The organism is Nitrospira sp. CMX1 (genome assembly GCF_054902215.1).
Genome location: NZ_JBUBKD010000078.1, coordinates 115,344 through 162,756, shown reverse-complemented (window position 1 = coordinate 162,756; position 47,413 = coordinate 115,344). Strand labels below are relative to the sequence as shown.

The following is a 47,413-nucleotide window of genomic DNA, read 5'->3' as shown; positions in this document are numbered from 1 at the left end:
TATTACCAAATCTGGAGTTGTCGCCTTGACCATCGTGCTGTTCGCCGCATTGTCGATACGATCGACTCAACCGGTTCAAGCGGCAGATCTGCTTGTAGACAAAGCCGTGGGATTCGCTCCGATCGCAGAGCGTACCGTCACGGCATCGGGTGCTGCGGAGGATACGTTCAAAGCCTGCGTGGCCAGAATTCCTGCGTTTGCCACTGCCGGGCAACGCATGCTGGCAGAACAAAGCTGTGCGGGCGAAGAAGAGGTGAGAAAAATGATGCGAGCGGCTCCGAAATTCTGAATGCCGCTCACGGCAGATTCACAAAGGCCGACAGTAGCTTCCTGACCCTGCCTGCATTCAGGAGACTGAGGCGAAGAGCGGGTAGAGGTAAACGAGCACACGTGAAGTGGCACTGAGTAGGAGGTGAGCAATATGTATCAGATCTATAGCTTAGTCGGAATTATAGTGCTGTTGTGGGGCATCACGATTTGGGCCTCGATCCCAGAGGAGCAGGAAGATAGCCGGTATTGATTGCACCATCAGACAGCAGACAAGGTGGGAGGCAACTCTGTGGCCCCTTTGCCCAGCATAGGGCGGCGCACCTGATGGGTGAAGATGAGGATATGTGTGGTACGTGAGGAGAAATCATGGAGAAAGTTGTCGAACTGGGTAGACATAACCAGACCAACCGATGGTCTTTTTTCCAAGGGATCCTGAGTGACAAGACCATCGGCATGATGGAAGCCCTTGACGGGTTTGGATACTTCACGACTGGACTGAGCTTTCTGGCGGTCAGCATGGTGCTCTTTCTCCGTGCGTGGTACGTGTTCGCGGTGGCGGTGGGAGAAGACCCGGTTCTGGCAGTCCTCGGGCTGGTTCACGATCTCTTACTGGTGATCATTCTATTGGAGTTGTTCAGGACCACCATTAATTTTCTCAAGACTAAAGTGATTACCTTGGAACCATTCTTGTATATCTGCGTGATTGCCTCCACGCGGCGCATCCTGACGACCGGGGCTCAAGTGTCGTACATGGGCGAACTGACCGATCTCATATTCAACCGCTATCTCATGGATCTTGGGGCGAATGTGCTGGTCGTGGTGGTCCTGATTGTCGCGGTGTATCTCTCGCGCCGAACTGCTCCGCCGGCCATGATATGGAGGAGCGAACACAGCTCATCGCACTAGAGATGCAGGCGAGAACGCGTGCGACGGATAGTTCACCAGATCCAAGAAAGAATACTGATGAAGCTCGGAGAGAGATTCGCAAAACGTTATCGTGGGTTCACGGCTTGGATCAAGCTGATCACCTTCTATGAGATTGCTGTAGGAATGAAGTCGACCATGAGCCACCTCATTCACTACAAGCCAATAACCCTCCAATACCCACATGAGAAGCGGAGCTTGCCGGACAACTATCGGGGTATGTTGGCCTTGTTGCGCTATGACGATGGGACTGATAAGTGCGTGGGGTGTGATCTCTGCGAAGCCGCGTGTCCTTCGCGTGTAATCACAGTTGTGAGCGACGAAGTGCCGGGCGAACCCGTTAAACGATATGCCAAGGAATATTCCATGGACATGACGCGGTGTCTTTTTTGTGGGATGTGTGTCCAGGCCTGTCCAGTCGACGCACTCGCCATGACCCGGGAATATGAATGGGCTGTCTACGACAAACGGGAGTTACTTCTGAATAAGCAACAGTTGCTGGCGATCGGGGATCGATCCTTCCCGAATAGAGAAAAACGCCTCGAGTTTCAACATCCCAATCTGGCCGTCTTCAATGTCGCGTTTCCTGGGCAACGAGCCAAGGAAGACCATGCGCTTGTGCATGCGAGAGTTGGTGCGGCTTCGGCGGTTGACTCAGTTGCCTAAACTGTTCATCTCGCGGTGAGCAATTGTGAGCAGACTCGCATCCGTCAGATTTGTAAGATGTGGATAGAGAGTTCCACGGCCTTCAGTGTCGGTCAGAGCGCAGCAACGGGTATCCTGTTTGTCGGATGACCCGGTCCTATCGATCATGTGCCCATCAGAAAGAAGCAACAGAATGACAACACGAACTAGAAATACTATCGACTCGATCGCATTCCCAGGGCTGTTAGTAGCATTGGCTAGTTTCCTGGTCTGGTTTCTCGTCGCACGATCAGGAATATAAGCGTCTAGGTGCTCTGATCAAGTAGGCAGGAATAGGTCTCGAAATGATTCGTCGAGAGTTTGTATGAACACGCCACAAAGTGAAAGGAACATGTGGTTGATCTATGGTCTGCCTCCACGTCCCTGGTGCGGACTGTCCTAATCTCTTGCGCCTCCTGCTTCCTCTCTAGCGCGACCGATTTCTCAGTCTCCGTTCCTTCGACGTCGGAGCCACTTTGAGATGCCGTGCAGGCTTTCCCCGTGAGTGAAGGCGATGACTTACTTCCGTGGAGAAGTGTCTCAACCCGTGAGTCGGATAGAAACTATCGAGTATCTTCACAAACTAGCGAAGAGGAGATGCCATGATCACCATCACACCGACGGCAGAAGGAAAGATCCGAGAACTCATGCAAGAGGAGAAAGACACGGTCGGCCTGCGCGTCTTCGTCAAAGGCGGTGGGTGCCATGGTTACCAGTACGGGATGGCCTTCGAGTCTGCCATGAGCGAGGACGACACCGTCATTGAAAAGGGCGACGTCAAAGTCATCATGGACTCCCAGAGCGCCCCGCTGTTGGCCGGTTGCGAAGTTGACTACATGGATAGTGTGCAAGGCTCGGGCTTTGCAATCAAGAACCCACAAGCCAAAACGACCTGTGGGTGCGGCAGTTCATTCAGCGCATAACGACATGCACGGTGCGCCGAATCGCCGGCCACCGCCGTTCGATAGAAAGGGACGAGCCATGGACGACACAGCCATCATCGGAACCACGAATAAAAAGGGGCAAGTCATCACCGATCCACGCGTGATGATGAATGACGCGCCTCGCACACCGTCGTTTTTTACCGGCAGTGAAGTCATTAAGGAGGCCGTCAGACGCGCGAACGTTGATGTGATGGTGGCCTATCCCATTACGCCTCAGAGCGAAGCCGCCGCCCTCTGCGGCGAGCTCTTTGCCGAGGGCTATATCGGTGATTATTTCCGTGGGGAAAGTGAATTCGCGGTCATGTCGCAGTGCGCCGGCGCTGCCTTCGGTGGCGCCCGCGTCTTCACGACGACCGCCGGGCCGGGCACGATGCGGGCGATGGAAAACTTTCCGATGTGGTCCGGAGCCCGATTACCGATCCAGTGTATCGTGACCTGCCGCGGCATCAATTCTCCGCTCTCCATCCAGCCGGACACGATCGAGATCGCCTACCTCATGAATACGGGCATGCTCGTCTGGCACGCCGAAACCGCACAGGATTTCTACGACTGGATTCTTAAAGGCTACATGGTGTCGGAAGAGCCGGACGTACATTTACCCTTGGCGCTTTGTTGCGACGGCTTCTTCGTGACCCATACGAAGGACGTCGTCGACCTGACACCGGTCGACATGTGCCTGCCCCCCTATGATCCCTATCGCTCACCCGTTCCCTGCATGGATATGGAATGTCCTCCGGTCCGGATGATGCGCGATCCCTTTGTGATGAAGAGCAACTACATCAGCTACGCCACACACGCGAGCTGGCAACAGGAAATCTGGGCTGCTGCAGAACGGTCGCGCAAACATACGATCGCCTGGCTAGATGGCCTCATCGAAACGGAGGACGTGGATGCCGACATCCTCATCGTCTCCTCGGGCACTGCCGTCTCCCAGGGACGGGAAGCCATCCGCCTCCTGGCGGATGAAGGGATTCGCGTCGGACTGGTCAAGATCAAAACTCTGCGCCCCTGGCCGGAAGAAGAACTCATCGAGGCAACCAAGCATGCCTCACACATCATCGTGCCGGAGTTCAATGCCATCGGATGGATGGCCAAGGAAATCAAAGCCACCATCCCCAACAGCAAACGGGTCGTCGCTGGTCCGCGTGTCTGTGGCGGCATGACCTTGCCGCCGGAAGTGATCGTCGAGGAAGTCAAGAAGGCGATCGGCATGCGATCCGGCGTACTGGCGGGACGTGGAGGATGAACATGATGCCCCGACAGACCAGCGGGTAGGCAGTTGACTCAGCAAGCAATGCAACCCTCACCGCCGTAATGGCGGACCACAGCGAAAGCGAGGTACCTCATGAGTCTCGATTATGTAAAGTTCAGCCCCGGATTCGAATCCTTCATGCCGAAAGAATATCGGGATATGGTGGAACACGGGCCCTTCGGGAAGAAGACGACCGTGTCGCAGATGGGGAGCTTCAAAGAAATCCTCGAAGAGCATCCCATGTGCGCCGGCTGTGCGATGACCCTGTTCATCCGGCTTGCTATCGTCGCGTTTCCGAATCCCGAAGATACGATTACCGTTGGAACGGCGGGCTGCGGTCGGCTGGCGATTTCCCAAGCGGCCATTCCCTTCGTCTACGGAAACTACGGAGACCAAAATGGCGTGGCGAGCGGACTGTCACGCGGATTGCGAGTTCGTTTCGGCGACAAACCCAAGGATGTCGTCGTCATGGCCGGTGACGGCGGGACCGCCGATATCGGATTCCAGCAAGTCCTCCACTCCTGGTTCAGGAAGGAGCGGTTCACGACGATCATGCTGGATAACGAAGTCTACGGGAATACGGGCGGACAGGAAAGCGGCATGACGACGAGAGGGGCCGTGCTCAAGATGGCTCCGCTCGGCAAGAAGTTCGAAAAAATGGACATGGTTGCCATGGCGAAGATCGCCGGCTGCGCCTATATCGCCACAGTCGTACCGAATAATCCGCGCCGTGTGGAAAGTTGCATCAAGAAAGCTGTGCTGATCGCTCGCGAGATCGGTCCGACCTATATCCAAGCCTATACCTCCTGCAATATCGAGTATGCGATCCCAACCGACCAAGTAATGGCCGACGCCAAGACCGTGGAAGATGATCGATACAAGTTTGCCGAGTATGTGAGCGAGGATGCCAAGGCCTATTTAGCCGAGCGATACGGGTACAAAGAGTACATCCAGAAACCGGTCACTGTGATCGCACAGGCTTGAAAATAGTGCGACGTGACGCTCCCGGCGGGGATAGTGCGCGGTCGTTGCTGGCATCCTCAGGTGATTGGTATTGTCGGGGTACCAGAATGTTCGCCGAGGGAGACCTTGTATGGTCAGGCTCTTAGTGTTCATCAGGCGATCCTGGTTGCAGTTTTGCCATCGAAATCAGGCTGAATCTATCTATGCGTGCATTGTCTGGACAAATACATTGAGGAAGGTGTTGTAGATTTATTTCTCCGGAGAATTCAATGCAATGTTTACGGTGTCAAGGCCTCATGGTCGTCAATCGGATGCAGGAATCATCAAGCTCGGATGCCGTCGTGGGGTGGCGTTGTCTGCTGTGCGGTGAGTCGATTGATCCTGGCATTGAAGCCAATCGAGCAAGCACACCCCCGTCCGTTCGGATCCGGGCTCGTGTCCCTGGATCTCCGCCGGCCAGGTCAAAGAAGGGATCGGTTAAGGTTCGACAGGAAAGAGGAGAAGACGGACTATGATGAGTCGGAAATGATCTCGTCGTTAGTCTGCCTGATGGAAGTCGGGATGATGGCCATTGTCGGAGGAGTCTGTACACGAAGAGAAGACTCATGGGATGACGTCAAAGTCATCACAAGATTCATGGGACACCCGTTGCTGATCGGCACGGAAGTGCATGATGTGGACCGTACAAAATGATCCTGTCAAAAAGAATGGGACCACAAGAAGCCATGTGCCGACGCGATGGTTCGTACGGTACGGACGTGCTATCGCCGGACATCGGGAGGCTGTCATGAATAGGTGGCATGACAGAAAATTTGAACACGTGCTGCTTGTGTATATGTTGGCGTGGGCGATTGCTCTGCTTGTGACCCATATGCTGACCGAATAGCAAAGAATCAAGATGGAGTTACCGTGAGGAAGGTTTCCTGGGAGAAGGGTGGAAGTGCAGCGGGTCTCTGAGGCTCTGAAGCTCTCGATAGTAGTAGAGTGCGGTCGGCCGTTTGTTCTCAAACGTCAACGCCCGCAGAAACACAAGTTCCTCTTCCGTGGCATCTCCGCTCAGTAAGGAGTCTTGAAGAAAGTCCTTCAGCCCAGGCTCTTCTCCTGACGTTTTCTCCGGTCCCCGTTCCATGAACTCGAACGTTTTGTGGTGTCCCGGCGCCACTCTGCGGTTGAGCACAATCTCAATGCAAAAGGTGGCAAGGTCAATATTCCAGGACTCGATCAAGGGATCGAGGAACGCAATGCAGTTCTCCTTCGAGAGATCAAAGATCGTCGTATCTAAGAACTCCAGTACGGTGACGCGCATCTGCGGATAGCTTTTCTTGCTCAGTTTGGCCACCTTGCGCATCCATGTCGGATTGTCGAGTTCCTGCCGCGCGACACTTTGGACGACACCCAGCAGTTTCTGCGTGACGAACCGCTCCAGTTCGCCGAAGTGTTGCTTCTCGAAGATCTCGCGGATCTGCTTGGTCTTTCGGGGATGGCACTTGCGAAGGATCAACTCGCGCACGTTGTGCAGCAAGGGGGTCGGTTGGTCTCCGATCCGTTTCCTGAGCTCGTCATGACGCTGCTGCTCGGCTAGCTTGACGAGCTGCCCCTGCGGCAATTTCAGTGCACGTCCAATCTTTTCGTACACATCCGTTCGGTTAGGCGCCGGCGGGAGTTTCTTTTGTGTGAGCAACTGAGAGATATATGATTCAGTCACATTGGCCGCGCGGGCGAGATCCCGCTGCCCCAGCCTCAACTCCTTCAAGCGATTCTTGATGATGAGCGCAATGTCCATGAACAACCTCCAAATGCAGGATTAACTAAATAGGTGAAGTATATAGATGTAGTGGCAGTATGGAAAGAAGATACTTGACAATTTACAGTTAATATCTCTAGGCTGTACTTGTGTGAGAGCACGCAGTGTGGCGGGCAAGTGCTTCTCTCTGGCGTTTGAATACAGGAGGCTGCTTCATCCTCTGCATGCACTGCTTCTCCCCAACGTGATGGAAGCAGCAGTCTCCCTTCGCATTGTCGCCAGAGGGTGGCGATGCTTTGATGCGTAGAGGATGTTCCTCACTGCGCGCATATGCGGGAAGAAGTTCGAGATGTTGTGTTACACCGAGATATGTCTTGTGGTCGAAGTGATTCTCGGGGGGTGAATGCAGCTGCAATAGCTTCACGCGTGACTCAGGGGGCTTGCAGCTTGCTGTTGAGTGGGGTTGTCTTATTGATGCTGGCGGAACGTACCAACCGGGTGTCCTCACTGATCAGATTCACTGCGAGGGTTCACCCATGAAGGGGAGTTATGACAGCAGATGAGCAAATCTCAAGAATGAAGAAAGCGATCGCTCAGGCAATTAAGGTCATGGGAGACCGCTTTGGATCGACGGAACAAGATGTCGCAAGAACGATCCAAGCGCTGAAGACATCCATGCAGGATACGGTGGAGCCAAGTCGTTCCGCGCACACCGTGCTGGGGCCAGGTAGTCGGCTCTCTCATGATGTGTAAGCCGTTAGGAGATGCACTGGTGTCTGCAACCGGAAGGAGTATGAATCATGACTGTTCACTCTTACGTTCATAGCCATCTCGCCATCACGGAGACGCTGGCTCGATTGTATCTCTTGTTGGCTCAAAGCATGGATCGCTGCGTGAGTGAGGGGGGATGGAGCAACGATCCAGAGGACGAGTTACAGGCGCATCTTGCTTCGACCAGGGCCGCTGTGCTGGACATGCTGGCCGGCAATCGGGTGGTCCAGGCAAAGGTCGAGGAAGAGTGCAATCGGGTCGGCTCGCTTGTGAAGGCCTGCCTGATGGGCGGGGCCTCTAGAGAGGTCGCGTTGGAAGAGCTCAAAGCGGAGCGGGCCGCACTAAAACACAAGACCATGGCCTTGACGGATCTCATGGCGGTATTTCGGACGGTATAGCGGGACACGGAACATGGCCGGTTGGTTCAGGCTCGGCTCGAACATGAAACAGTAGGTTCAATGATCATGGAGGCTACTATGAAGACGACAACGCGCACCTATGTTTTGACACTGAACTCATCGCCCAGAAAAGGCCTGCGGTTATGGACGGGAGAGAGTATCCATGCCCTGCGTCACTGCTCGGCCAAGCAGATCGGTCTGGCATTACGAGAGATGCAACAGAGCGTGGAGCGACTGCAAGCTCCCGTCTCGTCGTCCGGCGGATCCTATTCACTGAATCGCGGCCGATAACGTGATGTCCTGTTGAATGTACAGAGCGATATCACGCAGAGACTATGTCGGAGGTGGGCACGAACCATCTGTATGGGCTTCTGATGCATATGCGGAGTACGATGACGTCATGACCCGGCCGATATCAGGGTTGGCTCAGTCGGTCTAAACAGGAGAGAGGAGGGCGAGAGAGATGGTACGTATACGGACACCGTTCAATCCGGACATTTTTCTCAATAAGGGTGACAAGGGCTCAACGGTTCTCTCGTTACCCAAGAAACATATTCTCTTTTCTCAAGGAGATACGACCGATACGGTATTTTATATCCAGGCGGGCAAGGTGAAAGTAACCGTGCTCTCGGAACACGGCAAGGAAGCCGTCATCGCGATTCTTGAGCGGGGTGCTTTTGTGGGCGAATCCTGCCTTGTGGGCCAGATGATCCGTACGGCGACCGCCGCCACCTTGGAAGATTCCCGTATCCTCCGCATCGAGAAAGCCGTGATGCTTCGTCTGCTGCAGGAACACCCCAGGTTCGCCGAAGCCTTTATGTCCTATCTGCTGCTGCATTCGATCCGCGTTCAAGAGGATTTGGTGGATCAGCTCTTTAATTCCAGCGAGAAGCGGCTGGCGCGGGCGTTGCTGCTGTTGGCGCACTTTGGTAAGGAGAGCAAACCGGAGACGGTGATTGCCAAGATCAGTCAGGAAACGTTGGCTGAAATGGTGGGCACCACCCGCTCGCGCGTCAGCTTCTTTATGAACAAGTTCCGTAAGCTGGGGTTCATCGATTACAAAGGTGGGTCACGCGGGAATGGCGCATTACACGTGCATAGTTCCCTCCTCAATGTCGTGCTCCACGACTAATAGTGCATGCTGAAAGCGCGTGGAGTGCTCCGTTCATCCCACGCTCGTCGAATGGCGCTTCATTAACCGACATCCTGGATGCGACACCAGAGACTCCTGCTGATTCGGCGCCATTGCTTCAACCCATCCCAGTCAGGCGCTTCCGCTGTGCCAGCATTTCATACTTCTTCAATAGTGAGCAATTCTGAACAGACTGAAGCGGGGTACTGCATTATGCTGAGTCAGAGCCGAGAGCTGTAACTGATGCTTCTAATTGCCTAGAGATCAGCCATTTATGACCTGGGACCCTAAAGAGCCATGGGGCGAGAAATCGGACCCGCTTAAAGCGGCGCTCAAACAGGCCAAGGCGCAATTCACAGATCTCCTCTCCTCTGGGGGATTTAAGAACCTTCTTCCCTCCGGCGGCGCCCGGACGATCATCATTGTTGGCGTATTGATCTTCCTGGGCTGGCAGAGCGTGTTTATCGTTGCGCCGGACGAAGAAGGGGTGGTGAAGCGGTTTGGAGTTCCAGTTCGCGCAGCCGACCCCGGACCGCACTTCAAGATTCCCTTCGTGGAAACCGTCCTCCAGCCGAAGGTCGAGAAACTCTATCGAGTGGAAGTTGGTTTCCGCACCACCCAGCAGGGACGCCAGCAGATGGTGCCCCAAGAAGCTCTGATGCTAACCGGCGACATGAACATCCTTGGGATCGAATTCATCATCCAATATAAGATCAAAGAAGCCCGCCACTTCCTGTTCAACGTCGCGGATATCAATGAAACCATCGGAAAGGCGGCTGAAGCCTCGATGCGAGAAGTGGTCGGCAAGAGCAAGATCGATGAAGCTTTGACGACCGGCAAAGCCGTGATTCAAGCAGACACCATGATGTTGCTGCAAACCATTCTTGATCAGTACCAATCTGGTGTGCAGATCGCTGCGGTGCAGCTCCAAGACGTCGATCCACCGGAAGCCGTGGCGGCCGCCTTCAAGGATGTCACGAACGCGAAAGAAGACCGAGAAAAGCTGATCAATCAGGCGCAGGGCTACCGCAACGACATTATCCCGAGAGCGAAGGGGGAAGCCGCCGAACTGGTGAACCGAGCAAAAGGGTTTGCGCAGGCACGCCTGAACCGTGCGCAAGGCGAGGCGAATCGTTTCCTCGCCACCTTGAAAGAGTACAGCCAAGCCAAGGACGTGATCAGCAAACGGATTTATATCGAAACGATGGAAGCGATTTTGCCCCAGATGGAAAAAATCATCATCGACGGGAAGGGCGGCGAGCGGGTGCTGCCCTATCTGCCGTTGGATCGTCTCTCCAGGCCAGGATCAAAGCCTCAGGCCAAGCCCGTCCCGCAACCAGAGGCCGAGGAACTCCGGCCGGAGTTACCTTCTACGATCAGGTCGAGGGGCCCCTCATCATGATGACCAAACCGCGACTGTTCATCGCTCTCCTCGCCATGATCGTCACGTTAGTTACCCTGGGGGCGTTGCCTCTCTTTGTTGTGGACGTGATCCAAACGGCCATCGTCGTGCAACTCGGTAAGCCCGTCCGCAACATCACCGAACCAGGGCTGTACGTGAAGATCCCGTTTGTGCAGGAGGTAACGTATTTCGAGAAGCGGTTGCTCGATTATGATTCAAACGCACAGGATGTCATTACCTCGGACAAGAAGACGCTGCTCTTGGATAATTTCGCCAAATGGCGGATCACCGATCCGTTGAAAGTGTATCAAGCGTTCCAAAGTCAACGAGGGGCGCTCCAACGTTTGAACGATATCATTTATTCCGAGCTCCGTGTTGAGTTGGGCCGGCATGAGTTACTGGAGATTGTTTCAAGCACGCGGGCCGATATTATGAAGGTGGTCACGGAACGAGCGAATGAGAAGGCGTCCGTGTACGGCATCGAGATTCAGGACGTCCGGATCAAACGTGCCGATTTGCCCGAACAAAACGAGAAGGCGGTGTTTGCGCGTATGCAAGCGGAACGAGAGCGACAGGCGAAACAATATCGGGCTGAAGGCGCAGAGGAAGCGCAAAAAATACGGTCAGAAGCCGAAAAGGACCGGGAAATCCTCCTGGCCCAAGCCTATAAGCAATCTGAGGAACTTCGAGGCGGCGGTGATGCCAAAGCGTTTCGGATCTATGCCGATGCCTATCGCCAAGATCCAAAGTTTTTCGAATTTACGCGTTCGATGGAAGCCTACAAGATCGCCTTTAAGGACGGATCGACCTTGGTGATGAGTCCAGATTCTGAATTCTTCCGGTACTTCAAGCAGCGCTAGCCGTTTCCTCTTCCCGGCTCCATCAGATCAGCATCACGGTTCTGATTGAGACGTTGCCTTGCCAGCGTCGGTACAATGCTCCGTCTGCTACAGAAACAGCCAAGATTTGACAACGTGTTCATGTCCTCTGTGCTCTCGCATTCGATCTGAGTCCAAGAGGATGTGGTGGATCAACCGTTTAATTCCAGCGAGAAGCGGCTAACGCGGGCACTGGTGTGGCATCGAGAGCACCATCCGCGACTTCAAGTACGTGCGCACAACGATGCAGTCGATTCGCGCGGGAACACCGATGGCGTTCGTGGTCCACAACGAGGACGCGGTCCGGCATGGATTCATCTCGCCCCTCTTCCTGGGCTGCTCCGTTCAGGGTGAAGGAGAGGGCATCAAGGCTTTCGGAACGGGCATCGAAGGGTTCCACCTCGATCCCGGCAAGACGTTGACGATTCATCTGACGCCTGACCGACAGGGAAAGATAACGTTCCGCTGCGACCTACACCAGGAGGTGGAAGGAGAATTGTATTTGCTTGACGTACCGGTCGGGTAGTCTCTGGGAAAGTCTCTCATGCTGAGGATGGTGCTGGAGTGGGGCATAGCGCTGCACAACGGGAGAGGTGATGCATGATCGGTCCATCACGACAAGGTTTGTCTCGAAGCGATTGTCATGGAAGCGAGGCGCCAAGCTTCCCATGTGAGCGGAATTGAGCAGATCCAGACTGTTCCGTCGGATAAGGTGAGCCAGGATTGAGACACAAGTGAAGCGAGTGTCGCAAGAAGACACTCCCATGAGATCGTCCACCACGGCTATGCTCATAGTAGTCGGAGGGCCTCGCGGGGGGGACTGTGGGCAAGAGGGCTCAGGTGCACGCATGCGGGTCGGCAACGAAGGTCGATGAAGACATCGTTCAAAACCGGTCTGAGCTTTGGTCTCACGTCCGGGGTGATCACGACATTGGGGCTGATGGTAGGGCTCCATTCAGGCACCCACTCACGAACCGTTGTCATCGGTGGCATTCTGACGATTGCGGTTGCCGATGCGATGTCGGATGCCTTAGGCATGCACGTTGCTGAGGAGTCGAAGAATAACGGGGTTGTGTCGGAAATATGGGAATCGACCATCACCACCTTTGTTGCCAAGTTCCTGATCGCCTTAACCTTTGCCGTACCGGTGTTGCTGTTGCCGCTGGACGTAGCCATGACGGTGAGCGTGGGATGGGGCCTCATGCTGCTCGGCGTGCTGAGCTATCTCCTGGCGCGAGCCCAGCAGATTCGGGCTTGGAAAGTCATTATGGAACACGTCGTTATCGGGATCAGTGTGATTGCGATCACGCATTATGTGGGCGGGTGGATTGACTCTGCGTTGGGTTAGCAGGATGCTGAGAGCGTCAGCCATCGCAAAGGTCGTGAGACGGAACATGTGGCTCGGTTTTGGATTCGGTCGTCTCACGTGGACCGCTCCATCGTTCTAGAAGCTCTTCGATATCCATCTGCCGGACCGGCGGCAGGAACAATTCCCGCAGCGCTATGGGTCGGTATTTCCACCTCGGACATCTGGGTAGCCCCTGTAAAGGCCGAACGCTGGTAGAGGGTCAGTTTGAATTCAGCTATGCCACCGCAAGTAAATTTCGCAAGCAGGCGAAGGCTCTGGTTGCTGTTGCCATGAAAAGGATATCCGCTATGCCTCAGCTGCTGGAGAATGAGACGACCAAGACCTGGCAGTTCACATCGGATAAGCTCACAGCCATCCTTGGCAGCGATGCCGAGCATGGGCTCGTCGGCCAGGAAGTCGAGCGGCGTCATGCCGAATTTGGCCCCAATGAACTGCCCGAAGCTCTGCCGCCGTCACGTATAAAACTGTTTCTCTCTCAGTTCGCGAGCGTCATTGTCTGGGTGTTGATCGGAGCGGCGATCATCTCCGGTCTTTTGGAAGACTGGCTCGATGCGGCAGCGATCTTTGCCATTGTGTTTCTCAACGGTCTGCTCGGGTTTGTGCAAGAGTTCAGGGCCGAGCGGTCCTTGGCTGCACTTCGAAAAATGTCGGTGGCGACCGCTCAGGTGCTCCGTGACGGTGTGCTTCGATCCATTCCCGCGCGCGAGTTGGTGCCAGGCGATGTCATTCTCCTGGAAGCCGGCGACCGTATCCCGGCGGATGCTCGGCTCATCTATGCCACAAACTTTCAGGTTCAAGAAGCCTCGCTGACCGGCGAATCCACGCCGGTTCAGAAAGCAGCAACCGCGCTTGATGGGCCCGACGTGCCCTTAGCCGACCGGACCAATATGGCATTTATGGGCACCATCGCGGTCTTAGGCAAGGCCCGCGCGCTGGTCGTTGCGACGGCGCTCAACACGGAGCTGGGCCGGATCGCCTCGATGATTCATAAGGAATCGGAGGCAGAACGGACGGAAACCCCGCTGCAACGCCGACTCGAGCGGTTCGGCTACACCCTCTTGTGGTTGGCGCTGGCCGTTGTCGCTGTTGTGTTTGCCTTGGGCTATCTTCGCGGCGAGCCGTTGGTGGCCATGTTCATGACCTCGGTGAGTCTGGCTGTGGCGGCCGTGCCGGAAAGTCTTCCCACCGTGGTGACGATTACATTGGCACTGGGGGTGACCCGCATGGTGAAACGGCATGCGCTGATCCGAAAACTGCCTGCAGTCGAAACGCTCGGATCGGCCACGGTCATCTGCACGGACAAAACGGGCACGTTGACAAAGAACGAGATGACGGTGACGAAATTGTTCGTCGGCACCACGGCCTTCGATGTGACCGGTGAAGGGTACGCACCAGTCGGTGAAATCCGTGAGACGTCGAAGGCGAGAGAAAGCGGTTCTGAGTTACCCCGACAAAGAATTGAGCTTCGTTCCGCCAACTCAGAGCCCAACAGCCAGGACAGAGACCTGAGCCATCTTCCGGCTCTGCGCGAACTGCTGGCGGCAGCCGTGCTGTGCAATGGTGCGACATTACGAGAGGGGAATGGAACGTGGGAAGTGGTCGGCGATCCGACGGAAGGTGCGCTTCTGGTTGCGGCGGCGAAGGTCGGATTGACGAAGGAAGGCTTGGAGGGCAGCACGCCGTTCGAAGCAGAATTCCCCTTCGATGCCGAACGGAAAATGATGACTATCATCCGTCGCACGTCGGACGGGAGCATGGCCTATGTGAAAGGGGCGCCGGATGTCTTGCTTTCCCGCTGCACGCATCGCCGGACCCTCGAGGGGCCTATCGAACCCATGGGCGATGAACAACGGAAGATCATGTTCGATATCAACGCCTCCCTGGCACACCAGGCGCTTCGCGTGCTTGCCGTGGCGCATCGGCAACTCGACGGGCATGGCTCGAATCTCTCTGCCGATGTTGTCGAGAAGAATCTGGTGTTTCTCGGTTTGTTTGCCATGAAAGATCCCGTGCGACCTGAAGCGGCGGAGGCCATTCGTCTATGCCGGAAAGCCGGGATCAACACCGTGATGATTACCGGGGATCACAAAGAGACGGCACTTGCCATCGCCAGGGAGTTAGGTCTGCATGACGGTGACGGTGACGGCGCGGCGCTTTCCGGCCACGAGATCGACAATCTCACAGAGGACCAACTGGCCCAACGCGTGGAGCGCGTCACGGTCTACGCGCGCGTCTCGGCGGAGCACAAGTTGCGTATCATCCGAGCTTGGAAACAACGAGGTGCGATTGTGGCCATGACGGGCGACGGCGTGAATGATGCGCCTGCAATCAAGGCAGCGGATATCGGCATTACGATGGGGATCACCGGAACCGATGTGACGAAAGAAGCCGCTGATATGGTGGTCACGGACGACAACTTTGCCTCAATCGCCGCAGCGGTGGAAGAAGGCCGGGGGGTCTTCGACAATATCCGGAAGGCCGTCCACTTCCTCCTATCGTGTAACTTGAGTGAAGTGCTGGTCATGCTGTTTGCGGCGCTCCTTGGCCTACCCCTACCACTCCTGCCGATTCAGATCCTCTGGATGAATCTCGTGACGGACGGCATTCCGGCATTGGCGCTGGCGGTCGATCCCAAGGCGCCCGATCTGATGACGCGTCCACCTCGCCGACCAGAAGCTCGACTGCTGGACGGTAAACGATTACGGGCGATCGGTGCAGAGGGATTGATGCTGGGGATGATCGCGTTAGGCGCGTTCAGCTATAGCCTCTACGGGCTGCATCAGGAGCTGGATCAAGCCAGGACGGTGGCTTTTACGGTGTTGGTAGTGGCGCAGTTGGTGCATGTCTTCAATTGCCGGAGCCAACGGCTGTCGCTTTTCCAGTTAGGCGTCGGGACGAATCGCGGGCTGGTATGGGCCGTTGTCCTCTCGCTTGTTGTGCAAGTGGGGGTGCTTACGGTTCCAGTGGCTGCGTCGATTTTTAAGGTCGTTCCGTTACCGATGGAAGACTGGGCATTGATGGGAGCCATGGGCTTGCTGCCATTCTTCATCATGGAAGGGATCAAGGTCGTGCGACGACGTTGTCTCCTCAATGTCGTGCTCCACGACTAGAGTCTCCATCTGATTCCGCGTATTTGGTTCCGTAGAACCAAACCAAGCTAAATCCGCCGTCTCTACTATTGTGCAATCAGTTCCTAACTGAGCAATTGTGAACAGACTGCAGCCGTCCGCTCAATTATGCTCGTCTCCATGAATAATGCCGTGGATATGCATGCGACAGATGAGAGGCCTGGTCCCGATTCGATAGGGGTATACCGGGCGGGACTCTGAGACCAAAGAGCACGACACAAAAAGGAGAGCCGGCTATGGGTGAGCGCCATGCAGTCGTTGCCATTTGTCACACGCACACCGAGGCTGAGGCCGCCGTCAAAGAGCTCAAACAAGCGGCCTTCAGTGTGAAGAAGCTGTCGATCGTCGGGAAGGACTACCACACAGACAAACACGTGGTGGGCTATTACAACACCGGCGATGATCACATGAAATATTGGGGCACGGTCATCCGTGGGATCGGCCCGGTGTTGATCGCGGGGCCTCTCCTTGGGTGGGTCCTCGGTGCACTTGAAGAGACCGTGGAGACCGGGGGAGTGACGGCAATCGGAGTGGCGTTCAATAACTTGGGGATTCCCAAAGCCAGTGTCCTCAATTACGAAACGGCGCTCAAGTCACATAAGTTTATCCTCATGGCCCACGGCACCGTGGAAGAGGTTACGCATGCCCAATTCACTATTCAAACGAAACGGTCGCGTTCGATTGACCCATACGCGATCGGTGATCGAGCAGCGCACGCAGTCGCTTAGGAGTCCAGGAAGACTGAGTCTGTAACCAAGGCCGTCGTAGCCGGCACGAGGTTGCCACACAATCTGGTCCGGACCGGAGAATGGGAATGTTGCAGGAGACTTCAGGTGGGGATCATACAAACGGGGCCGCTGCCAGCGAGGATTGAATCATAAAGAGAACTACCGTGATAAGAGATACCGCAACAACAGATGGGAACAAGGCCAACAGGAAGACGGTAATCAGATTGCTGAACGAGGCGCTGGCCACGGAAGTGATCTGCATCCTCCGGTACAAGCGCCATTACTTTATGACCGCCGGGATCAGTGCTCGTCACGTGAAGGCGAGATTTCTCCAGCATGTCACTGAGGAGCGAGCGCATGCTGATCAATTGGTCGAGCGCATTGCCCAGCTTGGAGGCAAGCCGGATTTGTCTCCTGAACGGCTGCTGATCCGGAGCCATGCTGAAGATGTCGAAGGAGAGTCGTTGGTGGAGATGATCACGGCCGATTTGCTTGACGAACGGATCGCGATCGAGAGCTATCGCGCCATGATCGCCGCTATCGGCTCCGATGATCCGACGACCCAGCAGGTCTTGGCGCGGATACTAGCGCAGGAAGAAGCACACGCGGAGAGTCTCGCAGGTCTCTTGAGGGAATGAGCCTGAATGCGAAAGGTTTCAATTTACGGTCGTGCCTGATGCTTCAGGGAAGAGCATTGGGTGCAAAAGGAGGGGCTATGGTTTGCCGACGCTGTCAGGGACTACTAGTCTGTGAAATCTTTGATGATCTGAACATTGAGTCGGGCGCGCTCTACACCGGCACACGCTGCATCAATTGTGGGTGTATCGAGGATGCCATCGTTCGTGTAAATCGCGTCCATCCTGCGGTGAGAACCCGGGTAACTTCGCGCGGGAAGGTGAGGGCGAGGGATGCTGAACACCTCAAGATTCCCGTGGATGCGTATGCATCGATCCGATGAGTGGAAGCTGCGCCAGTGAATGCTCATCTCACACTCGACCAGGCGGGAGGAGGCTGGCAGGATGTGCATGCACACCCCTCTTTCTGATCGTCAGGAGGCATTGACATGAGGGGGGACACCATCAGGCAGCGGGGCCATAAGTTACGGATGCGGGGTGCACAGAGATCGGTCTCCGAGGGGGGGCTGCAGAATGACATCGAGTACTCCCAACCCGAAGTCCTGATGTTTTCTCGTGGGCAGAAATTGCTCTACATGAATGGCCGAGAGTCTGGAGTGACAGGCCGTCTCGACTATGCCGCGCCGCTGCGCGAACTACGGGATGCCATCCAAGCAGGACTGGACCTTCGCAGAGCAGCCAATATCTGGGAGCCTTTCGAATTGAAGCGTGTCCTCTTCGAGGGAAGGCGCAGGATCCTCGTGCGTGGGCTTGGACTGTCAGATCGAAGTCCTCACGACGACTCACGCATTGTCATCGTCATAGAGGAACTTGGCCTTCAGCAGGAGGGCGATGGGCTTGAGAAGCAGATGAAAGTGCTGTCTCAAGAGAGAAGGAATGCAGGCGAATCTGGGACTCGCCGAACAGAGGCCAGATCGAGGAGTGTTTGATGCGTGCGTCTATGTGGAGCGTTCCGACAATGGCAGCTGACAGAAAGTAGAAATACATCTTGCGTTGAGGAGGGAGCCACGATGGAACACCGGGGCAAAGGTATGCCAGATTCATCTCGGACATTGGCGAGCATCGTGACTGGTGAGGACAGTCGGCAGCCCATTCACCGCAGGCCGGCCGGTCTGACGATCAGGGTGCGGGAAATCGATTGTATGTTGGCTGATATCCAGGCGCACATTCAGGTCCTTCGACGGGAGCAGACCCATTTGGGACTGGTGCGGGAAGAGTTGGCCAGCGGCGTAGAAGCCAAGCGGAGCGGGTCGTCACGGAGCAAGACTCTGTTGTCGAAGTAGGCGGCTCTCTTGGTGTCCATAGAGTGTGAGGATCTCCAAGGGGAACGGCATTGGTCTCCAACACTGCGCCGAGAACGGTAATTTGTTCAGGCTGAAGCTTGTCTCGCCCTCGCGGACTTCATCGCCTGTATTGGCAGCTGTTGGCGTGACGTCATGAATGCAGTTGGTGGTGAAGAGTTGATGAAGGGCGGCAATGCACCGCCGCCCCTCTGTGACGAACAACCCTGGCTTACCAACACTCATCGTAGAGTACCGCGCTTGAGTTCAAGCAAATCCTGCCGGTCAGGGCACCCGAACGGAACGATTTGTGAACAAATGAATCGCCAGCAACATGATTCCGATCAAGTACAGAGTCCAGGAAATCTGGACCGCCACCGCGGCTACCCCGGTCAGATTCAAGACGCCGGCAATGACTCCAACCACCAAGAACAGCAGTGCATAGTACAACATATCGAACTCCTTTCAATTTCGAGAATTAGGGAGTCGTCGATGCAACCATCGTTCACACATCTCAACATCTAGAAATCCATCTAACGGATACCATCGACAAAACCGCTTCCGGCCTCAGGCACCAGGAGCCCACCACATCGTACACATGCCATAAGTTCTCCCTGCCTGCTTTTTCGACAGCCATGGATATTGATCATTTGGCAATTGTCTATCGGATGCCTCATGAGACCAGAAAGCTATACTGGACCTTTGACTAGATGGAAGCTGAGCCCAATTGATCAGATTCGGAGAATTCAGGAGGCAGACCATCGCATATGTCACGTCCACTGCAATGTTTGCAAGCTGTACTATTTTGAGCAGATCGCGAATAGGTTTCGGAAGATACTGTGGTCAGGCTTAATCGATATGCGGCATCGTCAGTGGACTGGAAGGCAATACCATGGCAATGGCCATTTTGATGAAGGAATGCATCATGACACTGAGCAAGTGGATGTTCTGTGCGGCGCTCCTCCTGTTCGCCCCCTCGTGGCACGTGGTCTCGGCCCAGGTGTCTGATCCGCTCCCGGTAACGCGTGCGCCTGGAGCCGATACCATCATCGAGCCGAGAATCGCAGCCGGGGCCGTTGAAGATACGTTGAAGGCCTGTATGGCCAGAATACCGAAGGACGCCAGTATCGGTCAGCGTATGATTGCTGAGCAGAGTTGTGGGCGGGATGAACGTGATCGGAACCCCTTCCTAGCCGTCCCCGGAGCGCGGAGCATACGCCATGAACAGCCGTGATCACGTTCGGTTGAAGATGGGTATCCGAGATCATTCGGCGATCTCGGAGCCTTGAGATTCCGCGATGGCCTATCCGTCACTGCGTGGGTATCAGTAGGATGGATCGAACTCGTGATTGGCCTTCGCTCGGCCTGTCTTGATTACCTTCAGGGGCGTGGAAGAGGCGGTGTGCAGAACGTAGGGATCACTGCGGCGATGATCTGGTTTGGGGCGGGAGCCGGAACCATGGTGGTGTTGTATTATGCGGCCAGGCTCTCCTCTGCATGGAGGGCGAGCGGACTCATTGCCGCAAGTCGCTCGGTCGATCGGAGGAGGCTCGCGGGGGCGCCTCTGGACACGCAGATCGCCACGGAATGGACCGACGGCCGCGGCCGGTTGGACGCGTTACTGGCATTGATCGAGGCGCTCGCGGCGTCGCTGGAACAGGAGGTGACGGAACTCAACCGCCTCGATACCTCCGATCCATTATATGAACGCATCGCACCCAGGATGGTGAACCCTACCTTGCGTCGTTTCACCTTCGACCAACGTCTTCGGGATGAGTGCCGCAGGTTGGTTCCTCTGCTGGAGTTCTGTGGCAGGGATCTCGCTGAATCCCAGGGGGGGGTAAACACGAGCGAACAGTTAGTGGCGCTCACCAAAATCAAGGTGGCGTTACAGTCCGCCGAGCGCGGCTGATTCCTGGAATCATATACAATCCTGATGGGTCTGGCGATCTGTCCCAGTTTGCCGACCGCAAGCTGGATCGGGACACATCCTGGGCCTCCCGTTTCAGAAACTGTCCTTGAGTGGGAAACTTTCATGATGCAGCATCAATTGTTTGTGTCGGCGTTCTTTCTCGTTCTCCTTGTGCTGTTCTACCAGATTGCCGTGATCTTTTCCCCCTTTCTTGTCCCTGTCCTGTGGGCCGTCATCATCGCCCGCATGAGCAATGGCCTGTACGTGAAATTGGTCCATCTTCTTCGGGGACGAGACACACTGGCGGCAGGTCTGCTGACATGTGCGACCATGTTCCTCGTCGTCTTCCCGATCGTGTCTCTGACTTTTCTGCTTGTTCAGGAAACGACGATGGCCTTCCGAAGAGTGGCGGAATGGGTCCAGGCCGGTGGGATGAAACAGCTCCCTGAGTACCTCGGCAAGATTCCGCTGGTTGGGCGGTTGATCCAGGAACAGTTACGGACTTTCGTCCTGGCGGGAAGTGGGTACGAAGGCTCGATCGCGGAGGGGACGAAAACAGTGGGCACGTTTTTGTTGATACAGATCTCTGGCCTTGCGCGTGATGCCTTCTCACTGACGATCGACTTGTCCATTATGCTCTTCACTCTGTTTTTCTTTTATAAGGACGGTAGAGGATTATTTTGGCGGCTGTATTATCTCCTGCCCCTCGAAGAGCGACATAAAGAGAAAGTATTCAATCGGCTCAACAGCGCCATGGCGGCCGTTGTCAAGGGGGTGCTTGCGACCTCGTTCATGCAGGCCGTCTTAGCAGGAGGCGCCTATTTCGTCCTCGGTGTCCCATTTGCATTGGTGCTGGCGGCGATCACCGCACTGTTTTCTCTCTTGCCATTCGGCGGGACCGCCTTGGTCTGGGTGCCGGTCGCGGGGTATCTCTTTGTGTCCGGACCGATCTGGAAGGGAATTGCGATGCTCGTGTGGGGTGGTCTCGTGGTCGCACTTGTCGATAATGTGTTCGCACCCTTATTCATCGGACACGAGATGCAGCTCGCGCCGCTCTTTCTCTTTTTCAGTATCGTCGGAGGACTTGCGGCCTATGGGTTTATTGGTGTGTTTCTTGGCCCCATCTTATTGGCGATCCTGCTCACGGCGATTCACATCTATGAGGAGGAATATCAAACGAACAGGCCTCTCCCCAAGACCGAAACGGGCATCTGAAGGAAAGGAAGATCAGACGACGGCCATCCCTCCGTCATCATGCTCATGTGTGGGAGGGGATGATTCTGAGAGGAGTGATTCGTGAGCCGTACTCATGAGCATACACACAGGTCAATTCGGCGCCCCAAAAGAAAATCAAGGCGGAATAGTACACCCAGGCCAAAATGATCATGAGGGAGGAGGCGGCTCCATACATTGAGGCCATCGCCGTTGAGCCGAGATAGAGGCCGATGACCCACTTCCCGATCAGAAAGAGCGTGCCGCTTGCCACAGCCCCGAGCCAGACATCCATCCAGGCGATATACCCGTCCGGGAGTACCTTGAACATCAGGGCGAAGAGCAATGTGATTACCGGCAACGAGACAGCCACGTCCACGAATATCAGGATCATCTGAGGCCCGGGTACGGTCTGAAGAATAAATTTACTCAAGGCCGTCAGAAAGGTACTCAGGATGAGTGACATCAGAAGAAGCAAGCCGGTGCCGAGCACGAGCATGAACGGCAAGATTCGACTCTTGATTGCGCCCCACAGTGCGGCATTCTTCTTCGGCGTCATTCGCCATATGAGATTGAAGGCCTCCTGAAGTTCACTAAACATTCCCATCGAAACGACGACCAAGGTGATCAGGCTGACGGCCGTAGGGATGGTGCCCTGCACTGGCTGGCTGGCGCTCGCCAGCATGTCGGCAATGGCGTCGGCCCCGGGTGCTCCAACCAAGTCTTTGAGCTGACCGAGCACTTCGTTCTGCACGACGTTCTCATCCACCACCAACCCGGCAACGGTCACGGCAATGGTCAACAGTGGGGCAAGGGAAAACAGGGTGTAGAAGGATAAGGCCGCGCTCAACCGCAACACATTGTCGTCCCACCATTTCATGCCGGTTGTCTTTGCCATTCTCACGAGCCAGCGGAACTTCATGCTCCATTCTAGTTGGGTTTATCCTCATTGGGAAGCTCACGGGAACTGTGGTCGAACACATTGAGCAATTTTGACCAGATCTCCTCCTGGGTTCATGCCAGAATTTTCCCCCAGGCAAACAGAGGGCATTGGTCCCGAGGGTCCACGCTGTCACGCAGGAGGGAGGCATCATGAACGCCGATCAACTCAAGGGGAAATGGAAACAGTTCAAGGGCGAACTGAAAGAGAAGTGGGGCAAGTTTACCGATGACGACTTGCAGCAGATCGAAGGGAATTACGAGAAGTTCGTCGGCAAAGCTCAGGAGCGGTATGGGGATAAGAAAGATGAGCTGATGAAGTGGGCGGACCAGTGGCATCAGAAGTCACCGCCGGATGATATCAAGACCAGGATGTAGGGGCGCGATTGGGGGAAAGATCGCGTGAAGTATGGGGACGAATGACCTCACAGTGAAAGAGGAGTCCTAGGGTTTCAATCATACAACACCCTGCCCGCCGTTCGGCGAACATGACCCACGGGTGGTGTCGGCGGACCATAGCGCACAGGGTTTTACTAAGGAGGTGCATGATGAAGGAGATGACTCTCAGTCGAACCACCGCGCAACCAACGGAGGTGACATCCTACGCCAGTTCGGCCGGTGCGAAGACCGGTCAGATGATGCAAGCGTTTAAACGAGCTGGGGTTGATCACCACCACATTGCGCAACGTGCCTATGAACTGTATGAGCAACGGGGCCGGCAGGACGGCCAGGATTTGGAAGACTGGTTGAAAGCGGAAGATGAACTGGCTGGCTCTGTCAGCCGCAAGTGATGAGGGTCATAACAGCATAGAGGTACGTTACGAAAGAGTTCTGCGAATGCCAGGTGCGCGGAAAGGCTTGGTTCATGTGACGAATATTCCTGCGTGCCTATTATGAGGAGCTGAAATGAACATACGAATTATTATTACGCTGTTCATGTTTCTGTCCCTCGTGAGTGTTCCTCTGTCTGCTCAGCATCTCTGTGAAGACTGTCTGAATGAGGCGAAGCACCTTCTAGCGCAGTGTCTTGAGGGCGCCATCAGTGAAGAGGATAAGAAGTCTTGTGTGGAGAGGCAGCAGGCACGATCGAAAGGTTGCGAGAGTAGCCAGTGCATGACGGAGCGAGACGCGCGCAAGATGGACAAGTCGGTTGAACAGAAGTCTCAGGGTGGGGGGCAGGTGAAAGAAGAGCGACGAGAGCGATGAGGGTTGAGATGAGCGCGCTTTTGCCATGGGGGAGACTCATCGTTGGATTTGAGTCATGGCATGGTATGCCGGGCGGCGGAGAACAGGCCACACTGTCGATTCGAGCCTCACTCCCGATGCCAAAGTGATCTCTGGTCTGGCAAACTATCCGTATCCTCTTGGGGAACTGCCGAATCTTTTGGTAACCGAGGGTGCAAGGGCTCGCTGGATACCATTCACAGCATCCCCGTCACGAAGGATGGGCCCGGCTTCCATGTGGGTCAAGCTCGTCCTTCCCGCCACAGGAATTTCTTCCCTGCTGAGCAATTGTGACCAGACAGGCATCGGGCGTCTTGGCATACTGTTCATTAATAGTCGCTGCTGTCTTAGTCGAGGAGGTGGCATCATGACTTGTCGAGTTGCCCGTTCGTATCAACACTTCATCCAGATGGAGCCGGTCCCCTGCTCTGAATGTGGGTCGACCTATCTGGATGTACGTGTGGCCTCAGGGACTCTAGGGCCGCATCTGTGTCCGATCTGCGCCCAGTCCTTGGGCCCGCACGTCGTGTTTTCCATCCATGCGTCGCGTGTGCCGATGAGACATCAACAGGTCGCCTGAATCGGATTCGCCGAGAACCGGGCATCATCAGAGAAACGAGGAGCCACGAGCCTGCGGTTTTCCTAAGGCGAGAGCCGTGATACTCCAGTAAGTGTGACGGCAGTGCGACCATACAGGTAGAAGGAGGATGTATGCGCTGTCAACGCTGTCGGGGACTAATGGTATGCGAAACCTTTGATGAACTGAACATCGCAACACACTCTCTGTACTCCGCGGCACGCTGTATCAATTGTGGATGTATCGAGGATGCCGTCATTCGTGCGAATCGTTTCCGCCGTTCGGTGCGAACACGGGTGGTCCCGCGTAAGAGAGTCAGGAAGGGCGACGTTGCGTGCATCAAGGTTCACTCGGAAGAGTATGCATCGATCACCTGAATCGCCGAACTATGGAATTGACGAGTCTGGGACCTGGAGAAATTCCAGCTTGCCCATGGCCTCAAGTCGTCGCGGGTCGAATAAAAATGGGAAAGAAAGACGGAGTCTATTCACGAGGGCGATCATCCGTCGTGACGGCTGAAGGATCTTCACTGATGGGAATCCAGGCAGATCACGCACCTCACTTTAACCAGGAGGAAACGCCATGCTTAGCTGGGCTGTCACATTTCTTGTCGTTGCCATTATTGCAGGAGTCTTAGGACTCTCCGGGGTGGCCGGGACTGCGACCAACATCGCCTATGTCCTGTTTGTCATCTTCGTGATTCTTGCGCTGGTCGGCTTTCTTACGGGTCGTAAGCCAACTGCCTAGTGGCTGTTTGCGAGTATACCGAAGCCTTGCGTTGTTCACGCACTGAGGTGGTGATGGTGTGTCATACGTGCCTGGCCTAGCCTGATGGCGTTGTCACTTGAACTCCCGTTTGGCAGACTGGGCAGTATGACAACCACAACACCCAACGACCAATGTCATCGCGTTCCCTCAGCAATCATCAGCCATGCCATCTGGCTCTATCATCGATTGCGTGTTATAGACAGCCATCTTGGATAACTCGAAACCGGAGTGTGCCATGCCTCTGTTCTGTCGTCTTATTTCCCGTCAGCGGCTCGGAATACGGGGTGCGCTTCTGTGCCTGGCGGCGAGTGCGGCCTTTCATCCACCTGTTCTGGCCGGAGGCTTGGATCAACTTTCTGACCTGACCGACAAAGCAGCTCGCGCCGTCGTCACCCTTCAGGTTCGCGACAACTTCAACAGCGAGTATGTGTACGATGTGAGCGTGAAGAACGTATCGTCCGAGTCGTTGGTGGGAGAGTCGCTCATCATCGTTCTTGACAAAATTACCAATATCGGCGGCAACGAATGGATGACAGGCACGAGCGAATCAAACCTGACACGCATGGAGATTCTGGGACAGGATGGCGAAACAGACGACGGCAAACCGTACTTTCGGATTCCTCGTGGATCCGATCCAGATTTACCGCCCTATACCGAAAGTAGTCCTGCGAGCGTGCGGATTCGTAACAAGGACTATCTCATTGTGTTCACCCCGGTGTTTCGTGTGTATGGAATGAAACGGCCGCCCGTTTCATCGAAAGCGAAGGAACGGGTGTCGCCATTGCCTCCAGCCAAGACCCTTGCCGATAAGCTCATTCAGCTGCTCATCCAGAAAGGCGTGCTCTCGGAAGAAGAAGGACGCGAGCTCTATCAGCAGTAATCTGTCGGGCAGCGAGTGACACAACTGGTTCGTGCTTGCAATTCAATAGACTGATCAATTGGGAGCAGATTGTGAGTCGCGCTCAGCTTGACTCTGACTCCTCAGACTCGATCGCCGCGTCTCACAAGCTTGCGGCTGTGCGGATCGTGTTCTCTGAACCGAACCGGTTTCGTACGTGCCTCTTGTGTTCCACGGGGCATTCTCGAGCTGATAGAGCCCTACTGAAGAATGACATAAGCCATACAGCCTGAGTCTGCGAGCGGTTGACTGCTCAATTCAGAAGGGTATCCAGGCGGGCCAGACGACAACACCGACGCGAGGGGAGTGTCTTATGCGACCTCATCATTCATCTCTTGCTCCATGATCAATTGTGATCAGACCGCCGCCGGTCTTCTCGTCATAATGGCTTGTACGGAGGGAGGTGTCGATGTACCAGGGCAGATTGATACGGACATGGAGATAGAGATGCATAAACACAGGAGGGAGACGGTATGAATGCAGAGCAACTCAAGGGAAAGTGGATGCAGTTTAAAGGGGAACTCAAAGAGAAATATGGCAAGTTCACCGATGACGACTTGAAGCAAATCGAAGGCAATTACGAAAAATTTGTCGGCAAAGCCCAGGAACGGTATGGCGATAAAAAGGATGCCCTCATGAAATGGGCGGATGAGTGGCATGAGAAGCCTGCACCGAAACTCGTGGGGAAGGGCCGATAGCCACGCTGAATGGATGCTATTCACGAAAGACTGACGAACCACGTTAGATTGCGCTCAAGGAGAACATGATGAACACACGCTCGATAGAGACACTGTGCACGGCTCTGGTTTTCGGTGGGCTATTAATCGCTGGATCGGTGTATGCGCTTGACAAGGCCAATGAAAAGACCCCGATCAACGACACATGGCTGACGGCGAAAACCAAAATCGCTCTGGCTGCTGATAGTCGTGTCAAAGGAAGACAGATCGATGTCGAGACCTCGCAGGGTGTGGTATTGCTTCGCGGCAAGGTGGACTCTGATGCAGCCAAGCAGGCATCGGCGGACATCGCCAAAATGCTTGATGGGGTCAAAAGTGTGAAGAACGACCTTGAGGTCGTCGCTCCAGCGGCACGCGAAGCGGTGGAGGAGAAAGATGATGCTATTACGACACATGTGAAGGAACAGATTGCGAGAGATGCAGATCTGAAGAAAGCTAATATTGCCGTTCAGACCAACGCAGGAGTCGTCTCGCTGACCGGAGAAGTTCGGGACCTCATGACCAGCGGTAATGCGTCTTGGACTGCCCGGCAGATTGCCGGCGTAAAGTCTGTGAAGAATGATCTCACGGTGAAGGAGTAGGCCGAGAGGTTTAAGCAGAGAGATTGGGCCAGCCCTCAAGGCCGGCCCAATCAATCCATGCCTAGAATGATGTGGGAAAACCATTGCTGCTTGATGCAGCGAAGAAACGGGGGCTACGTCTCTACGACCGCTCCGAGGTATCCAAGGTGGAGCCGTCCGGTGACGGTGTCGTTCTGGACCTGGGGTCCGGCTCTCGAATCAACGGCAACGAGTCGTGTTTGCGACGGGCTACGAATCCCAGCAATACCTCAAACAGAATGTCGGCGTCCTCAAGAGCACGTTCGCATTCATTAGTGAGCCGTGTGACAGTTTTGAGGGGTGGCCAGACCGCTCACTGATATGGGAATCGGCGCGGCCCTATTTGTATCTTCGGACCACATCAGACAACAGAGCAATCGTAGGCGGCGGAGATGTGCCCTATGCCACGGCTCACAAGAGTGATCAGCTGATTGCCAGGAAGACCCGAACACTACAGCGTCGCTTTTCCGACATGTTTCACGAATCGATCTGGAGGTCTCATACACATGGGCAGGCACGTTCGGCGAGACTAAGGACGGCTTGGCGTACATCGGCCAGACCCCGGAATTTCTTCATGCCTATTTCGCGCTCGGCTACGGCGGCAAGGGCATTACGTTTAGTGTCATTGCGGCGAAGATCATCACCGACCTTCATCTGGGTCGACCGAATCCCGATGCTGAGATCTTCCGGTTTGATCGATGAATAACGAGGCCAGCATTGCTTAGCGAGCCGACAGGTCGGTACGCGTATGACGTAGCGACCTGTCGGCGTTCACCTGGGCAAGGGCTACTGCTCCATTAGGCCACTGTGACGTGAGTCAAGTGAGGAGTCAGCCGCACAGCCGGTTTCACTCCCGTGACCGGCGTCAGTTTGTTGAGCCGAGCGAACCGCGACCCTCTTTTTTTCCATGCTCCGCATCAGTTTTTGGTAGCGAGCGAATCGATAGCGCGTGATTCTGTGCGTTTACCGTTGCCTCGATGCGATCACTCTTCTGGATTTCTCCAACCATCTTGGTTGTTTTATCGGTATGCAAACGTACTTCTTTGCCGCCCTTCACCTTGACGAAATAGTTCCCGTCTTTGACGCGGACCAGTTCGCCTGTGATCGTCTTGGCGTCTTCTACGCGGGTACTTCCCTTCTGATCGTCCACGTTCTTTTGCTTGTCATCATCGGATTGGAAGCCTTGCCGATCAGATTGGGAGTCAGTCTTCATCACGTCTGAAGCCGAAGGTGAATGTTCGGCCTGCGCCGCATTCGATAGCCCGAGACACAGCAACAATCCGCACGACAGGATGCCGACGAGTTTTGGAATGGATAACATTGGAGCCTCCCTGGACACATGTATCACGCGTATCCAATTTTGTGTGCTGAGTAATTCTGGCCAGATGTCTGCCATGCTCCTCGTCATACTGAGCCAAGACGAGAAGCTTGGAACGGACATGGCCAAAGCGATAATTGCCCTGTCTGGTTACAGAACAGCGTCAGTGGGAGATGGGTGCGTCCGTAAGAAAGGACAGAGCGTGACCCTTTGCATCTACTTTTGCAAGAACATGTTCCCCCACTTTAGGAGTCATTTTGGAGTTCCTTTCAGTACTGGCATTCACATGCATGCGCACTTCAGCTCCAGATGATTCTCTCACGACATAGTTCTCACCATCGATCTTTACGATTTCGCCCTTGACCTCCTTGCCGGCTACAAACCTGTCTTTATCATCCACGGTCCATATCTTTCCGCCCGAATGGCCTGTGTTGAACTGGTCTGCGGAGAACGCGACGGTCGACACACCTAGACACAGGAAGAAACTGCACGACAGGACACCGACGATTTTTGGAATGGATACCATTTGGAACCTCCTTGGATAGATAGACAACTCGCTTAAAGGTAAGGATACGCGCTTCGGGTTTTGCGTACTGAGCAATTCTGAACAGACTCCTGCAATGGTTCTCGTCATAGTCAACTGAGACGCCTTCTATGTTCCGAACCGACCAGACGGTTGGGATTTTTGGGAAAACTATTTCTGAGCGTCTGAGCAATTACCATCCGACTGCACGCATGAGGCTGTCAATGGCCGAGGAGGGGATCGTGAACATACCGTATGTGATTGCACTCTATGCCGCTCTGCTCGTCGGCGCCACGCTCACCGTGGCACCTGTGATCGTTTCGGGCAAGGGCTCAGAGAAGACCCCGAACGTGCAAGAGGTACAACGGAAGGGGACGAGCTATGCTCCCGTTGATCTCAAGGAGGACATTGCCACAGTCATCGCGCGCATGAAAGCCGCAAAGCCAGAAGTCATGAAGCGGCAGACGGATTTGCTCAAGGAGCGGTACGACCTCGCAAACCGCCCGGCCAAAGATGTCACCATGTCCCGCGGTAAACCCATCCAGGAGGGAGTACGAGTTGCCCTTCCGAAGGGAATGACCTGGGAAAACCTTCAGGCCATGAGCCCGGAAGAGATCCGGGAGAAGGATGTTTTTCCTGGTGGATTCTTTCCGCTTCCGCATCCCAACCATCCTGAAGGAGGGATGGTGTTCCCCCAGTTCCACATCGAAGAGATTCAGAAGCAGGAGGGCCGTGATCTCACTCGTTTCGATCTGGACTTCGACTTGCCGGCCCATTTGTTGCCGGAGTTCCCGCCGCCCATCTACCTGACGACACGCCCCGATCTCGGTGACGTGTCCCAGGGCACATTGGTGACCATCGACAACTTTTATGAATTCTTCAACGGGATTCTGAATCCGAAACAGCTTGAGGGCTTACGGTTGCTCGTCACGACGTTCCCGCAACAGCAGTTCAACCAGACGGAAGACCGTCGTACCGTCCGTCCTAGCCGTGGCGTCACCTGCTTCGAGTGCCATGCGAACGGCCACACGAACGCCAGTACGCACCTGGCCGGAGATGTCCGCCCGCAGGAGTTTCGTCATCGCATTGATACGCCAACGTTACGCGGCGTCAACATCCAGCGGCTGTTCGGCTCGCAGCGAGTGTTGAAGACAGTGGAGGATTTCACGGAGTTTGAGCAGCGCGGCGCCTACTTCGACGGTGATCATGTGATCGGGGCAAAAAAAGGGGCCAATGTTCTCGATCGGGGGAGCCAGGTGCACTTCATGGCAGAGTTTCAGGAACTCCTGGACTTTCCACCGGCACCCAAGCTGGGGATCGACGGCAAATTGAGTCCCTTCAAAGCCACAGCGGCTGAGAAGCGAGGGGAAATGCTGTTCTTTGGAAAAGCGACCTGCGCCGGTTGCCATCAAGCGCCCTATTACACGGACAATTCCATGCACAATCTGAAGGTGGAACGCTTTTATAAGCCACGAATGATCAATGGCCGCATGGCGAGCGCCGATGGCCCCATCAAGACGTTTCCCTTGCGAGGCATCAAGGATTCGCCACCGTACTTGCATGATGGGAGGTTACTGACCTTAGAGGATACCGTGGAGTTCTTCAATCTTGTGTTAGGGACCCAGTTGACGGCGGATGAGAAGCAGGATTTGCTGGCATTCCTCCGCGTGCTCTGATGCCAGCAGGGAGAAGCCGGTTCATTGTGGCTAGAGGGGAAGCAGAGAAAGCAATGACAGGACCTTCTGAGCAATCAAATGAACACTGGAGGTGGCACATGAAGCTCGGAGACTCCTACGACGTCAAGTCGTTCGACTTGCACGGGCTGGTCGGGATTTCTGATCGAACGCTCGAGGTGCATCTCAAGCTGTACGAGGGCTATGTGAAGGCCGCGAACCAGCTCACGGCCCAGATCGGCGAGATGCTCAAAGATGGACGGATCGATCAAGAGGAAATGCCGGCTTATTCCGAGCTGACCAGACGGCTGGGATTTGAATACAACGGGATGGTCTTGCACGAATATTACTTTGAGAATTTGACCACAGGCGGAGCCAGAAATCCCGAGCGAGGCTCTGCTTTTGTGAAAGCTGTAGAAGACAGTTTCGGCACCTATGACCTGTGGAAATTGGACTTTTCCAGCGTGGGGAAGATGCGAGGAGTGGGCTGGGCCATCTGTTATGTGAATCCACACAGTGGCCGACTCTCGAATCACTGGATCAGCCTGCATGAAAACGGGAATGTCGCCGGTTTCATTCCCGTTCTCGTGATGGATGTGTGGGAGCACGCTTATCTCCTCGACTACAAGCCTTCAGAGAGGGCGTCCTATATTGAGGCTTTCTTTGCGAACATCGATTGGAAGTCTGTGGACAAGCGGCTCCAGCTGTGCGAGCGGGTTTGGAAGGAGGCAGTCCGAGGATAACCGGAACGCCTTGGGCAATTCGTGATCGACCTAATTGAAACGGGGACACTCCCCGGGAGGAGGAAACGGTGAAAGCAACGACAACGATAACGGCGCAATCTGGATCAACGGCGTCCCACGCTCTCCGACAGGAAGGAAACATCAAAGAAGCCACCGGTCTGACCGATGTGAAGACGCTTCGGGCCCGAGCACGGCAAGGGATTGAAGACGGTGCCATGACAGCGGGCTACAAGGCCAAAGTGGGGACGGTGATCAGGCTGCTGAATGAAGCCCTTGCCACGGAACTCGTCTGCGTCCTGCGCTACAAGCGTCATTATTTCATGGCCAGCGGGATCAATTCTCTTGGCGTGAAGGCCGAGTTTCTCCAGCATGCCATTGAGGAACAGACCCATGCCGATCAATTGGCCGAACGCATCGTCCAACTTGGAGGGGAACCGAATCTCTCTCCTGAAGGGATGCTGAGTCGGAGCCATTCAGAATATGTCGAGGGAGATTCCTTGGTGGAGATGCTCACGGAAGACCTGGTTGCCGAACGGATCGCGATCGACAGTTATCGAGAAATGGTCACCTATGTCGGCACTGATGATCCCACGACTTGTAACCTCTTGGAGGGGATCCTCGCGCAAGAGGAAGAGCATGCAGAAGACCTGGCCAGCCTCCTGAAAAAGCTGGGCCCATAAGCGAGTGCTCGTGGTTGAGCTTGTGAATCGGCAAAGAAAGAGAGGGTACCATGGGGAAAGGGTTCATTCTTTGGCTGCTGGGCGTGCCGTTTACGTTGATTGTCGTCCTCTGGGTCTTTGGGGTCCTTCGATAAGACCGCTTGTGGAAGGTCTGCTCGTCTAGTGGGAGCCTGACGGAGGCAGGAGGAGTTGTATGATTGGCGAGATCGCCCTCTGTGTGGGGGCAGTGGCGTTTGTGGTGCTGGTCGGCTGGCTGATTCCACTGTTGATACAACTGAGGAAATCGGTGGCGGAATCAGAACAGCTATTAGCCCGTATGAACGCCGAGTTGCCGTTGCTGCTCAAGGAGATCCGGTCGGCGATGGAGAACATGAACTCGCTCATCGAACATGCGCGGGGTGGGGTCGAGCATGCGGCGGTGTTGCTGCATGCGGCAGGTGCGGTGGGTGACACCATCCAACGGGTCCAGGATACAGTACGCGGCAGGGGCCGGTCACTGCTGGTCAGGCTGGCCAGCATGGTGGCGGGGGTTAAAGCGACGACGGCCGTCGTCAAGGCACAGATTCACCGAGAAGGAGGGATGGTCAATGGAAAAGGAGGATTGCGCAATGTCAGATAATCGAGGGTGTTCATTGGGAGCGGTGGGATTGGCGTTTGTGACCGGAGGGTTGCTGGGAGCGGCGGCGGCGTTGTTGCTTGCACCGCAGTCTGGTCGTGAGTCGCAGAAGCAGTTGCGCGGGTATGCGCGACGAGCCGAAGAGGGCGTTCATGAGCTGGCCGACAAGGCCAGCGAGGTTGTCGACGAAGCCATAGACAAAGGACGCGAGTTCATCAAAGACAAGCAGGCAGTCATGACCGAGGCGGTCGAGACCGGTCGTGCTGCTATGTCAGCGGAGCTTAGGCGCCTGTCCAACGAAGTAAAGGGGTGAATACACCTGTCTAGCGACGCTAGCGCGCCCGTGAATCACATCAGAAAATCTAAACAAGGCGTTTCGACAGGAACTCCATACTTCAACCTTTCTAGGCTGCTCTTAACTGAAAGGAGATCGCATGCGAATCATTTCTTATTTTCTTTTTGTAATTGTTCTAGGTGGGTTCATGGCCACACTCAATGGTTCTTTCGCCTATGCGAAGACCGTTGAAGCCGGAGATTCCAGCTCGAGTTGGATCGGAACCGGCGAGTTCTTGGAACTTGGCAATGGGGAACAGGTCGTCAATGGAATTGTGAAAGGAGTCCTGATCTCTCGGCATAAAGACGGAGCCAAGTTGATTGTCCATTCCTCCAGACTGACGTGTCCGGTCCGTGTGAATCTCAACAGAAACAAAGATTATCAGGCAATCGAAGGCCTCTGCACGATCGTCGCGCATGAAGGCAAGGACGTCGGATATGCCCACTGGAAGTGTGTTGGAAATTTAAAGGAGTGTATGGGCGATTTTACGTTCACGGGCGGTGCAGGGGGGTTCAACGGAATGTCAGGAACCACTCCGTTTCAGACCAGTATTGTGTTCGAGTTGCAGGACGGGAAAAATGGTCAGGCGATTGGGTATGCGGTCTGGCCAAACTTAACGTATGCATTGCCCTAAGGTATCACTGTTGTGGTGGGTCCATTGTCCCGGCTGATTGAGCGAGAGGAGTCTTCATCAGGACAAGAGGGGTTTCCAAAAAAATGTACTCTATAGAAGGAACCGCTTAATCCGGTGACAGGACCGTCACGGAATCACTCTTCCCCACTGATTCCCGCTCGATCGCTCACCCAATCGAGCGGGCTCTCTGCTTACTTCAACTTTCGTATGGCCCGACGCATCTTGTCAGGACCGAGTCTGGCGAAGGTTGGGTGTTTGTGGGCGGCTGGTTGCTGGGGGCGGGGTTGCTTCTGGCATCGTATTGTGTTCGTCCGATCCTCCCCTGCGCCCAATGTCCAATAGGCTCCCCCAATTGAAATAGGTAGAGAGGGGGCCATTGATTCGATTCATTCTTCTGGAATTCTGCAACCTGAGCAAATGTGACCAGATCTCGTGGGTAGGTACCTGCTAGGTTAAATATCGGCGACCGGTCCGTGGTGTTCCGTGAAATGCGATCTAAGAAACAAGGGTCAGCGGGATAGGACCAGTTTGCTGGAGGCTACGGGCCATGCGATGTGGCGGGGATGGATATTGCTGGTCAACTTCGTCAGCAGGGCGGCTAGGTTTAGAGCCAGGAAGGCCGCCGTCAAGGCACAGATTTACGGAGAATGTGACGACCAATGCAAAAGGAGGATTGCTCAATGGCGGATAACAGAGGGTGCTCAATCGGGGTTGCGGGATTAGCATTCGTGACTGGAGGGTTGCTGGGAGCGGCGGCGGCGTTGTTGCTGGCACCGCAGTCTGGTCGTGAGTCGCAACGGCAGTTGCGCGGGTATGCGCGACGAGCCGAAGAGGGCGTTCATGAGCTGGCCGATCAGGCCGGCGAGGGTGTGGACCAGGCGTTGGACAAGGGGCGGGACTTCATCAACGACACGCGGACGATCTTGACCGAGGCGGTCGAGGCCGGGCGTACGGCCATGCATAGGGAGCATGAACGACTGTCTGGCAACAAGAATGCGTGTCAGTGAGGTGCTGTGGTGCAGGATGATTGAGTCTATGGCAAACGTGCGAACACAAGGAGAATCAAGATGAGTACTATTCTTATCGTCCTATTGGGTGTGGTGTGTGTTGGCGTCCTTCCGATCTGGCCGTACAGCGGCAGCTGGGGATATCTCCCTGGTGGCGCTCTCGGCTTCCTCTTCCTGGTTTTCGCTATTCTGACTCTGATGGGACGGACGGAGCGGGCGGCAACTGTCAAGCCGTAACGGGAGTGAGCACCCGTCGGTAGGTAGGTCGAACTTACTTCCGTACCGATGAGCAGTTCCATCAGGGTGTCGGATCGTCTTGAACGCTGGTATTAACGAAGGTTTTCGGCGAGGTGCATAGCCATACTCTCGACCTCGAGAGCGTGCATGGGGTCTATTTAAAAGATGGAGCATAGCATCATGGTCGATATTAATTCAGGGACCTTCGACCAGCTAAAGACTCTGGCTGGAATCGGAGGAACCTATGCCAAGCGGATTGTGGACAAACGACCCTATCAATGTGCGGATGAGCTTGTGATGAAGCAAGTTATTCCGCAAAGGAGCTACGACAGGATCAAGGAGCATATTATGACGAGGCCGAAATAATGCAAATGCGGACGCGACGAATCCGACAGTAGTCAGAGCAGAGGTAATCAGCATGGAACTACACAGGAGGGGAATGATGAAGAACAGATCTCGGACATCACTCATGATCATCACGGCGTTTATTATCGGATTTGGGATGGGGGGGCTGTCACTGCACTATGCTGCCGCCCAAGGGATATTTGGACTTTCGACGTCGGTGAGCCAGCTCGGTAATGCGTTGGTGGACATGCAGAAGAATGTCGACGACCTTCAAAAGAATATGGGCACGATCAAACAGGTCAAAGAGCAACTGAGCAGTCTGTCCCCGCAAGGTGGGGGCGCTCCGGGAGGGGACCTATTGAAAAAGGGTAGTGATTCATTGAAAGACATGAAACCAAAATTCTGAGTCCGCATGGTGTGGACACTTGAGGGAACCAACCTATGATCCAGAGATCCAACGGTACCGCTGCTACGAATGCAATCAGTTTTGAAACGTATCCCGGTATGAGCTGGTCGGTGAAGGCAGGCATGGTCGTGCTGCTGATGCTGCTAGGGGTGACCGTGGCCTCAGCCGAGCAGACTGCCACCGAAGCAGTACGAGGGACTATCGATGAGGTGATTCATATTCTCAACAGTGAGGAGCTGAACCAGCCGGGCCGCTCGGTTGAACGACGTCAGAAGATTGAACACGTCATCAGGGAGCGCGTCAACTACGAGGATATGGCCAAATGGGCCTTGGGTTGGTCCTGGATAGAACTGGGTGACCTTGAGCGGCGGGAGTTTGTTGCCCTCTTTGTCCAGTTACTCAGAGACACGGTTGCCGGTCGAATTGACAACTATGCCGACGAGCAGGTGCTCTACCTATCTGAACAGCATGAAGAGAATTGCGCTGAGGTCAGGACGAAGCTGTCTGGCCGGAAAATGGACACCCTCCTAGATTTTCGCTTAGCCGACAGGGACGGCCATTGGTATGTGTACGATGTGGTCATCGACGGCGTGGGCCTCGTGAGCAATTACCACGCGCAGTTTGCCAGCATTATCCGCGAGCATTCCTATGCAGGGTTGGTGACCAAGATGAAAGAGGTCACACTCGTGATGAAAGCGTTTGAAACAACGACGGATCCATAGGTCTGCCCTCAGAGGTGGTGAGGGGGCATGCAGACGGCCATCCGGAATTGCATGATTGAATCCCAGCTTGCCTCTCCTGGTTACAGTCGATGATCTCATGTTCAGTATGGTCGGTGCGGTTCAGCTTCTGAGTCAGCCGGGCGACTCCGGACTTGGTTGGTACGTTTATGAGTGCGATGTTCTCACCTCTTGCCAAGCGTGTGGAGCTGGAAGAACCGATTCGCGCCGAGCTCTTCGGTGTCGAGCGGCTCGAACAGCACGCTGCTAGTCTCGCGGCGGCACAGGTTGTCACCGCCGACGCACGCGTAGGCCGATTGCTCACGCCGCGAGTCCTTGATAATGGACGAGTTTTGGTGGCGTCGTATCAGGCCATCGCCCGTACTATTCTCGATGAGAAAACCATAACTCCAGCGGCCGAATGGTTCATCGATAATTTTCATATTGTCGACGAGCAACTGCGCGAGATCATCGATGATTTGCCTCCTGGGTACTACCGACAATTACCGAAACTTGCCTCGGGCCACTTAGAGAATTATCCACGGGTCTTTGGTGTGGCATGGGCGTTCGTGGCCCACACCGACAGTCGGTTTGATCCCGACATGCTCCGTCGCTTTGTGTCGGCGTATCAACGCGTACAACCGCTGACGATCGGTGAATTGTGGGCTGTGGCAATCTCGTTGCGTGTTGTGCTGGTGGAGAATCTTCGAAGGCTGGCCGAACGGATCTTTCATAGCAGGGAGGCCCGGTTGGAAGCCGATGAACTGGCGGATAGCCTGTTCGGGAGCGGAGCGTTGGCCGCACAGTCTCCGGCCAACGCGCTCCGTCGTTTTGAGAGCAAACCATTAGCCACTGCGTTTGCTGTGCAGCTGGTTCAGCGACTCCGTGACCTGGACCCCAAGGTGCGTCCGGTGTTGAGATGGCTCGATGAACGTTTGGCAGCGCAGGGCGCGACCGCCGACGACATGGTGCATGCCGAGCATCAGCAACAGGCCGCCATGAGCGTTACGGTCCGCAACATCATTACGAGCATGCGGTTGACGTCTGAATTCAACTGGGAGGAATTTTTTGAGAGCGTCAGTTTGGTCGACAAGATTTTGCGATGCGATTCCCGCTACGCTGAGATGGATTTTGTCACGCGAGACACGTACCGCCATGCGATCGAGGATCTGTCGCGCGGCACGGGTTTCTCAGAAATCGACGTGACCACACGTGTCATGGACCGTGCCAGGTTGGCTGGAGTAGAGCCACATGCGAATGAGCAAACGGAACGGGATCGGCACACGGATCCCGGCTATTACCTTATCTCTCAGGGTCGCCGGGCATTTGAACGTGAACTCGGCTACCGGGTGTCCTGGAAGCAGCGGCTGCTGCGTCGGTATGTCCAGGCGTCCGCACCGGGCTATCTGGGATCACTGACGGTTGGGACCGCCATGGTCTTGGCCTTACCGCTGTGGCATGCCTCCGAAGCGGGTATGACCGGCGCAGGCTTGGTGTGTCTCGGTGTCATTGCGCTCGTGCCGGCCTCGGACCTTGCCATGGCGCTCATCAATCGTACAGTCATGGCCATTCTCGGCCCGCGGTCATTGCCCCGTATGGCATTGCGGAACGGCATTCCCAAAGAATTGCGCACGATGGTGGTAGTCCCCACATTGCTGATGAGCCAGCAGGGCATCGACGAACAAGTCGAACGATTGGAAGTGCACTATCTCGCGAATGCGGATGATGACCTGCGCTTCGCTCTGCTCTCAGACTGGAGAGACGCCCAGAGCGAAAGCGTTCCAGATGACGACGAACTACTGGCAAGGGCTGTGGAGGGGATCGCACATCTGAACAAGCGGTACGGCGCCGCGGCCGGGGGCGGGTCGCGCTTTGTCCTGTTTCACCGCAGGCGAGTCTGGAACGAGTCCGAGCGCGTCTGGATGGGGTGGGAACGGAAACGTGGCAAACTGCATGAGTTGAATCAATTCCTGCGCGGCTCAACGAAGACGACGTTCATGTCCGTCGGTGGGCAGCCTCCTGAGTTGATTCCGTCGGTCCGGTTTGTCATCACACTGGACGCGGATACCAGGTTGCCGCGGGGAGCCGCGCACCGGTTAATCGGCACCATGGCTCACCCTCTGAACCGGCCACGGTTCGACCGTTTCGCCGGGTGCGTTGCAGAAGGGTATGGGGTTGTGCAGCCTAGGATTACCCCGTCGCTCCCGGGCAGCGGCGAGGGCTCGCATTTTCAACAGACGTTTTCCGGACCCGGCGGGATCGATCCCTACGCGTCGGCCGTGTCTGATGTGTACCAGGATTTATTTCGGGAAGGGTCTTACACAGGCAAGGGCATTTACGAGATCGACGCGTTCGAAGCGGCGATGGAGGGCAAGGTGCCCGACAATGCGATGCTCAGTCACGATCTTTTTGAAGGATTGTTCGCGCGTGCAGCTTTGGCGACCGACATCGAGCTGTTCGAAGCGTTTCCTGCCCACTATGAGGCGGCGGCAGCCAGGCAGCATCGATGGGCGCGCGGCGACTGGCAGTTGTTACCCTGGTTATTCGGGCGAGGGCATACCGGGTCTGAGCCGCATCGCGCGGTGGTGATTGCCGCTATCGGACGTTGGAAGATCCTCGACAACCTCCGCCGTACCCTGTCGGCTCCCGCGGCGTTTCTGACATTGATCGTCGGATGGCTGCTGCCGGAACAATCTGCCTGGGTCTGGTCTGGGTTTATTCTGACCACGATCGCGATTCCTTCGCTGTTGTCTTTCGTGATCGGACTCTATCCGCGCCGATCCGGGATTGCCTTGCGTACCCATTTTCGTGGAGCAGGCACCGACCTCAAATTGGCCGCGAGGCAGATCGTGTTGACCGTCACGTTCCTCGTGCATCAAGCATGGCTCATGACGGATGCTATTCTTCGTACTCTCGGTCGGCTCGTCTTCACGCATAAACGGATGTTGGAGTGGGTGACTGCGGCTCAAGCCGAGGATGCTTATACGTGCAATCTGACGGGGATGTATCGGCGCATGGCGGGCAGTGTGGCGCTCGCCGTCTCGGCAGCTGGTGGGGTGGCCATGTTGGGGGGCTATGAGTCCTGGGCTGCTGCGGCTCCGTTCCTGCTGCTCTGGATATCGGCCCCTGCCGTGGCACGGTGGGTCAGTTTGCCGCCTCGATTGACCGGGGCTGGACCGGTGTCTCCGGCCGATGCGCGGACGCTTCGATTGATTGCACGCCGGACCTGGCGGTTCTTCGAAACGTTCGTGTCGCCCGAGGACCATGCGCTGCCGCCTGATAACTTTCAAGAAGATCCGAAGCCCGTCGTCGCCCATCGCACGTCGCCGACCAACATCGGACTCTATCTGCTCTCAACCCTCGTCGCCCGTGACCTAGGATGGTTGGGAACCCTCGACGCCACCGAACGACTGGAAGCCACGTTGGCGACCATGAACCGTCTCGAGCTGTTTCGTGGGCATTTCTACAATTGGTACGACACACGTACCCTTCATCCGCTGGATCCGAAGTATGTGTCCTCCGTCGATAGTGGAAATCTCGCGGGACATTTGTTGGTCGTGGGGAATGGATGCCGCGAGCTGATTCAACGATCTTCCATCAACGGCGATTTATTTGCCGGGATCGATGATGCCATCCAATTGTTACGCGATGCGCTGGAGGAGATTCCAGATCAGCGACAGACCCACACGGTGACCAGGAAGCAGCTGAACCAAGCCGTCGATGTGCTGGCCATGGCGCTCTTGTCGAGACCGGTCGATCCCGCCGGCTGGACCGCCAGGTTCGGCAGGCTCACCGCCTTGTCTCATACGATCGCGGATATGGCTCAGGCGCTGGGACAGGAGCGCGGTGATGAGCCTGATGAGGAGTTGCGCACCTGGGCCGACGCGGTCCGGGCCTGCGTGGAAAGCCATGTCCGGGACGCGGAACTGTTGCTTCCATGGGTCCGCTTCAGTGCGAAAGACCAGGCGGCTATGTTCGACCATCCGTCGGGACCATCGCCGGAGTGGGCGGTGATCGAGCCGTTCTTCCATCCCGTTCCCACGTTGGCGTCTGCCCCTGAGCGGTTTGCGGATGCGCTCAGTGCGCTCGAGCACTTACGGGAACGCTTGCTCAGTCGTCCCTCACAGGATTGGGCCGCCTTGGCAAGAATCACCCTCCTGGCTGATGCCATCCGGCAAGCGGCTGCGGATATCACGGCCTTGGCCCGTCGTCTCACGGCCATCGTACAGAACGCGGAGCAGATGGTTCACGCCATGGACTTCACATTTCTCTTCGATCCGACACGCAAACTGTTGTCCATCGGCTATCGTGTGCCGGAGAACAGCTTGGATCCCAGTTGCTATGACTTGCTGGCGTCGGAAGCCAGGCTGGCGAGTTTTATCGCCATTGCCAAGGGCGATGTGCCGTCCGCGCATTGGTTTCACCTGGGCCGCGCCCTGACACCTGTGGGAGACGGTTCGGCACTTGTGTCCTGGTCGGGTTCCATCTTTGAATACCTCATGCCGGCGCTGGTGATGCGTTTCCCGGCAGGCAGCTTGCTGTCCCGGACCTATGAGCTGATCGTCCATCGGCAGATTCAATATGGGAGAGAGCGAGGCGTGCCCTGGGGTGTGTCGGAGTCGGCCTATAATGCGCGCGATCTCGACCTGACGTACCAGTATTCCAGTTTTGGTGTGCCGGGCCTGGGGCTCAAGCGAGGCCTCAGTGAGGATGTGGTCGTCGCGCCCTATGCCACAGCCCTCGCGGCGATGATCAATCCCATGGAAGCGGTGCAAGGATTTGGGCGCCTCGCCGAGGCTGGAGGGAGAGGAACCTACGGGTTCTATGAAGCGCTGGATTACACGGGGACGCGGGTACCAGAAGGAAAAGACGTGGCCGTCGTGCGGGCCTATATGTCGCATCATCAAGGCATGATGTTGGTCTCGCTCGCGAATGTCCTGAACAATGGAGTGATGCGGAACCGGTTTCATGCCGAGCCGATTGTCCGGGCTACCGAACTCCTGCTCCAGGAACGGACTCCGCGCGACGTGCCGGTGACACGCCCGCGCGCAGAAGAAGTCGCTGCCGCGGCGCAAGTCCGCGACCTCATCCCGCCGGTCGTGCGGCGATTTACCTCGCCGCATGAGGCAACTCCGCGGACGCATCTGCTGTCCAATGGGCAGTATGCGGTCATGCTGACCACGGCAGGCTCGGGGTACAGCCGGTGGCGGGATATTGCAGTGACACGCTGGCGCGAGGATGCGACGCGGGATTGCTGGGGGTCGTATATTTTCCTGCGTGATATCCAAACTGGGTCTGTCTGGTCGGCCGGGTATCAGCCCATTGGCATCGATGCCGACGACTATGAGGTGTCCTTTACCGAGGAACGGGTCGAAATTGTCCGGCGGGATGGCGACTGGAACACTACGCTTGAGGTCGTGGTGTCGTCTGAGGATGATGCCGAAGTGCGGCGCATCTCCGTGACCAATATGGGAAGCAGCGCGCGCGAGCTACAAGTGACTTCCTATGCCGAGCTGTCTCTGGCTCCACAGGCCGCCGATGTAGCCCATCCGGCTTTTGGAAATCTGTTCGTGCAAACGGAATTCGTGCCGGAGGTCGGCGCGTTACTCGCCACGCGTCGCAGGCGGTCGGATGAAGAAACGACGGTGTGGGTGGCCCAGGTGGTAGTGGTCGAAGGAGACACCGTGGGCTCTCTGCAATATGAAACGGATCGCACCCGATTTCTCGGACGAGGACACCATGTCCGTACGGCGGTCTCGATGGTCGGTGGGCGGCCGCTCTCGAATACCGTCGGATCCGTGCTCGATCCGGTGATGAGCTTGCGCCGTACGGTGTGGGTGCCTGCAGGCGGGACTGTACGCCTGGTGTTTTCGACCCTTGTCGGTCCAGCCCGCGATCACGTGTTGGAATTGGCCGACAAGTACAGCGACCCGAGAGTCTTTGAGCGTGCCCTGTCGCTGGCCTGCACGCAAGTGCGAGTGCAACTCCATCACCTCGGTATCGAGACAGATGAGGCCCAACTGTTCCAGCAACTGGCCAATGCCGTGCTGTATTCCGATGCCTCGCTGCGGCCGTCTTCCGAAACGCTGAGCCAGAGTACGGTAGACCGTACGGCACTGTGGGCGCATGGCATCTCAGGCGATCTGCCCATCGTGTTGGCCTGCATCGACAAAGCGGACGATGTCGACATCGTCCGGCAATTGCTCCGAGCGCATGAATACTGGCGTATGAGACAATTATCGACCGACGTCATCATCCTGAATGAGAAGGCCTCGTCGTATGAGCAGGGGTTGCAAGGCTCGTTGGAAGGGCTTGTGCGCGGCAGCCGGCTGCGCCTCTGCCCGGATGCCGGCGGGGCGCGAGGCAGTATTTATCTTCTGCGGACCGATCTGCTCTCAGAGCAGGATCGGTTGCTGCTGCAGCAGGTCGCCCGGGTGGTCCTGCTCGGCCGGCGCGGCACGCTGGTGGAGCAGGTGACTCGCTTACAGCGCAGGAGCCGTGCGGTGTCGAGAAATGTTTCTCCACCGCGCGTGGGCCGACGGTTGGATGTGCCGTTGGTTGAGCGAGAGCTTGAATTCTTCAACGGCTTGGGCGGCTTCGCAGACGATGGACGCGAATATGTCACGATTCTCGGCGAAGGACTGCGGACGCCACGACCCTGGGTCAACGTCATCGCGAACCCGTCGTTCGGGTTCCTGGTATCGGAGTCTGGCTCCGGGTTTACCTGGTCATTGAACAGTCACGAGAATCAACTGACGCCCTGGTCGAACGATCCGGTATCTGATCCGTCGGGTGAGGTGCTGTATATTCACGATGATGACTCCGGAGAGGTCTGGAGCCCAACGGCACTGCCGATTCGTGACGATCCGGCACCCTATGTCGCCTGTCATGGACAGGGTTATAGCCGTTTCCACCATGGTTCGCACGGTGTTCTGGCCGAATTGTTGCAATTTGTGCCGCTTGAAGATCCGATCAAGATCTCTCGATTGACGCTGCAAAATATGTCCGGCCGCTCTCGGCGTCTTACAGTCACGGCCTATGTGGAGTGGGTGCTTGGGAGCTCCCGCAGTGAGTCGGCACCGTACATTGTCACGGAGATCGATCCGGGGACCGGGGCGCTTTTTGCACGCAGTATGCTAGGCGGCGAGTTCGCTGGACGCATCGCCTTTACTGATCTTGCCGGAACCCAGACATCGTGGACCGGTGATCGCAGGGAGTTTCTTGGCCGTAATGGGACTTTCGAGCAACCCCTGGCGTTGGAAACTGGAGGTGCATTATCCGGAAAGGTCGGAGCGGGTCTCGACCCTTGTGGGGCCCTTCAACTGTCGATTGAGTTGAAAGCAGGCGAACGCGCCGAAATCGTGTGGTTTCTTGGTCAGGCAGCGGGGAGTGACCAGGCGCGTCTCCTGCTGAACCGCTACCGTGCGGCGGACGTGGACACGCTCTTGCGTGAGGTTACCTGCCGATGGGATGACCTCTTGGGTGTCGTACAGGTCCATACGCCGGAGCGTGCGATGGATATCTTCTTGAATCGGTGGGTGCTGTATCAAACGCTGGTGTGTCGCGTCTGGGCACGTGCGGCGTTCTATCAATTGAGCGGAGCCTATGGGTTTCGCGATCAACTTCAAGATGTCATGGCTCTGAGCGTGGCGGCACGCGATATCACGCGCGAGCATTTGCTGCGGGCGGCCGCGCGGCAGTTTATCGAGGGCGACGTCCAGCATTGGTGGCATCCTCCGTCCGGGCGAGGTGTGCGGACCAGGATTTCCGACGATCTGCTCTGGTTGCCGTATGCGGTGATCCAATTTCTTGAAGTGACCGGCGATATGACTGTGCTGGACGAAATGGTGCCCTTTCTAGAAGGCCCAGCTTTGGCTGAGGGGCAACATGAATCCTATTTTGAACCACGTGTGTCGCAGACGAGCGCCACACTCTTTGAACATTGTGCGCGTGCGTTGGACCGGAGCCTCACTGTCGGAAGTCATGGCCTTCCGCTCATGGGTACCGGAGACTGGAATGACGGGATGAACCGTGTTGGTCAGGAGGGCAGGGGGGAAAGTGTCTGGCTCGGCTGGTTTCTGCACACGGTGCTCTGGGAGTTCGCCAAGGTGGCGGTTCAGCGCGGTGAGCGTGCTCGTGCCGAAACGTGGCGGCTCCATGTAAGTGCGCTGAAGGCTGCGATCGAGCGGGATGGGTGGGACGGAGAATGGTACCGCCGTGCGTACTTCGATGATGGGACGCCACTCGGTTCCGCTGCAGACTCGGAATGCCGCATCGATTCAATTGCTCAGTCCTGGGGAGTGATTAGCGGCGCTGCTGATCCGGATCGTGGGGCACGTGCTATGGCCGCGGTGGACCGACATCTTGTGAACCGGCGGGACAGGCTGATCCGTCTGTTGACGCCACCCTTTGATCAGATGCCGAGGGATCCCGGCTATATCAAAGGCTATGTCCCTGGCGTACGAGAAAACGGGGGACAATACACTCACGCAGCAGTCTGGACCGTGCTGGCCTTCGCGGCGTTGGGTGAGGGGGACAAGGCTGGTGAGTTGTTCCGCATGTTGAACCCTGTTCATCGGATCTCCTCTCGAGCGAGCGTCCAGCGCTACAAAGTCGAGCCCTACGTCATCGCCGGCGACGTGTATGCCGAGCCACCGCACGTTGGACGCGGGGGATGGACCTGGTACAGCGGCGCGGCGGGTTGGCTCTATCGGGCCGGGACGGAGTGGATGCTCGGTTTCCGCTTGCGCGGCGCGACGCTCTCCATCGATCCTTGTATTCCGCGTCACTGGCCGGGGTACTCCATTCGTTTCCGGTATCATGCCGCAATCTATGACATTACGGTGGACAATCCAGGCCATGTGAGTCGCGGTGTGACGCTGACGGAGCTGGATGGCACTGCGTTGCCTGCCCATACGAATATCCCGCTCGTTGTGGACGGCCAGCACCATATTCGCATCCTGCTCGGATGATTCAGAGGAAGGAACCGTGATTCGTCGTTGTGGCGATATTCCTCCATCCACGTTCTTTCTGATGGGGTGTTTCATCCCAAGTCTAACTGATCAAAACATACAAGGTTCTCTCAACTGCCTGAATTCTCGGTGAGTGGAGGTGGCATGGTCCTCGCTTTTGGAACGAGTGGTTAATGGATCACCATGATGCAGGGTGAAATTGAAAGGAGCGTCAGATGCTGAATCAAGGAAAGATGACGAAGTGGGAATTGCCAGGGGTTCCGGCCGGAGGATTGCGAACGGTGGGGCAGATCAGAGGGACCAATACCCTCCTCTTGCACGCCGGTCAAAATGGGATGCTCGTGGCGCTGGAGTTATTGTCCACTCATACTCCCGGCGCGCCGGTGGTCGATGATCGGCACGAGTTCATCGGATTCATCAGTGAATTTGATGTCCTTCGCGCGTTGGAAGCCGGCAAGGATCTTTCTCAGCTGACGGCGGAAGATATCATGGTTCATGAGCGAATCAGCGTCACGGCTGACACCACGATTGAAGAAGCCGTCAGGACGATGGAGAACGGACACCTGCACAATCTTCCCGTGAAGAAGGATGGGAGGGTTGCCTATTCCGTGACGCGGCACGATCTCCTGCGAGCCTGGATTGGCATCGGCACTGCGGGCGAAGATTGACAAGCAGCACTCCCGCTGAGAAGGGAGGCTCCGCTCGAAATCGGTGTGCGCTGAGTCTTAGCCTGAGGTCTGGCAGAGCGTGGCCGTATGCGGGGCGATGAGGGAAAGGATCGTTCGTAGGCACAGGGAAACGGGCGGTTCTGGCGAGCTGAGCAATTCTGACCAGACCACGAATTGGGTCTAGGGTAGACTCAAACCAGTTCTCACGCGAACGTCCTTTGGTATCTACCTGTCAGAGCGCAGGGAGGTGCTGCCGATCAGTATGACTCTCTTCAGGATTGGCCTTTGACAGTGCCAGTCCCTGATCGCAGGGCGACTGCTCATCATTCGAATGAAGGAGCCCCCTATGACCACATTCTTAAGAACAGCTGTGCGGTACTTTCTGGCCGTGACCTGTCTCGTCGCTGTCACAGCGATCCAGGTGATTGCCGATGACCAGGTTTGGACGACAAAAATAAGCGGCGTCATCTCCCAGATGCGGTCCGGTCTCATCATGGTTACCACGTCCTGGGGCACTATGAGTATCCAGTCTGATGCGCTGACCGCGGCGAAGGTTGGCGATGGGATTACTGTCTGGGTAAATGAAAATAATGTGGTCATCGATGCCTACCCCAAAGGAGCGGCGAGGCCCCATCACCGGTGGGTGAGAGGCAATCTGACCTATACCTCCGGAAATCAGGAAGCGATCACTCTCTGGACACCGGAGGGCAAGCAGGACTTCATCGTGAAACGGAATCGATCGAAGTTCGGGAGCTTTGCCGAAGGAAGCCCGATCACTGCGCAGTTGAACGACAAGGGTGAGGTCATCGATGTACATCGCCAGTTAGAATTAGAACTTGCCATTGCCCCAATGCCTCATACCGGCCCTGGTTCTCGAATCAAGCTCGAGGGGGTCGTGACGGACATCAAGTCCGGGTTGGTCTTTGTGCAGACATCCGTGGGCCGCTACAGTCTGACCGCCAAGACGGCTCCGCATGACGTCACGGTCGGCGATACACTGACGCTCTGGGTCAGCAGCAATAATGTTGCGGTCGACCACCATGCGAAAGGGAAAGAGGGCGTGCATCGCCTCATCACCGGCAAGCTGACCTCTGCTTCGAGGGACTTGAAGGAGATCACGCTCACGACGCCGGAAGGGGAACGGACATTTTCGGTCCAGCACGGAGAGAC

52 protein-coding genes (1 of these 52 running past the window's edge) are annotated in these 47,413 nt (G+C 56.0%); 47 read left to right on the top strand and 5 right to left on the bottom strand.

All coding sequences use genetic code 11. From position 1 onward, the window contains the following. The 7 genes from ACYX34_RS20260 to ACYX34_RS20230 form a co-directional block, all read left to right on the top strand. A partial coding sequence (locus tag ACYX34_RS20260; protein ID WP_462078392.1) for a hypothetical protein occupies positions 1-289 on the top strand: 289 nt, incomplete at its 5' end. 347 nt (positions 290-636) lie between these two features. Further along, entirely contained in the window at positions 637-1,176 is a 540-nt protein-coding gene (locus ACYX34_RS20255) for a phosphate-starvation-inducible PsiE family protein (RefSeq protein WP_462078391.1), read from the top strand. Between the two features lie 57 nt (positions 1,177-1,233). Beyond that, a complete protein-coding gene (nuoI, locus tag ACYX34_RS20250) occupies positions 1,234-1,860 on the top strand; it encodes an NADH-quinone oxidoreductase subunit NuoI (RefSeq protein ID WP_462078390.1) in 627 nt (208 codons plus the stop codon). Positions 1,861-2,480: 620 nt separating this feature from the next. After that, entirely contained in the window at positions 2,481-2,801 is a 321-nt protein-coding gene (gene erpA, locus ACYX34_RS20245) for an iron-sulfur cluster insertion protein ErpA (RefSeq protein ID WP_462078389.1), read from the top strand. Positions 2,802-2,859: 58 nt separating this feature from the next. After that, the gene (locus tag ACYX34_RS20240) at positions 2,860-4,068 is read left to right on the top strand and encodes a transketolase C-terminal domain-containing protein (protein ID WP_462078388.1); all 1,209 of its coding nucleotides are present in this window, start codon (positions 2,860-2,862) and stop codon (positions 4,066-4,068) included. Between the two features lie 99 nt (positions 4,069-4,167). Then, the gene (locus ACYX34_RS20235; protein WP_462078387.1) at positions 4,168-5,058 is read left to right on the top strand and encodes a thiamine pyrophosphate-dependent enzyme; all 891 of its coding nucleotides are present in this window, start codon (positions 4,168-4,170) and stop codon (positions 5,056-5,058) included. 345 nt (positions 5,059-5,403) lie between these two features. Next, positions 5,404-5,730: a hypothetical protein gene (locus tag ACYX34_RS20230; protein WP_462078386.1), complete on the top strand. Its 327-nt coding sequence runs from the start codon at positions 5,404-5,406 to the stop codon at positions 5,728-5,730. A gap of 211 nt (positions 5,731-5,941) precedes the next feature. Here ACYX34_RS20230 and ACYX34_RS20225 read toward each other — a convergent pair whose 3' ends face one another. Continuing rightward, entirely contained in the window at positions 5,942-6,820 is an 879-nt protein-coding gene (locus ACYX34_RS20225; RefSeq protein ID WP_462078385.1) for a helix-turn-helix domain-containing protein, read from the bottom strand. A gap of 537 nt (positions 6,821-7,357) precedes the next feature. On the opposite strand from ACYX34_RS20225, the gene ACYX34_RS20220 reads away from it, so the two are divergent. From ACYX34_RS20220 to ACYX34_RS20155, 14 genes are all read left to right on the top strand, one after another. After that, positions 7,358-7,534, top strand: coding sequence for a hypothetical protein (locus ACYX34_RS20220; protein WP_462078384.1), 177 nt, complete (start codon positions 7,358-7,360; stop codon positions 7,532-7,534). A gap of 47 nt (positions 7,535-7,581) precedes the next feature. After that, positions 7,582-7,950, top strand: a complete 369-nt coding sequence (locus ACYX34_RS20215) for a hypothetical protein (RefSeq protein WP_462078383.1) — start codon at positions 7,582-7,584, stop codon at positions 7,948-7,950. Between the two features lie 78 nt (positions 7,951-8,028). Continuing rightward, positions 8,029-8,241: a hypothetical protein gene (locus tag ACYX34_RS20210; RefSeq protein ID WP_462078382.1), complete on the top strand. Its 213-nt coding sequence runs from the start codon at positions 8,029-8,031 to the stop codon at positions 8,239-8,241. 172 nt (positions 8,242-8,413) lie between these two features. Next, positions 8,414-9,082, top strand: a complete 669-nt coding sequence (locus ACYX34_RS20205; RefSeq protein ID WP_462078381.1) for a Crp/Fnr family transcriptional regulator — start codon at positions 8,414-8,416, stop codon at positions 9,080-9,082. A gap of 274 nt (positions 9,083-9,356) precedes the next feature. Beyond that, complete coding sequence (hflK, locus tag ACYX34_RS20200; RefSeq protein ID WP_462078380.1) at positions 9,357-10,484, top strand: FtsH protease activity modulator HflK; 1,128 nt, start codon at positions 9,357-9,359, stop codon at positions 10,482-10,484. After that, on the top strand, positions 10,481-11,344 hold the full coding sequence (hflC, locus tag ACYX34_RS20195; protein ID WP_462078379.1) for a protease modulator HflC: 864 nt from the start codon (positions 10,481-10,483) through the stop codon (positions 11,342-11,344). The genes hflK and hflC overlap by 4 nt, the downstream gene beginning before the upstream one ends. Before the next feature lie 262 nt (positions 11,345-11,606). Then, positions 11,607-11,888: a cupredoxin domain-containing protein gene (locus ACYX34_RS20190; RefSeq protein ID WP_462078378.1), complete on the top strand. Its 282-nt coding sequence runs from the start codon at positions 11,607-11,609 to the stop codon at positions 11,886-11,888. Between the two features lie 345 nt (positions 11,889-12,233). After that, positions 12,234-12,710, top strand: coding sequence for a VIT1/CCC1 transporter family protein (locus ACYX34_RS20185; protein WP_462078377.1), 477 nt, complete (start codon positions 12,234-12,236; stop codon positions 12,708-12,710). A 308-nt stretch (positions 12,711-13,018) separates the two neighbouring features. Continuing rightward, entirely contained in the window at positions 13,019-15,841 is a 2,823-nt protein-coding gene (locus ACYX34_RS20180; protein ID WP_462078376.1) for a cation-translocating P-type ATPase, read from the top strand. A gap of 254 nt (positions 15,842-16,095) precedes the next feature. Then, the gene (locus tag ACYX34_RS20175) at positions 16,096-16,587 is read left to right on the top strand and encodes a general stress protein (RefSeq protein ID WP_462078375.1); all 492 of its coding nucleotides are present in this window, start codon (positions 16,096-16,098) and stop codon (positions 16,585-16,587) included. 164 nt (positions 16,588-16,751) lie between these two features. Continuing rightward, positions 16,752-17,225 (top strand): ferritin-like domain-containing protein, encoded by a 474-nt coding sequence (locus ACYX34_RS20170; protein WP_462078374.1) that lies wholly within the window; start codon positions 16,752-16,754, stop codon positions 17,223-17,225. A gap of 77 nt (positions 17,226-17,302) precedes the next feature. Next, positions 17,303-17,545 carry a hypothetical protein gene (locus tag ACYX34_RS20165; protein WP_462078373.1) on the top strand — a complete coding sequence of 81 codons (243 nt, stop codon included), beginning with the start codon at positions 17,303-17,305 and terminating at the stop codon, positions 17,543-17,545. Positions 17,546-17,650: 105 nt separating this feature from the next. Beyond that, positions 17,651-18,151 carry a hypothetical protein gene (locus ACYX34_RS20160; protein ID WP_462078372.1) on the top strand — a complete coding sequence of 167 codons (501 nt, stop codon included), beginning with the start codon at positions 17,651-17,653 and terminating at the stop codon, positions 18,149-18,151. An 81-nt stretch (positions 18,152-18,232) separates the two neighbouring features. After that, a complete protein-coding gene (locus ACYX34_RS20155) occupies positions 18,233-18,505 on the top strand; it encodes a hypothetical protein (protein ID WP_462078371.1) in 273 nt (90 codons plus the stop codon). 282 nt (positions 18,506-18,787) lie between these two features. Here ACYX34_RS20155 and ACYX34_RS20150 read toward each other — a convergent pair whose 3' ends face one another. After that, on the bottom strand, positions 18,788-18,955 hold the full coding sequence (locus tag ACYX34_RS20150; protein ID WP_462078370.1) for a DUF1328 domain-containing protein: 168 nt from the start codon (positions 18,953-18,955) through the stop codon (positions 18,788-18,790). Positions 18,956-19,427: 472 nt separating this feature from the next. On the opposite strand from ACYX34_RS20150, the gene ACYX34_RS20145 reads away from it, so the two are divergent. The 3 genes from ACYX34_RS20145 to ACYX34_RS20135 all read left to right on the top strand — a co-directional run bounded on the left by ACYX34_RS20145 (position 19,428) and on the right by ACYX34_RS20135 (position 21,629). Next, positions 19,428-19,736, top strand: a complete 309-nt coding sequence (locus tag ACYX34_RS20145) for a hypothetical protein (RefSeq protein ID WP_462078369.1) — start codon at positions 19,428-19,430, stop codon at positions 19,734-19,736. 111 nt (positions 19,737-19,847) lie between these two features. Next, complete coding sequence (locus ACYX34_RS20140; RefSeq protein WP_462078368.1) at positions 19,848-20,414, top strand: hypothetical protein; 567 nt, start codon at positions 19,848-19,850, stop codon at positions 20,412-20,414. 123 nt (positions 20,415-20,537) lie between these two features. Beyond that, positions 20,538-21,629 (top strand): AI-2E family transporter, encoded by a 1,092-nt coding sequence (locus ACYX34_RS20135; RefSeq protein ID WP_462078367.1) that lies wholly within the window; start codon positions 20,538-20,540, stop codon positions 21,627-21,629. Positions 21,630-21,672: 43 nt separating this feature from the next. On the opposite strand, the gene ACYX34_RS20130 is transcribed toward ACYX34_RS20135, so the two are convergent. Further along, complete coding sequence (locus ACYX34_RS20130; protein ID WP_462078366.1) at positions 21,673-22,524, bottom strand: YihY/virulence factor BrkB family protein; 852 nt, start codon at positions 22,522-22,524, stop codon at positions 21,673-21,675. Positions 22,525-22,718: 194 nt separating this feature from the next. Between ACYX34_RS20130 and ACYX34_RS20125 the strand changes: the two genes are divergently transcribed. The 9 genes from ACYX34_RS20125 to ACYX34_RS20085 all read left to right on the top strand — a co-directional run bounded on the left by ACYX34_RS20125 (position 22,719) and on the right by ACYX34_RS20085 (position 28,070). Next, a complete protein-coding gene (locus ACYX34_RS20125; RefSeq protein WP_462078365.1) occupies positions 22,719-22,943 on the top strand; it encodes a CsbD family protein in 225 nt (74 codons plus the stop codon). A gap of 167 nt (positions 22,944-23,110) precedes the next feature. Further along, a complete protein-coding gene (locus ACYX34_RS20120; protein WP_462078364.1) occupies positions 23,111-23,356 on the top strand; it encodes a DUF2934 domain-containing protein in 246 nt (81 codons plus the stop codon). 115 nt (positions 23,357-23,471) lie between these two features. After that, positions 23,472-23,771 carry a hypothetical protein gene (locus ACYX34_RS20115; protein WP_462078363.1) on the top strand — a complete coding sequence of 100 codons (300 nt, stop codon included), beginning with the start codon at positions 23,472-23,474 and terminating at the stop codon, positions 23,769-23,771. 385 nt (positions 23,772-24,156) lie between these two features. After that, positions 24,157-24,369, top strand: coding sequence for a hypothetical protein (locus tag ACYX34_RS20110; RefSeq protein ID WP_462078362.1), 213 nt, complete (start codon positions 24,157-24,159; stop codon positions 24,367-24,369). A gap of 579 nt (positions 24,370-24,948) precedes the next feature. Beyond that, positions 24,949-25,113: a DUF1328 domain-containing protein gene (locus ACYX34_RS20105; protein ID WP_462078361.1), complete on the top strand. Its 165-nt coding sequence runs from the start codon at positions 24,949-24,951 to the stop codon at positions 25,111-25,113. 256 nt (positions 25,114-25,369) lie between these two features. After that, on the top strand, positions 25,370-26,014 hold the full coding sequence (locus tag ACYX34_RS20100) for a hypothetical protein (RefSeq protein WP_462078360.1): 645 nt from the start codon (positions 25,370-25,372) through the stop codon (positions 26,012-26,014). Positions 26,015-26,505: 491 nt separating this feature from the next. After that, positions 26,506-26,730, top strand: coding sequence for a CsbD family protein (locus tag ACYX34_RS20095; RefSeq protein ID WP_462078359.1), 225 nt, complete (start codon positions 26,506-26,508; stop codon positions 26,728-26,730). Positions 26,731-26,795: 65 nt separating this feature from the next. Beyond that, positions 26,796-27,350 (top strand): BON domain-containing protein, encoded by a 555-nt coding sequence (locus ACYX34_RS20090; RefSeq protein ID WP_462078358.1) that lies wholly within the window; start codon positions 26,796-26,798, stop codon positions 27,348-27,350. A gap of 501 nt (positions 27,351-27,851) precedes the next feature. Then, positions 27,852-28,070, top strand: coding sequence for an FAD-dependent oxidoreductase (locus ACYX34_RS20085; protein WP_462078396.1), 219 nt, complete (start codon positions 27,852-27,854; stop codon positions 28,068-28,070). A 163-nt stretch (positions 28,071-28,233) separates the two neighbouring features. Here the strand turns inward: ACYX34_RS20085 and ACYX34_RS20080 are convergent, their stop codons facing one another. Together ACYX34_RS20080 and ACYX34_RS20075 are read right to left on the bottom strand one after the other, a co-directional pair. After that, complete coding sequence (locus ACYX34_RS20080; protein ID WP_462078357.1) at positions 28,234-28,689, bottom strand: hypothetical protein; 456 nt, start codon at positions 28,687-28,689, stop codon at positions 28,234-28,236. 160 nt (positions 28,690-28,849) lie between these two features. After that, on the bottom strand, positions 28,850-29,212 hold the full coding sequence (locus tag ACYX34_RS20075) for a hypothetical protein (protein ID WP_462078356.1): 363 nt from the start codon (positions 29,210-29,212) through the stop codon (positions 28,850-28,852). Between the two features lie 311 nt (positions 29,213-29,523). On the opposite strand from ACYX34_RS20075, the gene ACYX34_RS20070 reads away from it, so the two are divergent. From ACYX34_RS20070 to ACYX34_RS20005, 14 genes are all read left to right on the top strand, one after another. Next, on the top strand, positions 29,524-30,885 hold the full coding sequence (locus ACYX34_RS20070) for a cytochrome B6 (protein ID WP_462078395.1): 1,362 nt from the start codon (positions 29,524-29,526) through the stop codon (positions 30,883-30,885). A 98-nt stretch (positions 30,886-30,983) separates the two neighbouring features. Then, positions 30,984-31,625: a superoxide dismutase gene (locus ACYX34_RS20065; protein WP_462078355.1), complete on the top strand. Its 642-nt coding sequence runs from the start codon at positions 30,984-30,986 to the stop codon at positions 31,623-31,625. A 140-nt stretch (positions 31,626-31,765) separates the two neighbouring features. Beyond that, positions 31,766-32,305, top strand: coding sequence for a ferritin-like domain-containing protein (locus tag ACYX34_RS20060; RefSeq protein WP_462078394.1), 540 nt, complete (start codon positions 31,766-31,768; stop codon positions 32,303-32,305). 193 nt (positions 32,306-32,498) lie between these two features. After that, positions 32,499-32,924, top strand: a complete 426-nt coding sequence (locus ACYX34_RS20055; protein WP_462078354.1) for a DUF948 domain-containing protein — start codon at positions 32,499-32,501, stop codon at positions 32,922-32,924. Next, positions 32,914-33,234 carry a YtxH domain-containing protein gene (locus tag ACYX34_RS20050; RefSeq protein ID WP_462078353.1) on the top strand — a complete coding sequence of 107 codons (321 nt, stop codon included), beginning with the start codon at positions 32,914-32,916 and terminating at the stop codon, positions 33,232-33,234. Before ACYX34_RS20055 ends, ACYX34_RS20050 begins: the two co-directional genes overlap by 11 nt. A 121-nt stretch (positions 33,235-33,355) precedes the next feature. After that, entirely contained in the window at positions 33,356-33,889 is a 534-nt protein-coding gene (locus ACYX34_RS20045; protein ID WP_462078352.1) for a hypothetical protein, read from the top strand. A gap of 680 nt (positions 33,890-34,569) precedes the next feature. Further along, positions 34,570-34,896, top strand: coding sequence for a YtxH domain-containing protein (locus tag ACYX34_RS20040; RefSeq protein ID WP_462078351.1), 327 nt, complete (start codon positions 34,570-34,572; stop codon positions 34,894-34,896). 60 nt (positions 34,897-34,956) lie between these two features. Beyond that, the gene (locus ACYX34_RS20035; protein ID WP_462078350.1) at positions 34,957-35,133 is read left to right on the top strand and encodes a DUF3309 family protein; all 177 of its coding nucleotides are present in this window, start codon (positions 34,957-34,959) and stop codon (positions 35,131-35,133) included. A 180-nt stretch (positions 35,134-35,313) separates the two neighbouring features. Continuing rightward, positions 35,314-35,499 carry a ComEA family DNA-binding protein gene (locus tag ACYX34_RS20030; protein WP_462078349.1) on the top strand — a complete coding sequence of 62 codons (186 nt, stop codon included), beginning with the start codon at positions 35,314-35,316 and terminating at the stop codon, positions 35,497-35,499. Positions 35,500-35,572: 73 nt separating this feature from the next. Next, a complete protein-coding gene (locus ACYX34_RS20025) occupies positions 35,573-35,884 on the top strand; it encodes a hypothetical protein (RefSeq protein ID WP_462078348.1) in 312 nt (103 codons plus the stop codon). Positions 35,885-35,919: 35 nt separating this feature from the next. Continuing rightward, a complete protein-coding gene (locus tag ACYX34_RS20020) occupies positions 35,920-36,606 on the top strand; it encodes an MlaC/ttg2D family ABC transporter substrate-binding protein (RefSeq protein ID WP_462078347.1) in 687 nt (228 codons plus the stop codon). A gap of 167 nt (positions 36,607-36,773) precedes the next feature. Next, positions 36,774-45,575 carry a GH36-type glycosyl hydrolase domain-containing protein gene (locus ACYX34_RS20015; protein WP_462078346.1) on the top strand — a complete coding sequence of 2,934 codons (8,802 nt, stop codon included), beginning with the start codon at positions 36,774-36,776 and terminating at the stop codon, positions 45,573-45,575. A 215-nt stretch (positions 45,576-45,790) separates the two neighbouring features. Next, entirely contained in the window at positions 45,791-46,243 is a 453-nt protein-coding gene (locus ACYX34_RS20010; RefSeq protein ID WP_462078345.1) for a CBS domain-containing protein, read from the top strand. A gap of 346 nt (positions 46,244-46,589) precedes the next feature. Beyond that, positions 46,590-47,413, top strand: the 5' portion of a protein-coding gene (locus tag ACYX34_RS20005; protein ID WP_462078344.1) for a hypothetical protein. Its footprint extends 88 nt past the window's final position; 824 of the gene's 912 nt are visible here — the first part of the coding sequence; it begins with the start codon at positions 46,590-46,592; its stop codon lies off the right edge, out of view.

Excerpts from the sequence above, each read along its gene's own strand:
- ACYX34_RS20255 (WP_462078391.1), top strand. The coding sequence starts at position 637 with ATGGAGAAAGTTGTCGAACTGGGTAGACATAACCAGACCAACCGATGG.
- nuoI (WP_462078390.1), top strand. The coding sequence starts at position 1,234 with ATGAAGCTCGGAGAGAGATTCGCAAAACGTTATCGTGGGTTCACGGCT.
- erpA (WP_462078389.1), top strand. The coding sequence starts at position 2,481 with ATGATCACCATCACACCGACGGCAGAAGGAAAGATCCGAGAACTCATG.
- ACYX34_RS20240 (WP_462078388.1), top strand. The coding sequence starts at position 2,860 with ATGGACGACACAGCCATCATCGGAACCACGAATAAAAAGGGGCAAGTC.
- ACYX34_RS20235 (WP_462078387.1), top strand. The coding sequence starts at position 4,168 with ATGAGTCTCGATTATGTAAAGTTCAGCCCCGGATTCGAATCCTTCATG.
- ACYX34_RS20225 (WP_462078385.1), bottom strand. The coding sequence starts at position 6,820 with ATGGACATTGCGCTCATCATCAAGAATCGCTTGAAGGAGTTGAGGCTG.
- ACYX34_RS20220 (WP_462078384.1), top strand. The coding sequence starts at position 7,358 with ATGAAGAAAGCGATCGCTCAGGCAATTAAGGTCATGGGAGACCGCTTT.
- ACYX34_RS20215 (WP_462078383.1), top strand. The coding sequence starts at position 7,582 with ATGACTGTTCACTCTTACGTTCATAGCCATCTCGCCATCACGGAGACG.
- ACYX34_RS20210 (WP_462078382.1), top strand. The coding sequence starts at position 8,029 with ATGAAGACGACAACGCGCACCTATGTTTTGACACTGAACTCATCGCCC.
- ACYX34_RS20205 (WP_462078381.1), top strand. The coding sequence starts at position 8,414 with ATGGTACGTATACGGACACCGTTCAATCCGGACATTTTTCTCAATAAG.
- hflK (WP_462078380.1), top strand. The coding sequence starts at position 9,357 with ATGACCTGGGACCCTAAAGAGCCATGGGGCGAGAAATCGGACCCGCTT.
- hflC (WP_462078379.1), top strand. The coding sequence starts at position 10,481 with ATGATGACCAAACCGCGACTGTTCATCGCTCTCCTCGCCATGATCGTC.
- ACYX34_RS20190 (WP_462078378.1), top strand. The coding sequence starts at position 11,607 with ATGCAGTCGATTCGCGCGGGAACACCGATGGCGTTCGTGGTCCACAAC.
- ACYX34_RS20185 (WP_462078377.1), top strand. The coding sequence starts at position 12,234 with ATGAAGACATCGTTCAAAACCGGTCTGAGCTTTGGTCTCACGTCCGGG.
- ACYX34_RS20180 (WP_462078376.1), top strand. The coding sequence starts at position 13,019 with ATGCCTCAGCTGCTGGAGAATGAGACGACCAAGACCTGGCAGTTCACA.
- ACYX34_RS20175 (WP_462078375.1), top strand. The coding sequence starts at position 16,096 with ATGGGTGAGCGCCATGCAGTCGTTGCCATTTGTCACACGCACACCGAG.
- ACYX34_RS20165 (WP_462078373.1), top strand. The coding sequence starts at position 17,303 with ATGGTTTGCCGACGCTGTCAGGGACTACTAGTCTGTGAAATCTTTGAT.
- ACYX34_RS20160 (WP_462078372.1), top strand. The coding sequence starts at position 17,651 with ATGAGGGGGGACACCATCAGGCAGCGGGGCCATAAGTTACGGATGCGG.
- ACYX34_RS20155 (WP_462078371.1), top strand. The coding sequence starts at position 18,233 with ATGGAACACCGGGGCAAAGGTATGCCAGATTCATCTCGGACATTGGCG.
- ACYX34_RS20150 (WP_462078370.1), bottom strand. The coding sequence starts at position 18,955 with ATGTTGTACTATGCACTGCTGTTCTTGGTGGTTGGAGTCATTGCCGGC.
- ACYX34_RS20145 (WP_462078369.1), top strand. The coding sequence starts at position 19,428 with ATGACACTGAGCAAGTGGATGTTCTGTGCGGCGCTCCTCCTGTTCGCC.
- ACYX34_RS20135 (WP_462078367.1), top strand. The coding sequence starts at position 20,538 with ATGATGCAGCATCAATTGTTTGTGTCGGCGTTCTTTCTCGTTCTCCTT.
- ACYX34_RS20130 (WP_462078366.1), bottom strand. The coding sequence starts at position 22,524 with ATGGCAAAGACAACCGGCATGAAATGGTGGGACGACAATGTGTTGCGG.
- ACYX34_RS20125 (WP_462078365.1), top strand. The coding sequence starts at position 22,719 with ATGAACGCCGATCAACTCAAGGGGAAATGGAAACAGTTCAAGGGCGAA.
- ACYX34_RS20120 (WP_462078364.1), top strand. The coding sequence starts at position 23,111 with ATGATGAAGGAGATGACTCTCAGTCGAACCACCGCGCAACCAACGGAG.
- ACYX34_RS20115 (WP_462078363.1), top strand. The coding sequence starts at position 23,472 with ATGAACATACGAATTATTATTACGCTGTTCATGTTTCTGTCCCTCGTG.
- ACYX34_RS20110 (WP_462078362.1), top strand. The coding sequence starts at position 24,157 with ATGACTTGTCGAGTTGCCCGTTCGTATCAACACTTCATCCAGATGGAG.
- ACYX34_RS20105 (WP_462078361.1), top strand. The coding sequence starts at position 24,949 with ATGCTTAGCTGGGCTGTCACATTTCTTGTCGTTGCCATTATTGCAGGA.
- ACYX34_RS20100 (WP_462078360.1), top strand. The coding sequence starts at position 25,370 with ATGCCTCTGTTCTGTCGTCTTATTTCCCGTCAGCGGCTCGGAATACGG.
- ACYX34_RS20095 (WP_462078359.1), top strand. The coding sequence starts at position 26,506 with ATGAATGCAGAGCAACTCAAGGGAAAGTGGATGCAGTTTAAAGGGGAA.
- ACYX34_RS20090 (WP_462078358.1), top strand. The coding sequence starts at position 26,796 with ATGATGAACACACGCTCGATAGAGACACTGTGCACGGCTCTGGTTTTC.
- ACYX34_RS20080 (WP_462078357.1), bottom strand. The coding sequence starts at position 28,689 with ATGTTATCCATTCCAAAACTCGTCGGCATCCTGTCGTGCGGATTGTTG.
- ACYX34_RS20075 (WP_462078356.1), bottom strand. The coding sequence starts at position 29,212 with ATGGTATCCATTCCAAAAATCGTCGGTGTCCTGTCGTGCAGTTTCTTC.
- ACYX34_RS20065 (WP_462078355.1), top strand. The coding sequence starts at position 30,984 with ATGAAGCTCGGAGACTCCTACGACGTCAAGTCGTTCGACTTGCACGGG.
- ACYX34_RS20055 (WP_462078354.1), top strand. The coding sequence starts at position 32,499 with ATGATTGGCGAGATCGCCCTCTGTGTGGGGGCAGTGGCGTTTGTGGTG.
- ACYX34_RS20050 (WP_462078353.1), top strand. The coding sequence starts at position 32,914 with ATGTCAGATAATCGAGGGTGTTCATTGGGAGCGGTGGGATTGGCGTTT.
- ACYX34_RS20045 (WP_462078352.1), top strand. The coding sequence starts at position 33,356 with ATGCGAATCATTTCTTATTTTCTTTTTGTAATTGTTCTAGGTGGGTTC.
- ACYX34_RS20040 (WP_462078351.1), top strand. The coding sequence starts at position 34,570 with ATGGCGGATAACAGAGGGTGCTCAATCGGGGTTGCGGGATTAGCATTC.
- ACYX34_RS20035 (WP_462078350.1), top strand. The coding sequence starts at position 34,957 with ATGAGTACTATTCTTATCGTCCTATTGGGTGTGGTGTGTGTTGGCGTC.
- ACYX34_RS20030 (WP_462078349.1), top strand. The coding sequence starts at position 35,314 with ATGGTCGATATTAATTCAGGGACCTTCGACCAGCTAAAGACTCTGGCT.
- ACYX34_RS20025 (WP_462078348.1), top strand. The coding sequence starts at position 35,573 with ATGATGAAGAACAGATCTCGGACATCACTCATGATCATCACGGCGTTT.
- ACYX34_RS20020 (WP_462078347.1), top strand. The coding sequence starts at position 35,920 with ATGATCCAGAGATCCAACGGTACCGCTGCTACGAATGCAATCAGTTTT.
- ACYX34_RS20015 (WP_462078346.1), top strand. The coding sequence starts at position 36,774 with ATGAGTGCGATGTTCTCACCTCTTGCCAAGCGTGTGGAGCTGGAAGAA.
- ACYX34_RS20010 (WP_462078345.1), top strand. The coding sequence starts at position 45,791 with ATGCTGAATCAAGGAAAGATGACGAAGTGGGAATTGCCAGGGGTTCCG.